Consider the following 57,671-nt stretch of genomic DNA (forward strand, 5'->3'; position numbering starts at 1 on the left):
AGGGCACCGGTATTGGCTTCCACATCGTCGGTCGCGGAAGCGATGGTCGGCGTGTTCGGTGCGGTAACGTCAGCGTCCTCCGGCACATCGAGTGCCGCGGACGCTGCGCTTTCATTGCCGGCCGCATCGGTTGCAGTGGCTGTCAGTGTGCTGCCAGCTTCCTGCTCCGGTGAGAGCTCAACCGAGAAGCTGCCTTCTGCATCGACGACCGCTGTTCCCAGCACATCATCGTTGGCATTGGTGATCTCGACCGTGGTGCCCGCTTCACCGGTCCCGGCGACGGTGGTGCCATCGGTCTCGCTCAGAACCGGCGCATCCGGCGCGGTAGTGTCGACGGTGAGTGTGAACTCGGCAGACGCAGCGCTTTCGTTACCAGCAGCATCGGTTGCGGTGACGCTGAAGACATGCTCGCCATCGCCAAGCTCTGTGTTTGGAGTGAAGCTCCAGGCACCGTTGCTGTCGGCGGTGGCGGTGCCGATCACATCACCATCGAGCGTGATAGTGATGGTGCTGCCGACTTGAGCAGTACCGCCCAGGGTCGGCGTGGTGTCATTGGTGCTGTCGCCATCCTCGAACGCACCAGTGATGGCTTCCACATCATCCGTCGCGGCGGCGATGGTCGGGGTATTGGGTGCCGTGGTGTCAGCATCCTGCGGCACGGTAACTGCGGTGGAGGCTTCGCTAACGTTGCCGGCGGCATCGGTGGCGGTGGCAGTCAGGCCGGTGCCGGCTGCTTGCGCGGGAGACAGCTCGACCGAGAAGTTGCCATCTGCATCGGCAACGGCGCTTCCTACGCTGTCGCCGGCGGCATTGGTGACCTCGATATTGGCGCCGGGCTCACTGCTGCCGGTGAGAATGTTGCCATTGGTCTCGTCGAGGACAGGCGCCTCAGGCGCTGTCGTGTCTTCATCTGAGGAGGAGCTGTCATCGCCAGTGGCAGCGGCTACGCCGACACCGGCGGCCACGGCCACGCCGCCTGCCACGAGGCCAGCGGTGCTGATGCCAGCCCCCGCACCTGCGCCCGTTGCGGCTTCTGCACCCGCAGTGCCCGCACCCGCTGCTGCGGTAGTGAGAGCCGTCTCTGCCGTCGTCAAGGTCGCGGTACTGGTGAAGGGCACAGCGCCCCCTGCGCCAGCTTCACCCAGACCCACCTGAAAGAGCTCACCGGCGAACTCATCGCCTTGCAGATACAGGTGGCTGAGCTCGGTGGGGTCTGCGTAGAAGTTTTCGACCGTGATCAGTTCCCCGTTTTCGAGGGTGACAAGCAGGTTGTCTCCCTGGCGGGTCATCACCTCGATATCGCGAGGATGGAGGTCCAGACTGACATCCGATGATCTATTGAGGGCAATGGTGTCGACTTCACGCAGGACCGTTTCCTGTTCCGCGAGCTGACCGTGGGGAGCGACCTTGGCAGTTACCGGCATATCGTTATCCTCAATGGCACTTCTTGTGCATTCGCTACTTTCTATTAATTATCAATAATTAACACGTTATTATGACCTGGATCATTTTTCTAGTACTCAGGCGTCAATTCTCACCGTTAAAGCATAGTTTATTTGTGTTTCGGGCTTTCCTTAGGCGCCTCGGTTTCACTGCTCACTATGTCGACACCTCCTTGAGCCTTTGTTCTAAAGGATATCGGGGAGTTGAGTGTCAAATTCAATAACGCTTGGGAGAGGCATTCGGATCATGCGCTGAGTATGATTTTTCTAATCGGCTATGAGGCTAAAGGTCAGGTAGTGCTAACTGGTTAATTTAGCGGCAAAAAATGATTTTAATTTAAGGTATGCTTATAAACTGTTGGCTATCGAGGGGTAATATACGTTGTTTAAACGCATGAAATATGTTTCGAGAATAGAAAAAGGCGCCACCCGCGAGGGTGGCGCCTTTGTCGTCCGTGGCGCGCCTTGTTTCAATCAGCGCTGAAGGGGGCGGGCATTCTCTCCGCCTTGCCATTCATGGTAGGCGTCGATCTGTGCCTGGGAGGCTTCGATCGGCGTCTGCATGACAAACCAGGTGACGGGCTCAGAGCATGGCGGGGTGGTAAGCGAGCCGGAGTACTGCCAGCCGGCATGCTCGCGCGGCAGCAGCAAGTTGGCAGACAGGCCGCTTGTCAGGGTCTCGGAGAGACCGCGCTGGGGCAGGCGGCTCAACAGGCGGCTGAGGGCCAGGTTGTCATGCCCTTCCTCGACCAGTACGGCCAGCACGGCCAGCTTGCCTTCCGGAGTGCTGTGCACCAGATGGATTTCCATGGCGGCACGCTTGCCGTCGATGGCGTGCTCTGACGGCACATGCAGGTGCACCTGCGACAGGGTGTACTGGATGCCATCCAGCGTCATGGTATTGCCGCTGGCCCCTTCGATCTGCAGGGTGTGGCCCGTATCGCGCGTGACGAGCAGCGGCGAATGGTAGTCGAGTTTCGGGCCCGCTTCATTCAGCGTGCGTGACTGGCTGTCGATATCGATCGGCGACTGCTGGCTGCCGGCCGAGCACTCGGCATAGCCCGGGGTGAGCTCTCCCCAATGCTCGGGGCCATTGGCTCCGGCGTTGGTGTCATCCGCGGATTCACTCGCATAGCTCCATTCAGTGACCGACGTGCCCGGCGCAGGCGACGTGGCAATGTCATCGGCGAGCGCCGGCAAGGATGACGACGTGGTGGCAAACAGCACAGCCATGGCAAGTGGGCGTAACAGCGCGCGGGGCGACGAGGAAGAGGCTGGCATTGAGTTGTCCTTGCTCAAGAGTCCGTAACCGATCAGTGTCCTGAGCCGCCGTAGGCAGTCAGAACTCAGATGAATGAAGGCAGTCAGTGTGCCGGACTCAGGGGCGAGGTCAAGATGACGCTGGAGTGTCACTAGGGTGTCGCATTCCAGCGTCAGTTGTCGCGGCTGTTATCGCGGTAGTACTCACGACAGTGGTAAAGACAGTTGTAAAAACAGGTGTTAAGACAGGGAGAGGAGCGGTGTCAGCGCTCGAGCCACAGGCATTCCACACTGTCACCGTGGTTGAGCTGTGCGTGGGGCGGAATCACGGCCAGTGCCTGAGCACCGGCGCAGGAGGAGAGTACCGCCGAGTTCTGGTCCGGGAAGGCATGTGCCTCAAGCTGTCCATCACTGCCGGGCGCCAAGGTGACGCGCAGATGGTCCTGACGGATGGCAGTGCGGGCTGAGAAGGCCGCGCGTACCGTGAGACGTTTCAGCTCGCGCAATGCAGTGCAGTCGGTCATCTCGCCCAGTAACGGACGAAGGAACAACCAGCCACCGACCCAACTGGAGACCGGATTGCCCGGCAGGCCCACGACACGCACCGCGTCACCTCGGGGGCTGTTGATACGCCCCAGCGCCAGCGGTTTGCCCGGTTTGATGGCCAGGCGCCACAGATCCAGACTGCCGAGCGCCTCGATGGCGGGGCGGACGTGGTCTTCCTCGCCGACGCTGACCCCACCACAGGTGACGATCAGGTCAGCCTGTTGCGCCGCCGAAGCGAGAGCGTCACGGGTGGCCTCGAAGGTATCGGCCACATTGAGTGGCGCCAGCACCACGTCAGCCCCGAAGTCGCTGAGCATCTGGCTGAGCATCACGCGGTTGGAGTTGTAGATCTGGCCGGGCTTGAGCGGCTGGCCGGGCTCGATCAGTTCATCACCGGTCGCGAACAAGGCCACTCGTACCTTGCGGCGCACCATCACGTGACTTGCCCCTTGGCCACACAGAAGGCCCAGCGCGGCAGCGTCCAGTCGTGTGCCCGCCGAGAGCAATCGACTGCCCTTGCTGACATCCCGGCCTTGAACGCGAATGTTGTCGCCGCGGGTGCGAGGCCCGGGCAGCCAGGCCAGGGTGGTGCCATCTTCGCCTTCACGCAGTGTCACCTCTTCCTGCATGGCCACCACGTCGGCGCCGTCGGGGATTTCCGCTCCGGTGAACAGGCGCGCGCAACTCGCCACGGCCAGCGGCGTGGCAGGCTGACCTGCCGCGATACGCTGACTGATCGGCAGCCAGGCACCGTCACCGATGTCCGCCACCCGGGCGCAGTAACCATCCATCTGGGAGTTGTCGGCAGGCGGCACGTCAAGCTCGGCATGCACGTCCTCGGCGAGCACACGTCCTGCGGCGTCACTGACTGCCACGCGCTCGGCCGGCATCAGCGGACAGCTGTCACGGAGCGCTGCGAGTGCACTGGCCAAGGGCGCCAGCCCCTTGGCGCCGACAGGCACGGCGTCGCAGCTACACTCTGCCGCCGCGGAAGGCGACGGCTGGGAATGCGGGTCTTTACTGGCGTCAGTGGGCATGGGTTCCGCGCTCCGGAATCACCAGGTTGGCGAAGTTGCAGGGGCGGTGACGGCTGTCGAGCTGCTCCTTGAGGATGCCGTTCCAGGCCGTCTTGCAGGCGCCGGTGGAGCCGGGCAGACAGAACACCACGGTACGGTTGGCCAGCCCGCCCAGACAGCGGCTCTGGATCGTCGAGCTGCCGACTTCCTGGTGTGAAAGCTGACGGAAGAGTTCGCCGAAGCCCTGGATTTCCTTGTCGAGCAGCACGCGAATGGCTTCCGGCGTGGAGTCACGCCCGGTGAAGCCTGTGCCGCCCGTCGTCAGGATGACCTGCACGGCCGGGTCCGCGATCCACTCGCTGACCACGGCGCGCAGTTGATAGACGTCATCGGGCACGATGCGCTTTTCATGCAGGCTGTGGCCAGACGCCGTCAGGTTGTCGACCAGGGCATCGCCGGAGCGGTCATTCTCTGCGGTGCGTGTATCCGAGACGGTCAATACCGCGATGGTGAGGCCGATCTGTTCGTCATTGCCGCTCATGATCAGTCCTTCTTGCCTTGTTGACGTGCCTCGAGCGCTGCCAGCTGCTCAGGGGTCGCCTTGGCCTGGTGATGGGTCTTCCACTCGGAATAGGGCATGCCGTAGACATGCTCGCGCGCCGCGTCGTAATCGAAGCTCACGCCGCGCTCCTCGCCAGCGGCCATCAGCCACTTGGACAGGCAGTTGCGGCAGAAGTCGGCGAGGATCATCAGATCGATGTTCTGGACATCCTTGTTGTCATCCAGATGCTTGAGCAGACGACGGAACGCGGCCGCTTCCAGTTCGGTGCGGGTCTGTTCGTCCAGTTGGCTCAGGTCTTGTACGGCTTGAGGGGTCGGGTCGCTCATCGAATTCTCCTGAGAAGGCGCAGCTAAGCGCCTGCCTTCATGCTGTCGGGGTGCCTGGGGGGCCAGGCGGGATATCTGAAACTTTACGCAACTAATGCAGAGCTGTGAACCAGCGCTGCACGCCTGTGGTTTGGTCTGTGGTTTGGCAGACGGGTCGGCAGGTGGAGTGCCAGTGGGTGGCAGAGTCGCGAAAGAGTGTGCGGGGGCAAGCGAGAGAGCAGGCGCTGGCAAGCGAAAACGCCCGGCAGGCGAACCTGACCGGGCGTACTTCACTCATCCAGCGGATGTCTGACCGCGCTAATTCGGACGTTGCTGACGTGCCAGGCTATCGTCAGGTGCCGTGGCGGGGTCTGCTGCCGGGTCTGCCGCTTCGGCCTGCTTGACCTCTTCGTACCACAGATTGTGGTGCTGCTTGGCCCAGGTCTCATCGACATAGCCGGTCTTCATGCCCTCGAAGGCACCCTCGGTACCGGCGGTGCCGATATAGATGTGGCCGAAGGACACCGCGATCAGCATCAGCGAGGCGATGCCGTGGAAGACATTGGCCCACTGCATGTTGTCACGCGTCTGGCCGAAGATCGGGAAGTCCAGCACCAGCCCGCTGGCAATCACCACCAGACCGACCGTCGCCAGAATCCAGTACCAGGCCTTTTCCCCGCCATTGGCGAAGCCGGCGTCCGGATGCTTGCCCTTCATCATGCCGCCACCCTGACGGAACCAGTCAAGGTCATGCTTTTTGGGAAGGTTGAGCTTCAGCCACTTGGCCAGTACCAGGATCAGCATGATCGAGAACAGGGGCCCCACATAGTTGTGGATCACCTTGGTCGCCATGATCATGTTGGCCCAGAACACATCCCCGAACACATTGCGGAACACGAACTTGCCCCACAGCAGATTGATGCCGGTGATGGCCAGCGTCAGGAACAGCGTCGCCAGCGTCCAGTGCATGGCACGCTCCAGCGCCGTCCAGCGCAGCATCAGCTTGCCGCTGCGCGGGTGGTCCAGATTGTTGCGTCCCACCAGCAGGTAGAAGATCACCAGCACGGCCAGCATGCCACCCAGTGCGATCAGGCCGCCCGGTGAGATCCAGCGATTGCGGATCTGACGCCAGGTCTCGCCGCTCTGGTTGATCAGGCTGTAGTTGGAGTCATGCCGGCTGTCGATGGAGTTGCCCCCATTCTTGACCTGCCGCCAGGTATCGGCGTCCACCGTGCCGACCGCCTGACCGATCTCGCCGTCAGGGTTCGCGGCCAGTGCCTGAGGAGCTAGCCAGAGACTGGCCAGCATCAGGCACAGGAACATGGCGACCACGGTCAACCGTGAAGCTGTAAAGTGCGCGCGCATGTCGCCTCCTTACCCCTTGCGGGCTGCGTCGTAGGCCAAGTGGTCCGCCTGCTGAACGCTGCTGGTGGTCAGGTTGGCAGACGTCTCCGGGTGGCTGGCCTTGTCGACCGGCGACCAGGCGCCGTCTTCATGGCCACGGTAGACCACACGCTGACGGAAGATGTCGGAGACGGTCTCGGCATCGCCGGCCAGCAGGGCCTTGGTGGAGCACATCTCGGCGCACAGCGGCAGCTTGCCTTCGCTGATGCGGTTGGCACCGTACTTCTCGAACTCTTCTTCCGGGCTCTCGGCCGGGCCGCCGGCGCAGAAGGTGCACTTGTCCATCTTGCCGCGCTCGCCGAAGGCGCCTTGCTGCGGGAACTGCGGGGCGCCGAACGGGCAGGCGTACAGGCAGTAGCCGCAACCGATGCAGATGTCCTTGTCGTGCAGGACGATGCCGTCATCGGTTTTGTAGAAGCAGTCGGTGGGGCAGACCGCCATGCATGGCGCGTCATCGCAATGCATGCACGCCACCGAGATGGAAACTTCACTCGGCTTGCCGTCGTCCAGGGTCACCACGCGGCGACGCTGAACGCCCCATTCGGTCTCGTTGGCGTTCTTGCAGGCTGTCACGCAGCCATTGCACTCGATGCAGCGCTCTGCATCACACAAAAATTTCATCTGGGCCATGGTGCTTCTCCTTCACGGCCTGTCGCCGGGTTCCTCGGTCAACAGGCCGGATGATTCTGGTAACGGATACGTCCGATCGTGTCTTGCGCTGCGTCCGGGCCGCGTCATCGGGACACGGCCGTCACTCGAGTCAGGCGAGGCTGACGCGGCACAAGGTGACCTTGGTTTCCTGCATCAGGGTCACGGGGTCGTAGCCGTAGGTGGTCGCGGTATTGGCCGATTCACCGAGCACATAGGGCACGGTGCCTTCCGGATAGCGGGACTCGAGGGATTCGCCCTCGTAATGCCCACCGAAGTGGAAGGGCATGAAGACGACATCCGGACCGACACGCTCGGTGACCATCGCCATCACCTTGACGCGGCCGCCCTCGGCGCCCTCGACCCACACCATGTCGCCGTCCTTGATGCCCTGGTCATTGGCCAGGGCCGGATTGATCTCGACGAACATCTCCTGCTGCAACTCGGCCAGCCACGGAATGGAGCGCGTCTCTTCGCCACCCCCTTCGTATTCCACCAGGCGGCCCGAGGTCAGGGTGATCGGGTACTTGGCGCTGACGTCCTTCTCCTGGATGGAGGCGTAGAGCGTCGGCAGGCGATAGATGGACTCGGAATCCGGCCAGGTCGGGTAGTCCTTCACCAGGTCGCGACGCGCGGTATACAGCGGCTCGCGGTGCTTGGGAATCGGGTCCGGGAAGGTCCACACTAGGGCGCGCGCCTTGGCGTTGCCATACGGCATGCAGCCATGCTTGATGCACACGCGCTGGATGCCGCCGGAGAGGTCGGTCTTCCAGTTCTTGCCTTCCGCCGCCTGCTTTTCCTCGGCCGTCAGGTCATCCCACCAGCCCAGCTGCTTGAGCAGCTTGTCGGTGAACTCCGGATAGCCATCCTCGATCTCGGCGCCTTTGGACCAGGAGCCTTCCGCGAGGATGTTGGTGCCGTTGTGCTCAACGCCATAACGCGCGCGGAAGTTGCCGCCACCCTCGGCCACCGTCTTGGAGGTGTCATACAGGATGGGCGAGCCCGGGTGACCCATCTCCGGCGTGCCCCAGCACGGCCACGGCAGGCCGTAGAAGTCGCCGTTGGCCGGGCCGCCACGGGCCTTGAGCGTCTCGAAGTCGAAGGTGTGCCAGTTCTGCTGATGTGCCTTCAGGCGCTCAGGGCTCTGGGCGGTGTAACCCACCGTCCACATGCCGGCATTGAACTCGCGCGTGATGTCCTCGACGACGGGCACGCTGCCCTCGACCTTGATGTTGCGGAACAACTCGTCGGCGAAGCCCAGCTTGCGAGACAGCAGGTACATGATCTCGTGGTCAGGCTTGGACTCGAACATCGGCTCGATGACCTGATCGCGCCACTGCAGGGAGCGGCTGGAGTTGGTCACGCTGCCGGTGGTCTCGAACTGGGTCGCGGCCGGCAGCAGGTAGACGCCGTCGGTACGGTCGTGCATGACGGCGGCGATGGTCGGGTAGGGGTCGACCACCACCATCATGTCCAGCTTGGCCATCGCCTTCTTCATCTCCGGCCCGCGGGTCTGGGAGTTGACGGCATGGCCCCAGTAGAACATCGCCTTGAGCGCGGTGCGCTGGGAGATGCGGTCCGGGTTCTCGAGCACGCCATCGACCCAGCGCGAGACGGTGATGCCGTTGGTGTGCATCGGCTTGCCGTCGTGATATTCGGTCTGGTCGTAGCGGTTCTGGATCCACTCGAAGTCGACGTTCCAGACCTTGGACCAGTGCTTCCACGCGCCTTCGGAGAGGCCGTAGTAGCCCGGCAGGGAGTGGGACATAAGGCCCAGATCCGTGGCGCCCTGGACGTTGTCGTGGCCACGGAAGATGTTGGCGCCGCCACCGGACTTGCCGATGTTGCCCAGTGCCAGTTCCAGAATGCAGTAGGCGCGGGTGTTGTTGTTGCCGGTGGTGTGCTGGGTACCCCCCATGCACCACACGACGCTGCCCGGACGGTTCTGGGACAGGCGGCGCGCGACGTCGAGCATGTCGGCCTCGGCTACGCCGGTGATGCGCTCGACTTCCGCCGGCGGGAACTTGGCGACTTCGGCACGCACTTCATCCATGCCGTAGACACGCTGCTGGATGTACGCCTCATCTTCCCAGCCGTTCTCGAAGATGTGCCACAGCAGGCCCCAGATATAGGCGACATCGGTGCCCGGGCGCAGGCGCACGTACTTGTTGGCCTTGGCGGCGGTCCGCGTGAAGCGCGGATCGACAACGATGATCTCGGCGTTGGAGCGCTCCTTGGCCAGCAGGATGTGCTGCATGGCCACCGGGTGCGCTTCGGACGGATTGGAACCGATGAACAGGATCGAACGACAGTTGTGCATGTCGTTGAAGGAGTTGGTCATCGCCCCGTAGCCCCAGGTATTCGCGACCCCGGCCACCGTGGTGGAGTGACAGATACGCGCCTGGTGATCGACGTTGTTGGTGCCGAACAGGGCCGCGAACTTGCGCATCAGGTAGGCCTGTTCATTGCTGAACTTGGCCGAACCCAGCCAGTAGATGCTATCGGGACCGTGCTCCTTGGTGAGCTCGAGCACCTTGTCGCCGACTTCCTCGATGGCCTGCTCCCAGGAGAGCTTCTTCCACTTGCCGCCTTCGAGCTTCATCGGGTACTTGAGGCGACGGTCAGAGTGACCATGCTCACGCAGCGATGCGCCCTTGGCGCAGTGCGCACCACGGTTGAAGGGGTGATCGAAGGCGGGTTCCTGCTTGGTCCAGACACCTTCCTGGACCTCGGCATAGACGCCGCAGCCCACGGAGCAGTGTGAGCAGATGGTGCGCTTCGTCTCGACCGGCGCATCAGACACTTCGGTCTTGGCTTCGGCGCGTTTCATCATCGGGGCGGCCATGAAGCTCGCGGCAGCAAGGCCGCCGGTGGCGACACCGCTGCGTTTCAGGAACTGGCGGCGGTTGATACCGAGCCCTGAGGTCTCTTTGGCAGAGGGGGTGGGGGTCAGTCGCATGACATCATCTCTCCTCGTCACCCGAATCATTGCCCGGGCCGCGTGAGCGGGTCAGGGGGCAATGTCGGGAGCGGCGGTCTTTCAGATCAGGAGCAGTCCTGATCCGTGCCGACTTGTCACTATCGATGGCGGGCGGAAACCTCTCCGCGCTGCCCGTTGTTCAGGCCGCTGGCCGCGCACATGGCGCAGGCTCAGGGCACTGTCTGTCTTGCATTCAGTCACGCAGCGTGGCGTAGAAGGCCTTGACGTGATCACTCTCGCGATAATTGTCAGTGCCCTTGTCCTTGACGGGGACCTCTGGCGCGGCCTGGTCCGGAATCACGGCACCGGCCAATGACCCTGCTGCGGCAACCCCTACGGTGCTGGCGCCCAATACGCGCAGGAATTTGCGGCGCACCTGGCGCGCCTGGTTATGGCTGTCTTTTGCGTCATCAGTCTTCATGCTGATCTCCTGTCGGCAATGCTGCTGGGTGATGCGAGTTGGATAGCGTTGCAGTCTCGAATGTTGCTTCACGTCATGCGTGACATCATTGTCTTGCGTCGGGCGCCACACTGGCTGGCGTGACGAGCTGGACGGCCTCGGCCGTCACCTGCTTGCCAGAGTTGTTTTCGGTCGCTGCATGCAGCGGGATCGAGTCACCGAGGTTCAGGCGCTCTGCCCGCAGGAAGGCCTGCCCCAGGTAGCCGACGGCGGCATAGAAGGGGCTCTCGCGTCCCGCGAGGTCGGCGCAGCAGCGCTCGCCCCAGCTGGCCACATGGCGGCGGAAGAAATTGACCTGCTCGCCGGGCACCTCATCGATCAGCATGGCCATCACTTCGCACAGTGCGCCGAGATGATCCTCGGGCTCATGCACATCGCTCTGGCGTTCGAAGCCGAGGCGTTTCAGGTCCTGGCGCAGGGCGACCAGCGGCATCTCCATCAGCGAGCCGGTGAGGTACCAGCTGGCGTAGGGCACTACCTCGCCCTGCACCACGCCTACCAGGCTCTGGAAGAAGTCGTCTTCCAGCCGGCGCGAGTCGCTGACGCGGGCGGCCAATGACAGCGATGCCAGCGCGCGCGGCAGTTGTTGCTCGGCGGCCCCGGGCAGGCTGATGGCGTCATGGTCGAGTTCGGCCAGAAAGTCGATCAGTTCCGCATCCGGTGCCGCGCGCAACAGCCGCGCCAGCAGCCGGTAGAGGTCGGCGCGCAATGCCTGCTGTTCTTCACTATGGCTTATCAGAGAGTCGGCCGCAGGGGTGTCAGGTGCACGATCGTCAGTCCCACCTGCTGCAAAGTCGTCGGGAGTCGACGTGGGTGATGTCATTGGCTCAAACCTTGAGTTGGGCATCGGGATTACGTGCCATTTCGTGCCAGATGTCCTTGACGCGGCAGTCGCTGCACATCTTCAGGCGCAATGCGCCATCGCCCTGGAAGTAGGCATGCGAGGCCAGTTTGGTCTGCATCGCCGTGATGGTGGCGGTGGAGCCGAACGGCGTGCCACAGCTGATGCAGGGGAAGGGCACATCCTGCTTGATGAGCTGTGGTTCGCGGCGCTCGTCGGGCTGCGGGGCAAAGCCAGGCGCCAGGGTGATGACCTGCTCCGGGCATGCATGCTCGCACAGGCCGCACTGCACGCAGTCACCTTGAGTGAAGGATAGTGCAGGCGACGTGCGATTGGCCGAGAGGGCGCTGGTCGGGCAGACGGCGACGCATCCTTGGCACAGCGTGCAGTTGTCGCTGTCGACGTTCACCACGCCGAAGGGCGCGCCTGTCGGCACGGCGACGCTGCCCTGTGCCAGGTCCGCGACCGACAGGGTCGCCAGGTGATCGAGTACCCGATTGAGGCGTTCGCGCTTGCCGGGGCGTGCCTGCGGCTGTCCCAGCAGCCAGTCACGGGCGATCGGCTGACTGGGCTGCTGCTCTTCTACGCTGTCCGCACCCGGTGCCAGAGCGACACACAGCGGCGTGATCAGAGGCAGGGGGGCAACCTCGTTGCTATCCATTTGTGGCAGGGCGGACGGCAAAGAGACGAAGCGGATGCGCGGCTCGCCACTGGCCGCATTGGCAAGTCCCATGCTGTCGAGCAGGGTCAGCGCCAAGCGGCGTTCGCTATCGAGCTGCTGGTGCTGGCCTGCGGGCAGGTCGTGGGGCAGTTCGACGATGACCTGCGTCGCGCCAAGTGCGAGTGCGGCCAGCCACTCGTCATGGCCGGTGGCGGAGATTTCCTCGAGGGTGATATCGAGGCAGCGCTCCTGGTCGACACCCGCCAGGGCAGTCTGCGAGGCAGGGGATTGCTCCAGGCGATAGCGCAGCAGCGGGTAGAGGCCACCGCCATCCTGATAGCGCTCCAGCAGGCGCTGGATCTGCTCCATGCGCTGTTCGGCCGGGGGCTGGGTAAAGCTCAGCGCGCCGGTCGGGCAGGCGCTGACGCAGCTGGCCGCGCCGTGGCACAGGTAAGGGTCGATCTCGATATGCGCATTGCGACGACCGGCCACCGAGAAGATGGCATCGGCGCTGCACGACGACAGGCAACGCGTACAGCCGATATTGCCGGCACTGGAATGCGCGCAGGTATCGAGATTGACGGTCACGTAATTCGGTTTGTCGAAATTGCCGATCAGGCCTGCGAACTGCATCGCCCAAGCGGTCAGCTGTGACAGCGATTGCTGGGAGGCTTCGGCATCGGCGACCAGCTGATCCAGCTCGGCGATGACGTCCGCACCGGCTTGCAGATAGCCGGGAGGTGGCAGTTCCGCCTGGTTGAGCGGCTGGCTGGACAGGTCGGCGATCAGGTCGAAATGGGTCGCGCTGCCGGCACCTTGCGGCACCAGCGCGGCAGCCAGGTTGACGCCATCACTGGCAAGGCTGAACTCGCCGAGGTGACCGCTCAGCGCGAGCATGTCACGCGGGGCACTGTGCACAGGCAGCGACTCACTGGCGGCGAGATGCTGTTCATCCATCGTCACCAGCGCACTGTTGTCCTGCTCACTGATCAAGAGTGCCACCGGCAGCTGAGCGGTGGCCGGCAGGCGGGCCAGCAGACTCGCCAGTGCCCGCACTCGCGCCTCGCTGCCGATGATCACGGTGCGTCCCTGACTGTGATAGCGGATGGGGGCGCTACCGGCATCCGTCGCCAACAGCGGGAGACTGGAGGCAGGCGAGCCACCCATGGCGGATGACAGGGCGCGTTGGCGTGCTTGTTGATTGAGGGCGCGTTGAGCGCTCTCGAGACTTGAGCTGAGCATCCTCATCCTTATTCGGTCGTGGCGGACCTTGCATGCAAGCTGCCGTCAGGTGGCAGGCGGATGATGCAGGTCCCGGTCGTCGCTGATTCTCGCGGTCAGGGCCGGGTCGGCGATCGACAGTCGTTCAGTGGGGATTCATGACAGGCCAACCATCTTTGAATGCTGTTGATGACATTGCCGTTTTCACGCCCGGCGAGAAGAGGGGCGCGGTCAGGTCGCGCAGGCACTCATCACCGCAGGCGGTTGACGCCAGTCATCATCTTCAAGGGTTGGCATGTCATGCTGAATCTTGCATGTGCGTTGCAGTGAGTGCGCCTTGATGAGGCGCGTCAGGGTGACCCATGAGGCATCAGGATGACCTCGGTCAGACGTATCCGGCTTGCTCGTGGGTCATAATGACGCATGCTGGTTGTGCGGCGCGTCATCCTGACGCCCTGGTATCCTGAGCCCTGACGCGCTCAGCTCTGGCGCTGGAGGTGTTTGTGGGGCCAGTCCCGGGTCATGGCTTGTGGCGGACGCCGCTGTCATCATCTGACGTGGGAGCTGGCTCGCGCGAGTCTTCTGCTGGTATCACTTGCGGGTCAGGCGACTCGACTATCTCGTCGCTGGGCGTCGCGTGTGACTCGTCCACTGGCGCCTCACCGTCAGGCGCCTGCTCAGCGATCTGGTCGTCTGTCTCCAGCGTCGTATCCGCCTGGGGTGTCTCGCTTGCCTCATCGAGCTTATCCAGGCCTTCTTCGACCTTGCGGGTCCAGCTGCGCAGCGTGTCGGCGACACCTTCGGCGAGCGGGCGCATCTGGGAGAAGTCCTGGTCGTAGTCATCCAGCCCATCGCGCACCGAATGCTCGCCCCCCATGAAGATGCGTCGCAGCGCACGCTGGCGTAGCGCCGGGTCCACGCCGCTCTGCATGAAGGCGCTGATGTCGGCGTCTGGGGTCAGGGTGTCGGGGTCTGGCAGCTCGATGACGGGCACTTCAGCATTGTCAGCGCCCGGTGCCTGCTGATCGCTCTCGGCGGTTGCCTGTTCTGCTGCCTGTTCTGCTGCCTGCTCTGCTGCCGAGGATGGGCTATCGCCGCCCAGGGCTTCGTGCTGCGAGCCGCGCGCTGCAGGGGTGTCAGCGCTGTTGTCAGAGATGACTCCCACCTGCGAGGGCGGGAGGCTGTCGCCTCTGGTTTCCTCGGTGCTGTCCGGCTGTGCCAGTTGGTCTTCACGGCTGCTGTCGCCTTGCTTGCGGCGTGACCAGCGCGAGAACAGGCCTTCATTGGCCCTGCTTGCGTTATCGTCGTGCTGGCTCATGACGTGCTTTCCGTACCATCACCGGGCTGATGCGCCTTGTTGGGCGTCGCGGCGTGCTGCTCTGCCTGACTGGCGCGCCCGGCGCCCTTGCGTTTCTTCTTCTTGCCTTCGTCGAGTCGTTCGCCGTGACGCGCGAGGTAGGCTTCCAGCCACACCATCAAGGCCGGGGGCATCGGCACATCCAGTACCAGCTGGTCGCCATCCATCCAATGCGATGCTACCTCCTGACAGGCCGTCACCACGCGAGGCTGCATGCCATCGGCTTCGCGCTCATCGCATTGGACGAACAGACGCGGCTGCTCGCAGCGCAGGTTGTAGCGGTAATCGGTGCGCTCGGTGAGGTGAAGCTGCAGCGGCAGGATGCGGCGATGCGCTACTTCATCAGCGGCGGCAGGCTCTGCTACGTGCGATTCCGTCTCTGGCGTTGCAGAGGGCGAGAGGTCGGCAATCCGCCAGGTGTCGATGCTGAAGCGCCCCAGCTTCTGCGTGGTGGGTGCCAGGGTGACGCTCAACCAGCGGGTGTCGTCACTACGGGGAGGGATGGATTCAGACATGGCTTCCTTGTTCACTGCTGTACCCGCAAGCGGGTCTGAAAAGAATGCTGCGATGGTGCTATTGTGCAAGATACATGCCGGCGCGTGCGATATCAGGGTCACCGTCAGTCAGTGCGGGGACAGCTCTGCCATCGGACTGGTACTCTACGGCGATTCAGCGCAAGAATTGCCATTCCAACCGGCTCGATCAGGGAGACCCGAGTTCATGATGCCCTCTGCACGGCCAGCGATCAGTCGCGCCACACTACCCACCACGCTGGAGATCGAAGTCATGGATGAGCGCGGTGAGCGCCATCAGCAGTCCATAGCTGCCGAGCGCTCGCTGACTATCTATCTCAATCGGCGCGAGATCGTCACCTTGATGACCCTGGGTGCCGAACCTGAGGCACTGGTGGCGGGTTATCTGCGCAATCAGGGCTTGCTGGGTGAGCTTGAGGACCTCGAAGCGCTGCAGGTGGACTGGGAGGTCGAGAGCGCCTCGGTGGTGACGCGTCATCTGCCTGAGGATATCGAGCAGCGCCTCGGCAAGCGCACCGTGACCACCGGCTGTGGGCAGGGCACGGTATTCGGCAATCTGCTGGAGCGCCAATCACTGGCTGCGCTGGACGCAGGCCCCTTCAGCCAAGCCTTGTTGTATCGCTTGCTGGAGGCGCTGGCGGCGCACAACGCGACCTATCGCAAGGCCGGTGCGGTGCACGGTTGCGCCCTGTGTCGGGATGATGAAGTGCTGGCGTTCATCGAGGATGTCGGCCGCCACAACGCCGTCGATACGCTGGCGGGGCTGAGCTGGTTGGCGCCTCTGAGTGATGATGCCAGTGATTATCAGGGGGCCAATATCTTCTACACCACCGGTCGTCTGACTTCCGAGATGGTGCTGAAAGTGGCTCAGGCGGGGATCTCGGTGCTGGTCTCACGCTCAGGTGTCACGCAGAAGGGGGTGGAGCTGGCGGAACGCTTTGGCGTGTTGTTGATCGCGCGCGCCAAGGGGCGCCACTTCCAGGCGGTGGACCCTGCCGGGCGGCTGGTGCTGGATGCCATCCCGCCGCTGCGTGCAGGTGACGCTCTCAAGTCATCGCGCCATGACGCGTCAGGCAAGCCATCTTCAGCAGACGGCACAGCTGGACATGACAAGGGGGCGCAGTGATGAGTCGTCTTTCTTCGCCACTGGGCGTCATACCCTCACAGGGCTTTTCCTCCGAACTCGGCGCACCTTCAGGCGGCCCTGTCACTGAGTCCTCAGGCGAGGCTCTGAATGCGGCCACCGGCCGGCAGGCTCCGGTCCCCCACGACAACCCCTTCTTGACGGTGCAGGAAGTCGCGCGTCTGCTGCATCTCAACGAGAAGAAGATCTATCAGCTGGCCAGTGACGGCACCATGCCGGCGACCAAGGTGACCGGCAAGTGGTTATTTCCGCGGCGCCTGGTGGAGCAATGGATTCTCGAGTCCAGCCATCATGGTGTACTGGCGGATCGCCTGATGATCACCGGCAGTGATGACCCGCTGCTGGCCGCGCTCTCCATGCGCCTCAATCAGCAGCATGCCGGTAGCGCCTTCTATGGCATGAGCGTCACCGGTACGCGTCTGGGGCTTGATCTGCTCAGCCAGGGGCGGGCTGACGTCTGCGCCATTCACTGGGGGCGCGCGGAGGAGGCGGCGCTGCGTCATCCGGCGCTGATTCGCGGCCACGATGGCTATCGTCAGTGGGTGATGGTGCGGCTTGCGCGTCGTACCCAGGGGTTGATCATCCGCAATGATGATCGTCATCTGTCCATTGACCCCAGCGGCCTGTTCGGTTCGCAGCGGCGGTGGGCGGTGCGACAGGAGGGGGCAGGTTCGCAGCGCTTCTTGCAGGAGTGGCTGTCCGGGCATCAGATGCGTGCCGAGCAGCTCAACACCCTGGCGATCGCCTATTCCGAGCGGGAAGTGGCCTCGATGGTGGCGCGGGGCGAGGTGGACGTCGGCCCCGGCACGCTGTCGGCCGCCAATGAGTTCGGCCTCGGCTTCGTGCCGGTCTGTGAAGAGGCCTTCGACCTGGTGGTACCGCGCAATGTCTACTTTCGCGATCTCTTCCAGGGATTGCTGGACTATCTGGCCACACCAAATGGCATTCAGCTGGCGCAATCCCTCGGCGGCTATGATCTGCGCGAATGCGGTCAGTTGATCTGGCGCGGCGATGCCGCACAGCACGATTGAGGCGCTCGGTATCGAGACGCTCGATAAACTGAACGCCCAGCGAGTGCTGGTGGTCAGGACTCGGCAGAAGCCATAAGTGCGACATCCAAAAAAATCGCCCATTAGCGCATGGCTAGTGGGCGATTTTTTTATTTCGGGCTGACGGCGAGCATGGTAAAGCAAGTCATTGTTTCGAATGGACCGGCCAGGTGGCGCTCGCGTTAAGGCTGTCTTTCCGGTTTAGCTTCTTGCCAGCGCGTTACTTGGCTTATTTCACTTCAACACAGCCCAGCTCACTTCAAATCAGCTCAGCTCGGATCCGAATCATTGCGAGTGCACACCGACAGCACGATGGCATCTTCTTCGCTGGTAGAAACCAGGGCATGACCCATGTCGGAGTCGAAATAGATGCTGTCGCCATCGCCCAGCGGCAAGGGTTCATAGAATTCCGAATAGAGCAGAATGCTGCCCGCCAAGACCATCAGGAACTCCTCGCCGTCGTGACGCACCCAGTCGGGGAAGTCATCGAAGCTGCGCGCGCGCACGCGAGTCTTGAAGGGAATCATGCGTTTCTGCGCCAGCTGCCAGGACAGCAGCTCGTGCTCGTAGGTCGGTGTCGGGTGTGACTTGCCATCACCGACGCGCGTCAGGTCGCGACGCCCGAGAGTGCCACTCTGGCGCTTGGGCGGGCTCAGCAGCTGCGGCAGGTCGATGTTCAGACCATGAATCAGCTTCTGGACCGCCGTAAAGGTCGGCGAGATCTGCTCGTTCTCGATCTTGGACAATGTCGAGCGTGCCAGCCCCGTGCGCTGGCTGACATCTTCCAGCGTCCAATGATGGGAGAGGCGGATCTGCTTCACGCGTTCGCCAAGCTTCAGGGGCTCAACGAAGGGTTTGCGACCGGAGGCGATCCGGACGGCGGCGTCCTTGTCTGTCGGTGTGCTCATGAGAGTGGCTTCGCTATGGGCGTGATATTGGCGGCGCACGACATCGGGAGTCGCAGCGCTGTCAGCTGGCGATAAAGTTTACTATCGGAAACTTTATCGCCAGCTTATCACAGCATGGCAAGTGCGCATCATCCCGACACGTAGCCAACATGGCTGTCCGCGACACCGAAGGCTCGCTGGTGCTCCCATGATGCATTGACAGGTTTCCTGGCTGCGGGAAACCTGTCGTGAGGTGTGGTGCGCGCCAGGGGGCGGCCACCGGTGCGGGGGATGCCCAGCGCTAGAACAGCCGGGCACTAGAGCAGCCAGACGCTAGAACAGCGGGTGATCACGCTCATCCTCGGCGGGCTTGGCAAGCGGCGGCTGGACGCCGTCTGGCGTGCCAGAGACGGAGCGGGGTGTGAGGGCATCCACGGTGGGAGGCGCGGGATCGAGCTGATCTGGCTCGGGTTTCTTTGACTCGGGTCGCTCTGACGTGGGTCGCTCTGACGTGGGTGGCTCTGAAGGGAGCTGGCCTGATGCGAGCTGGCCTGAAGGGTGCTGGCTGCCGGCACGCGCCTCGAGGCCATCCTGCATCGGCAAGCCCGCCAGCGCCTTGAGATGCGCCTCGGTGCTGCGCCCCAGCGCCTCCAAGCAATACCCGCCCTCCAGCACGGAGACGATACGCCCGTGGCAGTGACGCCGCGCGACATCCATCGCCAGCAGGGTGACCCAGTAATAGTCGTCATCTTCCAGGCACAGTTCCGCCATCGGGTCTTCACGATGCGCGTCAAATCCTGCCGAGATCAAAATCAACTCCGGCTTGAAGTCATCAAGCTTCTTCAGCCATTGGGCTTCAATGGCGCGCCGGAAGGCCAGTGAGCCGCTGCCTTCGCTCAGGGGCGTGTTGTGGATGTGCTCCCAGCGGCTCTCCAGGTAGCGCCACGGGTACATGGCGTCCTGAAAGGAGGAGCACACCAGGGTATCGGGATCATGCTTGAAGATATCGACGGTGCCGTTGCCCTGGTGCACATCGAAATCGAGGATCGCGATGCGCTTCACGCCGTAATGCTGGCGGGCGTGCAGGGCGCCCACCGCCACGTTGTTGTAGAAGCAGAAACCCATCGCATCGGCGCGTTCGGCATGGTGGCCCGGTGGGCGCACGGCGCAGAAGACGTTGTCGGCCTGATCGCGCATCACCTGGTCGACCCCGCGTACCACGGCGCCGGCGGCCAGTCGCGCCGCGACCAGGCTATCGGCACACATCACGGTGTCTTCGTTGATGGTCAACAGCTGCCCGGCCTGGGGCGGACATTTCTCCAGCGACTGCAGGTGGCGCATGGGGTGCACGCGCGCCAGCTGCTCAAGCGTTGCCGCTCGCGCACTGTATTGCTGGACATGCTGAATCACGCCGCTCAGCGCCAGCTGACGTTCGATGGCCTGCAGACGCAGTGGGCTCTCGGGATGGGTGGGGCCCATGAAATGCTGACCGCAGTCGCGATGGGATATGTAGGAGGTGATCATCGGCATGCCTGCGTGAGTGTGCGGGTCATAATGGTCTGCACCATGACGTAACAGTAAGAGTCGTCAATGGCATGAGCCAGTCGCCGATGGTCTACCTTGTTTCACGCATGAAGGGCGCGAGGATGGCTGTTCAGACCTGCGCTTTCGCGGCATGCTGCTCATATCGCGCTGACGAGGCGCAACCGCTTACAGGACAAGCCTATGGGAACGCGATTTCTGCGCAATTTCTTCGAGCCCGCCAGTATCGTGGTGATCGGCGCCTCGGAAAAGCCGCATTCACTGGGCGGGCAGGTACTGCGCAATCTGCTTGAAGGGGGCTTCAAGGGCGCCCTGACGGTGGTCAACCCCAAGGGATATGAGACGGTGCATGGCGTGGCGTGCGTCAAGCGGGTCAGTGAGCTGGAGCAGGTGCCGGACCTGGCCATTCTGTGCTCACCGCCGGATACCTTGCCGCGTGTGGTCGAGAAGCTGGGCCGGCGCGGCGTCAAGGCGGCGCTGCTGATTTCGGGAGGTGTCGCGCCGACGCCGGTCAGCTCGCTGGCCCGCGTCACCGGCAAGGGGCTTGAGATGCTGTCACGCCGCGACGGGCTGAACTTCTCTGCCCCGCGTCTGCCGGGCATTCACAGGTCCACTACGGGCAAGCCAGGCCCCGATCCCTCCGTCACCGACTCGTCGCCTTTGGATGAGGCCGGCGGGCCTGCCGCGTCGAGCGCCGAGCGCTACCCGCGGATCGCCGACAGCACGGACGACGTGCTGGATGCCTCACAGGCACGAGAGCCGGGTGTCGAAGTCCCGCGTATCCACCGTGACCAGGAAAGCCTCAACAGTCGGTTGCTCAAGGCCGCCCGAGGCAGTGGGATTCGCCTGCTCGGACCGGAATGCATGGGCATCTGCGTGCCCAACCGTCACCTGAACGCCTCCTTCAGCGGGCAACCTGTCGCCAAGGGCAAGGTCGCCTATCTCGGCCAGTCGGGGATGCTGGGCAATGCGATGATCGACTGGGCGGCGGGGCGCGGCATCGGCTTCTCGCATCTGGTGACCCTGGGCGATAGCGTCGATGTGATGCTGCCCGATCTGATCGACTATCTGAACCAGTACGGGCCGTCGCAGGCCTTGCTGTTGCACCTGGAGCGCATTCACGACCCGATGCACTTCATGACCGCGCTGCGCGAGGCGTCCCGCAATCGGCTGGTACTGGCGATCAAGAGTGGCCGTACCCCAGAAGCCGACCTGTTCGGCACACATGTCACACGTGGGGTGCCCAATCGCGACCGGATCGTCGATGTTGCCCTCGCGCGTGCCGGGGTGGTGCGCGTCAATGACAGCGAAGACATGTTCGATGCGCTGGAGACGCTCAATCGCATGAAGCCGTTGCGCGGTGATCGGCTGGCGATCGTCTCCAATGGGTTGGGCCCGGCCTTGCTGGCCATCGACAAGCTGATGGCGGGCGGCGGCAAGCTGGCTGAGCTGAGCGAGGAGAGCCGCCAGGCGCTGCTCAAGGCCGAGCTGGACGTCAGCCTGCCGGGGCGCAATCCGGTGGATCTGGGCGGCAATGCCATGCCGGAAGACTTCCTGGCCGCGGTCAATATCGTGGCCAATGACCGTGGCGTGGACGCCGTGCTGGTCGTGCATGCGCCGACACGCCTTGCTCCCTCACGGGCGACCGCTGAAGCCTTGGTGGCACATCGCAAGCAATTCCGGCGCAACCTGCTGACCAGCTGGATGGGGCTCGAGCAGGCACTGTCGGCCCGCCATGAATGCCATCTGGCCGGCATTCCTACCTATCTGTCGCCGGAGAAGGGCGTCAAGGCCTTCCTGCAGATGGTCGATTACCACCGTGTGCAGACACTGTTGCAGCAGACGCCGCCGAGCCTCGCCTTCTCGACCAGCGCCGAGATCCGCGCCCGCGCCCATGACCTGGTGCACAGCGCGCGGCGTGCGGGGCGTGAATGGTTGACTCACTCGGAGACGGCGCAGGTGCTCGATACCTACGGCATCGCGACCGCGCCTAGCCGCTATGTGCTCGACGCCGCCGAAGGCGCGCGTGCCATCGTCGAGCTGCAGCGTTCTGCCACGGATGACGACAAGCCTTCTCGGCAGGGCCCCTACGCGCTGCGCGTGGTGCATGAACACAACAGCCAGCCGTTCCGCTATCGCCGCTACCCACAGCGTCTGTCTTCCGGCGTGGTGCAGGACCTTTCCGGTCCGGAGGATATCGCGCTGGCGATCCGCCGCATCACCCAGAAGGTGGCGGAGGGCGATGCCGAGCGCGGCCGCAGTGACCACGAGCGCACACGCATTCATGAGTTCTGCCTGCAGCCGATGCAGCGTGGCAAACACTCGCTGCAGTTGAGCGCAGGCATCACGCGCGATGACGAATTCGGCCCGGTGATCGTGTTCGGCATCGGCGGTTACAAGGTCAATGTGCTGGCGGACCGCCAAGTGGCCTTGCCACCTCTCAACATGACCCTGGCGCGTGAGCTGATCTCGCGCAGCCATGCCTCCCGCCTGATCGCCGAGCACTCGCCGGACCCGGAGCGCGATTTCGAGCGCGTCAGCACGCTGTTGATCAAGCTTTCACAGTTGGCATCGGACTTGCCTGACATAAGAGGGTTGGAAATCAATCCGTTGTTGCTCAATCGCGAGGAGGCCGTGGCAGTGGATTTCGCGCTGGATCTCGGCAAACCGGCCCGTTTCGCGATCATGCCGTATCCAGAAGAGCTGCGAGAATGGGTGTCGCTGGACAATGGCATGCACGTCGAGGTTCGCCCGATACGCGGCGAGGATGCGCCCTTGATCACGGCCTTCCATGCGCGGCTATCCGAGGAGAGCATTCGTTTCCGCTACTTCCACCACAAGGCGGCGCTGACGCAGCGAGACCTCGCGTTGCTCGCCCAGATCAATTACGACCGCCAGATGGCCTTCATCGCCGAGCGTGAAGTGGAAGCCCAGCCAGGTGAGTCGCCGCAGCGCGAGATGCTGGGGGTGGTGCGGGTATGGAATGACCCGGACAACATTCGCACCGAATTCTCCGTCATCATCCGGGATGACATGCAAGGCGAGGGTATCGGCAGTCTGCTGATGGAGAAGATGCTGCGCTATTGCCGCTCGCTGGGCACGCTGGAGATGGTCGGCAAGATCATGATCGACAACCACCCGATGCGCGCCTTGATGAAGCACCTTGGCTTCACGTGTCGCTACAACATGGAGGAGCAGGTCATCGATGCCAGCATCCGTCTCAACGAGCCAGTCAGTGATTGGCAGCGCCTGAGGCTGGAAGCCAAGGCCTGATGCGCCTTGATGGTGCAAGGGCCTGTTGATAGGCGTGTGCGGGGGTTGTTCAAGGGCGCGTGCGCGAGCTTGCCAGGCGGTTCTCGGCAACACGCAATGCGTCCGGGGAGGGAGAGCAATAGACCAATAACAACATGCAATGTCGTGATTCAGGGAGATATCAGCAAGAGGCGTCAAGGGCATACCACCTTGGTCGTATAAACGTCTGTTCTTGTTTGAGCGCTTATCAATAAAACTGTATTGTAATTACAAATATAAGAATCCTTTATGGATAATGGCGCAGGGGATGACACAGTATTCTGTCAGCAGGTCGGCAAGCGATGCTTGCGGCCAGATTGCGCGATGTCAGCGGCAGGGCGAGCCATTCTCCCTGCCGGATTGAGTGCGTAATTGACAGAGTCCGTGGATATTTCCTGCCCGCTGACGACAGGAAAGCCAATGACTGACACTCGCGACGTGAAGATTCGAGTGCGCAATCTGAGCAAGGTGTTCGGCAATCAGCCCGACAAGGCGCTCAAATTGCGTGATGAGGGCATGAAACGCCCCGAGATTCTCGAGAAGACTGGCCAGACGTTGGGGCTTTCCAACGTGGATTTCGATGTGATGGAAGGCGAGTTGCTGGTCATCATGGGGCTGTCCGGCTCCGGGAAATCGACCCTGATCCGCTGCCTTAATCGGTTGATCGAGCCGACGGAGGGCGAGATCCTCATCGACGGCGATGATGTCGCCAAGCTGGATGACAAGTCACTGCTGCGCTGTCGTCGCAAGCATTTCTCGATGGTGTTCCAGAATTTCGCGCTCTTCCCGCACCGCACCGTGCAGCAGAATGCCGAGTTCGGGCTTGAGGTGCGTGGCGAGGAGAAGGAAGTCTGTTATCAGCGCGGTCGCGATGCGCTCAAGCAGGTCGGCCTTGATGGCTGGGAAGATGCCTACCCCAGCCAGCTCTCCGGCGGCATGCAACAGCGTGTCGGCCTGGCGCGAGCGCTGGCCAACGATTCCACGGTGCTGTTGATGGATGAGGCCTTCTCGGCGCTTGATCCCCTGATCCGCAAGGACATGCAGCAGGAATTGCTGGCGCTGCAGCACAAGATGAAGAAGACCACCATCTTCATCACCCACGACCTTGATGAAGCCCTCTCCATCGGCGACCGCATCATCCTGCTCAAGGATGGCGAGATCGTGCAGATCGGCTCCCCCGAAAGCATCCTCACTTCCCCGGCCAATGATTATGTGGCGCGCTTCGTCGAAGGCGTCGACATGTCACGCATCCTCACTGCCCGCTCGGCGATGACCGATGTGCGGGCCACCGCACGCGATGATGATGGCCCGCGTACGGCGCTGCGCAAGATGGGCGACAACGGCCTCGATAGCCTGTTCGTGGTGCGCCGCGATCGCACGGTACTCGGGATCATCACCGCCGAGGATACCGAACGTGCCGTGCGCGAGAATCTCACCGATCTCTCGAGCATCATCCACTCCGATTGCTGTCAGGTCTCGCCGGAAGAACCGCTGCACAACCTGTTCGCGATGTTTGCCGGTCATCACCATCCGCTGGCGGTGGTCGATGAGCAATCCCGCCTGTTGGGCGTGGTGATCAAAGGGTCCGTACTCGCGGAACTGGCGGAAGCAGGGGAGGCACACGCATGAGCGACGCAACCGGTTTTACCATCCCGAAGATAGAACTGGGTGACTGGATCGAGACGGGGCTTGATTACCTGACGACCAACTACTCCAGCATCACGCGCGGCATCTCCAAGTTCACCGAGACCGGCATCGACGTCCTGAACGATGCGCTGATGTGGCTGCCCGAGTGGGCGCTGATCGCTCTGGTGACGCTGCTGTGCTGGCGGCTGGCCGGCACGCGCCTGGCCATCGGCTCCGTACTGGGGCTGGGGCTGATCTGGAACCTGGATCTGTGGGACCCGATGATCGAATCGCTGACCCTGGTGGTGATCGCCACCCTGGTCGCCGTGGTCATCGCGGTACCGCTGGGGATACTGGCGGCACTCTCGGACCGCTTCTACAAGGTCATCATGCCGGTGCTGGATTTCATGCAGACGATGCCGGCCTTCGTCTACCTGATTCCGGCGATTCCCTTCTTCGGCATCGGCTCGGTCTCCGCCATCTTCGCCACCGTGATCTTCTCGATGCCACCGGCGATTCGCTTCACAACGCTGGGCATTCGTCAGGTGCCCAATGACCTGATCGAAGCGGCCGATGCCTTCGGGGCCACCCGCAGCCAGAAGCTCTTCAAGCTGCAACTGCCGCTTTCCCTTCCCACCGTGATGGCCGGCATCAACCAGACCATCATGCTGGCACTGTCGATGGTGGTGATCGCGGCCATGATCGGCGCCGATGGCCTGGGGAATGAGGTCTGGAAAGCCATCCAGCGCCTGCGTCCGGGAGATGGTTTCGAAGCGGGCATCGCGGTGGTCATCCTGGCCATGCTGCTCGACCGCCTGACCCAGACCTTCAGCAAGGAAAAGAAGCCCCGTTCATAAGGGATTCACCAGCGGCCTCCGTGTATTGCCTGGCTGTATTGCCTGGCCCATGCGGAGGCCGCCTCGAGCACTTCCATACCCGACTCAACGTTTGGCCGTCGACACGCGTTTTTCGACAGACGTGCTTCGATAAACAATGAGTAAATTCGAATAAAGGGGAAAATGATGAACAAGCAAGATGCCTCCCGCACTACCTTGAACGTCACCGCGAAGATGAATGCCGCCACCAAGGCATTGTTGCTCGGCGCTGTCATGTCCTCCTCACTGGCCGGGGCAAGCGCCGTGTATGCCGCCGGTGACAAGGGCGATGTGACGCTGGCCTACGTTGAATGGTCCTCTGAAGTCGCCTCCACCAATGTGGTCAAAGCGGTGCTCGAATCACAGGGCTACAACGTCGAACTCAAGGCGCTGTCTGCGGCGGCGATGTTCCAGGCGGTCGCCTTCGGCGATGCCGATGGCATGGTCGGTGCGTGGCTCCCCACCACCCACGAAGACTACATGGCCAAGATCGCCGACAAGGTCGACGACCTGGGCGTCAATCTCGAAGGCACCAAGCTGGGGCTGGTCGTGCCGTCCTATAGCAAGCTCGAGACCATCGACGACATCAAGACCCACGCCCAGGATATCGATGAGCGCATCGTCGGCATCGAGCCGGGCGCAGGTCTGACGCGTCTGACCGAGCAGGTGCTTGAGGATTACGCTCTTGAGGACATCGATCTGACCACCGGCAGCGGCGCGACCATGACCGCCGCGCTGGGCAATGCGATCAAGGGTGAGCGTGAGATCGTCGTCACCGGCTGGACGCCGCATTGGATGTTCGCCCGCTGGGACCTCAAGTACCTGGATGACCCGAAGGGCGTCTACGGCGGCGCCGAGGAGATTCACACCCTGGCGCGCAAGGGACTCGAGGAAGACATGCCGGAGGTCTACGCGATTCTCGACAACTTCGCCTGGACCCCGGCTGACATGGGCGAAGTGATGCTCAACAACCAGGAAGACGACGCTGACCCCTACGAAACCGCCAAGGCGTGGGTGGAAAGCCATCAGGATATCGTCAAGGAATGGCTGCCGGCCGCGGCTGAGTGATGCCTGGCGCATGACTTATGAGTCATGAATGACGAAACGCCCCCACAGGGTCTCCTGTGGGGGCGTTTCGTTGTGTGCCTGCAAATGACGCGTTGCTCACACTCGGCGAGCACAGACTTGATCAGAACGGGCGGGCTCAGAGAGGACTGGCTTAGAATGGACAGGGACTGCGCACTTCCATGCGCTCACCGCTCACCGGGTGATCGAAGCTGATCATCTCGGCATGCAGCATCAGGCGCTCGGCCATGAAGAAGGCCTCATCCGTCGCATAGAGATCGCAGCCCAGGATCGGGTGGCCGATCTGCTGACTATGGATGCGCAATTGATGCGTGCGGCCTGACACCGGCGTGAACTCGACTCGCGTGCGCGCCGGATTCTCCAGGCGTTCGATGACGCGGAAATCGCTGATGGCGATCTTGCCGGTCTCGTGGCAGATCTTCTGCAGAGGGAACTGGTCGACGTCCTTGGCGATGGGCAGCGAGATGCGCCCGCTGTCCTCCTCAAGATGGCCATGCAGGATCGCGGTGTAGGACTTGCCGATGTTGCGGTCCTGAAACTGGCGCGTCAGGTTGCCGTTGGCCGGCTTGTTGAGCGCGACCAGCATGATGCCGGAGGTGCCGAAATCCAGCCGATGCAGCAGCTTGGCGCTGGGGTATTCCTTGACCAGGCGATGATGCAGCGAATCCAGATTGAGCGGATGCTTGCCGGAAAGGCTGAGCAGGCCACTGGGCTTGTGGATCAGCAGGATGTCATCGTCGGCGTACAGCACCGCGTAGGTTTCGTGGCAGACGGGAACGATGAACGGGTCGGCTTGTGGCTGCATAAGGGCTCGTCAGTGACGTCAAGGGGGCGGGGCGAAACGGCAAGTGGGCGAAACGGCAAGTGAGGCAAGCGCTGGCGCGGTCTAAAGCGCGATATCCTGCCAGTGATACTCGTACTCATCGTCCTCACCATCCTCTGGCGCACGACCGATGAAGAGGCTGGCGGTAAAGGCGCGCACGAAGATCACCTGGCTGCCATCCAGGGCGGTCAGCAGCTCACCCTTCTTGAGCTTCTTGATCTTGCGCTTGCGTGCTGCGGCAGCATCACGCGCCGCGCGGGTGTCGGCGCGCCACTGGGCGGCAATCTCACCGGGCGCTGTCGACTGTTCGAGCAGCTCTTCCGGGCATTGCAGCGGAATGTCTGGCGTGCCCTCGTCACGGATATGGTACTCCCAGCGGCTGGGATCCCCATTCTTGGGGGCCTGCATCAGGTGCTGGCGAATGAAGGTATGGCCGTGAGGGTGCTCCAGCACGGTATACAGCACATTGCCGACCACGGCGTGATCGACCAGCGAGATGCCATGACTGTCGGACGGCATATAACCGGCCAGCAGACGGTCTACCAGTGTCTGACGTGCCACCTTGGGGGTGCCGCTGTCATCCCAGGCCATGAAGCCTCCAATCTGAGCGTGTCTGGCATCGCAGGCCATGTCGGGTGCGCTATGAAGGGCGCAGGCTGACTGGCGTTCGAGAGGCCGAAAGGGCGGCCATTGTCCGGTTTGTGCCCGGCGAGGGCAAGCCGCGGAAGCTGGGTATTTGATATCAAAGGGCCGGCCAATGCTGTGTTGTTAGTAATTTGTCCTCGTTATTTCATATGCTCCAAAATATTTTAACGCATAACTTGGTTGCAATTTAAAGGCTGACTGTATTGTTTTTCCTAATGTGTTAATGTACTATTTTAGGGCTACTGGCCTGAGTAATATGAGTGTTGGTTTTTATTCAGTTTGATGTGGATGTAGTCTCCATTTTTAACTTACGCAGGGATCGCTTCATGAAAGAGAAAGTTTCTAATATAGTTGTTGCCTTAATTATTTCTGGCACTATTTTATATAGTGTTGGAGCATTCAAAAAGGAAGAGCTTACATATGCTACAGTGCATTTTGATGGAGGATTCAAAAAGATAGGCGTAATAGCCGAGCAGCGAGCGTTCTCTGAAATAGAAGTAGTTATGGATGGCAATTCCATATATTCAGGAAATATTGAAAAGGTAGTTTCTGAAATACAAAACAGCATACAAAATTCAGATGATCCAGGCTCGGTTGTATGGAAAGACGGCGTCAGAATTAGAGGTAGTGTGGGTGTGTCGTGGGTTGGAAGTGAAAGTAATTTCAAGTTAACTACGGACACAATAGATGATACCTCTACTGAAGATGAACCTATAATGGTAGCCAATATGATTTATAAATTACAAAATCTGGATCGTGCTATCAAGGAAGATTATGTTAAGCATGCAGACGATACTCTCACATATAGTGAAAAGCCAGAAAGTTCATTTTTGTTGTCTAGGCTGGTTTCTGCATTTGAGTAACGCGATAAATTATAAAGAGCTAGTTGGTTATAGTTGCATGGTGTATAAGCCTGATTAGGCCTAGGTCTTGAACGCTGTGCCTATAATGGTAGTGTTTCTTGGGCGCTTGTCTTCTTATAACGAGATGATTAAGCGCCCAAGTTTGTTTATAAACCCTAAAATGAATTTTCTGTTCTATCCCGCTGACTCTATCAAGGCGCCAGCAGTTGCTTGTGCCATTCGCCGTCTTCGGTGTCCAGGCGCTGGTAGCGCACGCGATCGTGCAGGCGCGAGGGCTGCCCCTGCCAGAATTCGATCATCTCCGGCACCACGCGGTAGCCGCCCCAATGCTCCGGACGTGGTACCTCGGTGGTGGCATAGACCTGCTCGAAGCGACCCTGACGCTCACTGAGCCATTCGCGATCAGGGATCTCGACACTCTGCTGCGAGACCCAGGCGCCCAGCTGGCTCTCCTTGGGGCGTGAGGCGAAGTACTGATCGGAGGTTGAGTCCGCGACTTTCTCGACGCTGCCTTCGATACGCACCTGGCGCTCCAGCGCGGGCCACCAGAAGGTCAGCGCGGCGAAGGGCACATTGGCCAGTTCGCTGCCCTTGTGGCTCTGATAGTTGGTATAGAAGATGAAGCCTTCACTGTCGCAGCCCTTGAGCAGCACGATGCGCGCATGCGGCTTGCCCTGGCTGTCGACGGTGGAGAGCGTCATGGCATTGGCGTCGTTGTCATCGGCGGACAGGGCGCTGGTCAACCACTCCTGAAACAGCTCGAAGGGCTCCAGCGGCGTGTTCGCAAGGCTCAGGCCATCACCGGAATAGGTTCTGCGCACATCGGCGATATCGCGGTTCATGGTGGGCTCCCTTGATGAATTGCTCATGTAATGACATGACTGTGACCGCTCACGTGCTGGATCGCAAGCCTCAGACACCGCCCAGCTGCAGCCACGTCATGTAAAGCCCGGTGCCGACGGCAATCGAGAGCAGCGCATTGCGTCGCCACAGATGCAGTCCCGCCACGCAGAGGGCCGCGACCAGCATGCCGGCGCCCTCGGCGCTCTCAAGCCAGCTTTGCCAGGCCGAGATGCGGTGCGCGGACTCTGACATGTCAGGCAGTTGCATGGCCGACAGCGAGACGATGATCAGCACGACCATGACGATGGCCGGCAGATAGCGGCCCATGTGCAGAATCAGCGGATGGGCCGAATGGCGGGACAGGAACACGAAGGGCAGCGCGCGCGTGGCGAAGGTCGCACCGGCTGACACGGCGATCAACAGCAAGGCCTGCAGGGTCGTCATGGGGTGGTGTGCTCCGAGGCTTGTTTGTGCTCAGTCTGGCGCGCGCCAGACTTGCCTTGATGGTGATGATCGTCACGCGGGGCAGGCGTGACGTGTGGCTGATGTTTGCCACGCTGGTAATGATACTGCCCCAGCAGGAGAGCGCAGGCTGCCGCGATGCTGCCCAGCAACAGCTGATCTTCCGGCAACAGCCACAGGCCCGTGAGCGTGACCACCAGGCCGAGCATGAAGGGCCAGCGCTCGCGCAGGGCGAACCACTGTTCGATGCCCAGCACCACGAACAGCGCCGTCAACGCGAACTCGATGCCGCTGCTGTCAAAGCTGAGCTGTCCGGCTGCCAGCCCCAGCAGCGTCCCCAGTACCCACCAGGATTGGTTGAGGAAGGTGATGCGCAACATCAGGCGCTGGTCATCACGGCGCGCCACCGGATCATCGCGTTCGCCGCTGCGCGGCAGGCTGGCCAGCAGTGAGTAGGTTTCATCGGTCAGCCCGAAGATGAGATAGAGCTTGCCAAGCCCCGCCGCGCGAAAGCGCTCCAGCAGCGACAGGCCGTAGAATAGGTGGCGCGAATTGAGCAGCAGCGTGGCCACGAAGACCTCGGTGATGCCGGCGCCTGCACCAAGCAATGCCACCGCCAGGAACTGGCCGGCCCCGGCCAGGATGACCAGTGACATGAGAAGGCCCAGCCAGGGGCTCAACGGTAGCTGGGTGAACAGTACGCCGAAGGCAGCGCCCAGCGGGATATAGCCGAACATCACCGGCAGGGTCTGGTTGAGTGCCTGTTGCCATAGGTGGCGACCGCTGACGGGATGCCGGGGAGGAGAGCCCGCACCGGCGGTGTCGTCCCGGGAGGCGTGCGAGGTACTGGCCGTGGAAGGCGATGGCATGGCGAGAGTTCCGTTCTGCGCAGGCGGGGTGAAGACGGGCGACACATGCAGGGGACCTTCAAGAGGCCGAGCCCCCACAAGCCGCAGACAATCTACGCAGCATATAATGTCATCAAGCGTCAGGCGATGCTGCCAAGGTGGCAGCTGGCAGTGGAAAGTGCTGAATCAGCGCTTCATTTCTGATATTTCACATGTCTCATGGCGTTGCGATGGATTGATTTACCGTGAATCGCCAGGTCATGGCCACCTATACTGGCCTGTAGCCACGTATTGGCTGTCTATCGCTGCCTGGCCGCGTGTCGTGCCATCAAAGGTTCATTCGCTGAGGGAGTCATCAGGATGAGTTCGAACCGATTCCGCAATTCCTCGTCTGAGACGGTGCTTCTTGATCAGGGCGTGCCTTCGCCGCTGCGCAGTGTCGTGATCTGGGGGCTGGCCATCCGGCTGTTTCACCTGCTGCTGATTCTGGCGATCATCGGCATGTGGTACACCGCCGAGGTAGGTGCAGGGCTCGATTTTCCGATGGTCTGGCACGCACGGTTGGGATATTGCGTGATCGGGCTGGTAGTATTTCGCGTCATCTGGGGCCTGGTGGGCACCGGGCATGCTCGCTTCAGCCGCTTCGTGGCGTCACCGCGCACGACCTGGCGCTACGCCGCTGACTTTCTGGCGGGGCGCGCGCCACGCCATGCAGGCCATAACCCCCTGGGGGGCTGGATGACGCTGGCCATGTTGCTGGTGCTGGCGATTCAGGGATCGAGCGGGCTGTTTCTGACCGATGATCTGCTGTTCGAAGGGCCCCTGCATGACCGGGTCTCAACGAGTGTCGCCGAGGGGCTGGCCTGGGTGCATCACACCAATATCACGCTGCTGTGGGGGCTGATCTCCCTGCATCTGATGGCCATCGTCTGGCATGGTCTGCGCGGTGAATGGTTGATCTGGGCGATGGTGCATGGCCGCAAGCATTTCAGGCGCGATGAATCGGTAGTGGATGAGGGCGAGCCAGTGCCACCTTTACGCCCACGCAGGTGGCTCGCACTGGGGTTGGCGATCGGTATTGCCGTTCTGGTCATCTGGCAGGGGGCACAGTTGCCGTAAGCTCTGCTCGCTTCCACTCATGCTTTCGCTCTGACTTTTACTCTCACTTTCGCCCTCATGTATGCCAAGACGCAAAAGCGCCGCCACGAGCAATCTCATGGCGGCGCTTTTGCATCTTGACGGAGCTTTGGCTATATCAGTCAGCGCGATACTGCTGATGACAGCCCTTGCAGGTCTTGGCTGTCTCGACGAACTGGCTGCGCAGGGCGTCAAGGTCCTGACTGGCGGCGGCGTCGGCCAATGCCCGGCTCTGGGTCATCAGCGCCTCTGCACGCTTGTCGAAGCCTGCACGGTCGCTCTCTATCTTGCTCAGCGCGTCGGTATCACCGTCGTAGGAACCGGCGATGAAGCCCTCCCATGGCATCTGCGCCAACAGTGCCAGTCGCTCGGCGCGAGTGCGAAACTCCTCGGCATCATAATCCTGCTTGCCCTTGACCATCGCGCCCATCGGACTGAACTGCCATGCCAGCGTCTGGAAGACTGCCTGGCGATACTGGATGGCATCTTCCGTCTTGTCAGCCAGTGCCGCAGGCGACGCCAACAGGCTGGCAAGCACCACGCCAGCCGCCAGCACGCCAGTGGTCAGGCGGTTGCGCGATACGCCCGCAGGGCGCGGAAAAGACAAGTGTGTTGTCAGGCCGATCATGGCAAAGCCTCGCTGTGGTCAACTCGCAAAGCCGATACCGCATGGGCGGCTCGCGATGGTTGAGGAGACACGCTGGAAGAAACGGTGGGGAGCGATGGGGAAAGCGGCAAACCGCCGTGGGAAGGCGCAAACCGATACCCGCCATTCTAGTCGGCTTTTTTACGGCTATTCTAGTCGCCTATTTTAGTCGGCTATTATAGCCGAACAAGGCACGACGAGAAGGGCGGGCAATGGAGAGGCCAGGGCTTGATCAGGCCTGCGGCTGACGCTTGAGGTTGCGCGAGCGGAAACGGGCGTAAGCCATGCTGGAAATGAACAGCCCCAGCGCCGCCAGTGCTTCCAGTACGCCGATGACGGCGTGGCCAGGCACACCGGCCAGCATCACGCCCTGCATGATGTAGAGCAGGCTGACGAAGGCCAGCCAGACATGACCACGTGCCCGGCGGGTGAAGATGGCGGGCAGAAACAGTGCGATGGGCAGCAGGCGGATCAACAGCGGCAGCAGGCCGCTGTTCTCGCTCTGCGCCATCAGCTGAATGCCGCCGATCAGCAGCAGCAGGGCGACGGCCGCAAAACTTGCGATCACACCGCGACGGCTCTTGGCTTCGAGCGTGTCGAGACCCTGGTCACGTTCCAGTCGTTCAAGCCAGGCGCGCATCTATTTCGTCTCCCTGAGAGGTTGCATGGCAAGGGCCAGGCGAGCGATACGCTTGCCTTGCGCCAGTGCCAGGCGCTGTTCGTTGTCATCGACATCGTTGTCCCCACGCTTGCCGCTGACGTGGGTCGTGCCGTAGGGCGTGCCGCCCTGGGTGGTCTCGAGCAACTCGGTGGCGCTGTAGGGCACACCGGCATACACCATGCCATGATGCAGCAGCGGGATCAGCATGGTGATCAGTGTGGTCTCCTGACCGCCATGCAGAGAGCTTGAGGCACTGAAGGCAGTGGCGGGCTTGTCGATCAAGGCGCCGTTCATCCACAGCTCACTGGTGGAGTCCAGGAAGTACTTGAGCGGCGCCGCCATGTTGCCGAAGCGGGTCGGGCTGCCCAGCGCGAGGCCCGAACAGTGACGCAGGTCGTCCAGCTCGACATACATGGCCCCGCTGTCGGGGATTTCCGGCTCGGTCTGCTCGCAGGTGGCCGAGATCTCGGGCACCCGGCGCAGGCGTGCCTCGACACCGCTGATGGACTCGATACCGGCGGCGATCTGCTCGGCCAGCGTGCGGGTCGCACCATGGCGCGAGTAATAGAGGACGAGGACGTACGGCGTCGCGTCGGGGGTCGTTGCGGACATGAGCTTCCTCAGGTGGATGACAATCTATCGAAAGGGGCAAGCGGGGCTTGCGTGAGCACACCCTGTCATCAGGGAATCAGGCGTCGCTCAACAGCACCAGCACATCTTCGGGCGGGCGACCGATGACGGCACGCGTGCCATCATCGAGAATCGGCCGCTGCATCAATTTCGGCGTTGCGGAAATCGCGTCAAGGCGTTGCGAATCGCTGGGGTCTACAAGACCCAGTGCCTTCCACTCGGCTTCGTTCTCACGGGTCAGAGCCCGCGCGCCGCCTTCCACTCGGGCGGCCAGGGCCTCGAGCTGCTCACGATCGAGGGGGGCTTCCAGGTAGCGGACGGTCTCGAAGGCATCGCCCTCGAGGCGCGCGGTCAAAAGCGCCAGTGTTTCCCGTGACTTGGAGCAGCGTGGGTTATGGTAGAGTTTCAATATTGACATGACTGTCTCCGTTTCCGGACAGGTGATGGGTTTCACGCAAGCGCTACTGGCCATGGCCGGCGGTGGCGAATGAATCAGGCACGCATTGTAGAGGGGCGCACAAGAATGCCACAACTGCCAGGGATCTCGCGGGTCATGCTCGCCATCGGCGTCATCCTCAAGCTGGTATCACGTTTCAACTATCACGACGGCAAGAAGACCGCGTCGGCACTGACCTATACGACGCTGTTCGCCATCGTGCCCTTGATGACGGTCATTTATGCGATGTTCGCCGTCATTCCGAGTTTCGACGGCGTGGGCGATCAACTGCAGACCACGGTGTTCTCCCAGTTTCTGCCTTCGACCGGCGCCACGGTGCTCGAGTACCTCAACGAGTTCTCCGGTCAGGCGCGCAATCTGACCTCGGTGGGTCTGATCTTCCTGTTCGTGACCTCGGTGATGATGATGATCACCATCGAAGGCGCCTTCAATGCCATCTGGCAGGTGCCGGAAGGGCGCAAGGGACTGTCGAGCTTCCTGATGTACTGGGCCGTCCTGACGCTGGGGCCGCTGATGCTGGGCTCGGGCTTTTTGCTGTCGTCCTTTCTGACCTCGCTGTCCTTCTTCGACTCGGCCGCCGAGATGCTGGGCGGCAAGGCCCTGTTGCTGCGTCTGTTGCCGCCGCTGTTGAGCGCTGCGGCCTTCACCTTCATCTATGCCGCGGTGCCCAACTGCAAGGTTCGCCTGCGTGACGCCGCGGTCGGCGCGCTGACCACGGCGCTGGCGCTGGAGCTGGCCAAGGCGGGCTTCTCGCTCTACGTGACGCATTTCCCGTCCTATCAGGCAATCTACGGCGCCTTCGCGGCCGTGCCGCTCTTCCTGCTGTGGGTGTTCCTGTCCTGGTGCATCGTGCTGCTGGGGGCGGAAGTCGCGGCCTGGATGGGTGAGCGCTCCAATGCTGACTGGCATCGCTGGCCGCCGTTCTGGCAGACCCTCGGCGCCGTGATGCTGCTCAAGGATGCCCATGAGCGCGGTGAGCCGCTGTCCGATGATCGACTCACGGAAGTGTTGGGCAGTCGTTATCGTCGTGTGCTCAAGCCGCTGATCGCCGAGAACATCGCCAGCCAGACCCAGGATGGCCAATGGGTGCTCGGGCGTGATCTCAGTCAATACTCGCTGTGGGAGATGGCGCACGCCTTGCCATGGGAACTGCCGGCCGGCGAAGCGGGCGAAGCGCCGCATCCGCGCCTGGAACCCCTGCGTGAGGCGCTGGCGCGTGCGCGTGCCGCCGAGAAGGAGCGCATGACCTGTGGTCTGGTCGAGGTGCTGCCCAGTGTCAGTGAGGTGGGTGATGAGGCCATGACTCAAGAAGAAAAAGACCCGCAAGATCCGCGACTTGCGACTTCCTGAGCGGCACTGGAACGCGATTGCAAGGTGACAGTCTGATGCCGAATGGGCAGAATGCGCACCCTGTGCCGTCTGCTCGCCCCGATGGGGGTTGAGGCAGATGCCGATGCCCCGATGCCGAAAGCGATGACGCCAATGAAAAGGCCCGACACCTGTTCGGGCCTTTTCCTTTGTCTCTCGCGCATAACCCGGAACCGCTCGCCTGTCTTGCCGCAATTCGGCCTGCACGCTGGAGAGCCTGACTGAGGGATGAGCGAGGTAAGGGTGAGGCGTGGTCGAGGCATGAGTAAGGCAGGTCAGCTGGCGGCGGCTCGCCGGACAGACACGCAAGTGAAAGGTTCGCATGCCAGACTGGCGACGGCGCCTTCCCGCTGTCTGATGTGACCTTTGCGCGACCTGTGCGCCAGCGCCAAAGCGAGCGGCGAGGCGAGAGCTGGCAGTCTACCGGTGGCCAGGCACGATGGAATTGACAATGTGGCGTGCCAGTCCCTGGCGCGCCTGACATGCATGAGGGCGCCGTTCGCGGCGCCCGCTGGAGGTGACAACCCGCCGATGAAAAGCTCTGCTCCTGAGAAGGCCCCGCTGGTCAAGCTGCGTGGCATTTCCAAGACCTTTGGTGATCGCAAGGTGTTGGACAGCCTTGACCTGGATTTGAACGATGGTGAGTTCGTCACGCTGCTGGGCCCGTCCGGTTGCGGCAAGACCACCGTGCTGAGAATGATCGCCGGCTTCGAATCGCCGGATAGCGGCACCATCACGCTCGAGTCGACGGCCTTGCATGAGCGTCCCGCTCACCAGCGCCCGGTCAACACCGTCTTCCAGAGCTATGCGCTGTTTCCGCATATGAACCTCTATGACAACGTGGCCTTTGGCCTGCGCATGGAAAAGGTCGCCAAGGCCGAGATTCATGAGCGGGTGCGCGAAGCGCTGGAGATGGTGCAACTGGCCCATCTGTCGGACCGCCGCCCGGACCAGCTCTCCGGCGGGCAGCAGCAGCGCGTCGCGATTGCCCGCGCCGTGGTCAAGCGACCCCGCGTCCTGCTGCTCGATGAACCGCTGTCGGCGCTGGATTACAAGCTGCGCAAGCAGATGCAGAACGAGCTCAAGCGCCTGCAGCGTCGCCTGGGCATCACCTTCGTGTTCGTCACCCACGATCAGGAAGAGGCGCTGTCGATGTCCGATCGCGTGGTGGTGATGCGCGAAGGCGGCATCGAGCAGATCGGTACGCCGCGTGAGGTCTATGAATCGCCGAGCACGCTGTTCGTGGCGCGCTTCGTCGGTGAGATCAACCAGCTGGCGGCGCAGGTCGTGCGCCCCGCGGCGACGGCCGGGCGCATCGAGATCACGCTGCTCGGTCAGACGCTTGAACTCAGCAGCCATGGCCGCACCTATCAGGGCGGAGAGGCGGTGCAGGTGCTGCTGCGCCCGGAAGACATGCGACTCAAGGGTGCCGAGGACAGCGAAGGTTTTCCGGCGCGTGTCATCGAGCGCAACTACAAGGGCATGACCCTAGACACGCTGCTGGAGCTCGACAGCGGTCAGCAGTTGTTGGCCAGCGAGTTCTTCGACGAGGATGACCCTGACTTCGATTACCGACTCGGCGAGCGCGTGCGCGTCAGCTGGGTGCCGGACTGGGAGATCATCCTGCCCGATGATGAGCCGGCCGTGACGGGGGCGGGTGCATGAGTCTGGTGCGCAACCCCTTCAAGACCGCCACCCTGACCATCATCTGGGGCTGGCTGATCGTGCTGGTGCTGGCTCCGACGTTGTTGGTGGTACTGGTCAGTCTGATGCCGGAAAACACCGGTCAGCTGCTGGGCGGTGAGCTGTCGCTGAGCACGCTGTGGCAGGGCTTTCTGACCAACTATGGCCAGATGATCAGCCCGGTGTACCTGAGCGTCTTCGGCCATTCGCTGTGGATCGGCCTGATCACGACGCTGATCTGTCTGCTGCTCGGCTATCCCTTCGCGTGGATGATCTCGCGGGCCAGCCCGCGCCTGCAGCCCTTGCTGCTGCTGCTGGTGATCATTCCGTTCTGGACCAACTCGCTGATCCGCATCTATGCCCTGCGCACGCTGATCGCGACGCGCGGGCTGCTCAATGATGTGCTGATGAATCTCGGCCTGATCGATGCGCCGCTGCGTCTGCTGTATACCGAGGAGGCGGTGATCGTGGGGCTGGTCTACATGCTGCTGCCGTTCATGATCCTGCCGCTGTATGCCGTCTTCGAGCAGCTGAGCCGCCCGACGCTGGAGGCGGCCCGCGACCTTGGTGCCAATGGCCTGGCCACCTTCCGCCATATCGTGCTGCCGCTGACCATGCCGGGCATCATCGCGGGCGTGCTGCTGGTGTTCCTGCCGGCGATGGGCATGTTCTATGTCTCGGACCTGCTGGGTGGCTCGCGCCATCCGCTGATCGGCAACATCATCAAGGGTCAGTTCCTGGAGGCCAACAACTGGACCTTCGGCGCGGCGATCAGCGTGATGCTGACGCTGGTGATGGCGTTCCTGCTGCTGGCCTATTACCGCAGCGTCAAGCTCTTCAAGCGTGAGGTGACCCTATGAAGGCGAGCGCCGCGCTGCGTTGGTTCAGCCGCTGTTATCTGACGCTGATCTTCACGCTGTTGTATGTGCCGATCCTGGTGTTGATCGGCATCTCGTTCAATGATTCACGCAACCCCTTCGTGTGGGGCGGCTTCAGCCTGCGCTGGTACGACAAGCTGCTGGGCAATGGCAATCTGATGGAGGCTGCGCTCAATACGCTGTGGCTCGGGGTGACGGCGGCGACGCTGGCGACCCTGATCGGCACGCTGACGGCCACTGCGCTTTACCGCTATCGCTTCCGCGGCAAGCCGCTGCTCAATGGCATGCTGTTCACGGTGATGATGATGCCGGACATCGTGATGGCGATCGCCTTCCTGGCGCTGTTCATTGCGCTGGGTATCCAGCTGGGCTATTTCTCGCTGCTGGTCTCGCACGCCACCTTCTGTCTGCCGTTCGTGGTGATCACCGTCTATTCCCGCCTGACGGGCATCAACCCGCAGTTGCTGGAAGCGGCGCGTGATCTCGGTGCCAGTGAAGCCCGCGCCGTCTGGCACGTGCTGGTACCGGCGCTGATGCCGGCGATCGCCTCCGGCTGGCTGCTGAGCTTCACCCTGTCGCTGGATGATGTGGTGATCTCGACCTTCGTCACCGGGCCGACCTTCGAGGTGCTGCCGCTGCGCATCTACTCGATGGTGCGACTGGGGCTCAAGCCTGAAGTGAATGCATTGGCAACCCTGTTGTTGGGGCTGTCGCTCTGTCTGCTGTTGATTTCACAGTTGTTGCTCAAGGAGAAAAAATAACATGCAAGGTACCCGTTTCCCGCTGCGCGCCGCTGGCCTGATGGCTGCCGTCAGCCTGGCTTCCGTGGCCACATCCGCCCCCGTTCTGGCCGCGGATGACAGCGACAAGGTCCTCTACGTCTACAACTGGACCGAGTACATGCCCGATGAGGTCATCGAGCGCTTCGAAGAGCAGACCGGCATCGATGTCGTCTACTCCACCTTCGATTCCAACGAAGCGATGTACGCCAAGCTCAAGCTGCTGGACAGCGACAACAGCTACGACCTCGTCTTCCCGTCGACCTATTACATCGACAAGATGGCGCGTGAAGGTCTGCTGCAGAAGCTGGATGTCAGCAAGCTCGACCATTTCGAGGACCTCGACCCCAACCTGGTCGATCGTGACTTCGACAAGGGCAACCAGTACAGCGTGCCTTACATGTGGGGCAGCGCCGGTATCGGTTACAACCCGGACTATGTCGAAGAGGGCGCGCTGACCAGCTGGAACGATCTGTGGAACGACAAGTATCGTGACAAGCTGCTGCTCTCCAACGACATGCGCGAAGTCTTCCATGTCGCACTGGCAAGCCTCGGCTTCAGCGGCAACACCACGGACCCGGACGAGATCAAGGCGGCCTACGAGAAGCTGACCCAGCTGATGCCCAACGTGCGTGCCTTCAACTCCGATGCGGCGCGCGTGCCCTTCATGCAGGGCGAGGTCGATGCCGGCCTGATCTGGAACGGTGAGGTCTATCAGGCCAACCAGGAAGGCGTGCCGGTCGAGTATGTCTATCCCAAGGAAGGCATCATCCTGTGGATGGACACCATGACGATTCCGTCCAACGCGCGTCACGTCGATGCGGCCTATCAGTTCATCGATTACCTGATCAGCCCGGAAGTCAGCAAGGAAATCAGCGAGTACGTGGGTTACACCACGCCGAGCCTGGCGGCCAAGAACATGATGGACCCGGAAGTGCGTGACAACCCGGTGGTCTTCCCGACTCAGCAGGATCTCGCCCGCGGCGAATTCCAGACCGATGTCGGCGATGCGCTGTCGATCTATCAGAAGTACTGGGAGCAGCTCAAGACCGGGCATTGATCCGCCCTTGAGGCGTGATGACGCAAGAAATCACGTCAGCGACTTGAGCTGAACCGACGCCCCGAGGCATGCTCTGTCTAGGGGCGTCGTCGTTTGTCGACCTTGACTGCGCGCTCCACGTAATTGACACGTCCTGGTGAAGACTGGAGGGTGCCATGTCACGTTTTTCCCGTGCAATGATGTCGGCGGCGCATGCCCGTGAGTTGAGCAGTGCCGAGGCGGATGATCTGTTCAGTCGTGAGATGCAAGGCGTTGCTCCCCTGACGCGCGGCAAGGACCGCGCCGATGTCACCACGGCCCGCAAGGGCCCCAGCGAGGCTCAGCTGGCACGGCGTGAAGACGCGCAGAAGACCCTGGGCAACGAGCTGGACGGGCTGTCCGACAGCTACGTGGAGCATCTCTCGCCGCATGACCCGGTCGAGTTTCGCCGCGATGGCATCCAGACCGGTGTGCTGGAGCGCTTGCGCCAGGGCGGCTACCCACCCGAGGCGCAGCTCAATCTGATGCGTCGTCCGCTCATCGAGTGTCGGCGTGAGGTGCATCGCTTCATCCAGGACGCCTGGCGCAGCGAGTTGCGTTGCCTGCTGGTGATTCATGGCAAGGGGCGTGACAGCGAATCGCATGCCGCCTTGATTCGTGCCTACCTGGTGCACTGGCTGGAGCAGATGCCCGAGGTGCAGGCCTGGAGCAGTGCCACGCCGCGCCACGGTGGGTTGGGGGCGACGTTGGTGATGTTGCGCAAATCCCGCACGGCGCGTGACAACAACCGCGAACGCCATCAGAAGCGGCGCGGCTGATCGCCACGAGCAGCAAATCCCGCAAGCAGTCAAATCCCGCAAGCAGTCAAATCAGACGACAGAAAGCCGACGATGGACACAAGAAAGCCCCGCCAGGCCGCGATCATCGCGAGCTGGCGGGGCTTTTTCATGCTCATGATTCAAGCTGACTATTGCACGCTGTAACCGCGACCGGTGAAGCAGGCACTCAGCGCGCGGCGATAGGTGTCTGCGTTGCTGGCGGTCACGGGCGGCGCCGCGGAATTGGCTTCGGCGCCACTCTGCTGATTGGCCCAGCGATGGCACTCATAGCGATCACGCGCTTGCTGGTCTTCGCTCTGGCCCTTGGTGGGGTAGGCGATGACATCGACTGCCGCGGCCGTGAGTGTCGCCTGAGCGGGGGCCTGGACCGGCAGATACTGCTGCTGACTCTCTTCCCACAGGTAATAGGTGCCTGCCGCCAGGAAATACAGCGTAGCGCCCACCCAGACACCGCGCGCCCCTGCGGGCAGGCCATGACCGTGCCCCGGGCCACCCGGTGCCCAGCGAATCAGCCGACCGGGCTCACCATGCCCGATCACGATCTCGGGGCCTATGTAGCCCGGCCCATCGAAGCGCCCATGCCCCGGGCCCGCCATGGCGGACGTGGTCGGCAGGGCACTCAACAGGGCGAGAGACAGCGCGAGCGCGCGCAGGGGGCCCTTGCCGGAATGACGATTGCGACTCATGCGTTTACTCCTGTGTGACCAGCATGGCATTTGAGTGTGCCGATGACGTTGGGTGCCAGCGTGCAAGCATCAAGAAAACAAATGGCATCCTGCGCCATGTGTGCGCCGAGAAGTTGGACGGTAGTTGGACAAGACATTGGTCATGTAGGCATTAGGTGATATTATCCGCGCGCAATCTGATCATGTTTTTTCATTATAGTGTTGTTTGCCAGCAGGGCGCCGAGACAGCTCACGGCGTCTCTCCCGGACACTCACAAGGAAATCTCCATGCGCAATACCCCTGCAGCGGGCGGTGGCGAAGATGCCAGTGCCGAGCCGCGCACCGGCTTGTTTGCCAAGGTCAACCCGCCGGTCTTCTTCGGCGCGAATGCCATCATCCTGTTATTGGTGATCTTCACCGCGGTGTTCTCGGACACGGCCATGTCCGTGTTCGAGTCGGTCCAGCATTGGATCACCAACACCGTGAGCTGGTTCTACATCCTGTGCGTGGCCATCGTGCTGATCTCGGTGGTGTATGTCGGCTTCTCACGCCATGGCGAGATTCGCCTGGGGCCGGACCACTCACTGCCGGACTACAGCAACGTCACCTGGTTCGCGATGCTGTTCTCGGCGGGCATGGGCATCGGCCTGATGTTCTTCGGCGTGGCCGAGCCGGTGATGCACTTCCTCAATCCGCCGACGGGCACCCCGGAGCAGGTCGAGACCGCGCGTGAAGCGATGAAGCTGACCTTCTTCCACTGGGGGCTGCATGCCTGGTCGATCTACGCCATCGTCGCGCTGATTCTGGCCTACTTCAGCTATCGCCATGACCTGCCGCTGACGCTGCGCAGTGCCTTGTATCCTCTGATCGGCAAGCGCATCTACGGTCCGATCGGCCATGCGGTGGACATCTTCGCCATCGTCGGCACTGTCTGTGGTGTCGCCACCACGCTGGGCTACGGTGTGGCACAGGTCAATGCCGGGCTCTCGCACCTGACCGGCATGCCGAACAACGACTGGACCCAGGTCGCGATCATCGTCGTGATCACCGGCCTTGCCACCATCTCGGTCGTGACCGGCTTGGACAAGGGCATCCGTATCCTGTCCGAGATCAACCTCGGCCTTGCCGTGGTGCTGTTGCTGTTCGTGCTGCTGCTCGGCCCGACCGCCTTCCTGCTCAAGGCGTTCGTCCAGAATTCCGGCTTCTACATGGCCGATATCGTCGGCAAGACCTTCGAACTCTACGCCTACGAACCCAATGACTGGATCGGTGGCTGGACACTGCTCTACTGGGGTTGGTGGATGTCCTGGTCTCCGTTCGTCGGCATGTTCATCGCGCGTGTCTCGCGTGGCCGTACCATCCGGGAATTCGTGATCGGCGTGCTGTTCGTGCCGGCCGGTTTCACCCTGCTGTGGATGACCATCTTCGGCAACACCGCCATCTCGATGATTCTGGAGCAGAACGTCACGGCGCTGGTCGATACCGTCAACGACAACTATTCGCTGGCCCTGTTCACCTTCCTCGAGCAGCTGCCGCTGTCATCCATCACCTCGGTGATCGCGCTGGTGATGGTCATCGTGTTCTTCGTCACCTCGGCGGATTCCGGCTCGATGGTGGTCGACATGCTGGCCTCCGGTGGTCGTGAAGACACCCCGATCTGGCAGCGTATCTACTGGGCCTTCGCGGTGGGTCTTTTGGCCATCGTGCTGATGCTGGCCGGTGGGCTGGGGGCGCTGCAGACCGCTACCATCGCCACCGCCTTGCCGTTCGGCATGATCCTGCTGGCCGCGATCTTCGGTCTGCTGCGCCAGCTCAATCTCGAGTCCGTCAAGCGCCGCTCGCTGTCGGTGAACACCGCAGCCGCGACGCCGATGGGCGAGAAGGGCAACTGGCGCAAGCGTGCCCAGCACCTGATGAGCTTCCCGACGCGCGCCATGGTACGTGGCTTCCTGCGCGGCACAGTCGCGGAAGGCATGCAGGAGCTGGCTGAAGAGCTGCGCAGCCAGGGACTGGAAGTCGATGTCACCATCAGCCGTGATCGTGTCTACTTCAATGCACGCCACGGTGAGGAAGATGACTTCATCTACGGCGTGCGCATTCGCTCTCACCTGCGTCCGGACCTCAATCTGGACCAGGAAGACGAGGGGGATGAAGAGGACTACTGTCGTGCCGAAGTCTTCCTCAAGGAAGGCGGTCAGTCCTATGACCTGATGGGCTACAGCAAGGACCAGGTCATCAATGATCTGCTCGAGCAGTACGAGCGTCATATGCACTACCTGCACCAGCTGCGTCTGAGCCAGTCCGTCGGTCAATGATCCGAGCGGGCAGTCAGTGACGCTTCACGCGTCGCCATGACGCAAGAGCCCCTTGTGGAGAGATCCGCCGGGGGCTTTTGTCTGTCTGGATGAGGTTCCCTGAAGGATGCGGCCTGGATAGGACATCTGCCGAAAGACGCCGCAATGTGAGGCCTCTTTTTCTCGGCTCAGGCATTAGCTCTGCTTATCCAGGCGGCGTCGAGATCTTATTGGTCTCGCAAGCGGGGGGCCTATAGCATGGACTCTCCCCACAAAGTCGCATATCGGCTGGGGTCAGATGACATGCCGTGGTGTTGTCGTCTGCCAAGGTTCCCGCCCATGACTGGCCGAAGGTGAACTCGATCTGCCCGCAATGTCCCCATGACGACTGAGGTTCCTTGAGCCTCGGCATCCGCAGTCATGAACAACGATACCGCTGTCATGAACGACGATAGCGGCATCATGAAAAATGATAATAAAAACCCGTCACGAGGTAGAAACATGTTGAAAGGAAAGGAACTGGATGCACTCATCGAGCAGCGAGGTGTCCTGAAGGGACTCAACTCGACGCTCGGTATCACCGCGATCACCATGACCGTGTTCTTCATTCTCTATGCGATTCTGTTGGGCAAGACGGCCAGCGATCAGTTTCTGGGCATCAAGGCCTGGATAGAGAGCACCCTGGGCTGGTACTACGTGCTGGTGATGTTCTCGACCTTCGTGGTCTGTCTTTACGTGATGTGTTCGCGTGTCGGCAAGATTCGACTCGGGCGCGACGATGAGCGTCCCGAGTTCAGCAATTTTGCCTGGTTCTCGATGCTGTTCGGCTGCGGGACCGGCGCGGGCATGCTGTTCTTCTCGATGTCCGAGCCCATGATCCATTTCGCGAGTGACTGGAGCGGCGGCAATCCGTTTCTGAGTGCTGACGTCAAGGCGGCCGTCGCCGCCTTCTTCGAGGCCAAGCAGGCCGCCCTGGCGAGTGGGCTCATGCCGGGGGATGAAGGCTTCCCGGTGCCTGACAGCCGCGTCGCGGAAGCGGCCGCCGGTGGCATCAAGCTCACCGTCTTCCACTGGGGCACGATCGCCTGGGCCATGTATGCCATCGTCGGGCTGTCACTGGCCTATTTCGCCTTCCGCAAGGGCCTGCCGCTCTCGATGCGCTCGGCCCTCTATCCGCTGATCGGCAACCGGATCTACGGGCCCATCGGGCACACCGTCGATATCCTGACCGTGTTCGGCACCATTTTCGGTATCGCCACCACGCTCGGTCTGGGCGTCGAGCAGATCGGCTCCGGCCTGATGTCACTGGGCCTCATCGAAGAGAAGTCGCGCATGGTGACCGTGGTCTCCATCGTGTTGATCAGCGTCATCGCTACCCTGTCAGCGACCAGCGGCGTGGCACGTGGCATCAAGCTGCTTTCCACCTTCAACACCTGGGTCTGCCTCGGCATACTGGCCTACTTCCTGCTGGTGAGCGACGCCAACTATCTGATCGCGAGCTCCATCACCGCGCTCGGGGATTACCTCACCGATGGCGTCTCGATGACATTGTGGACGGCGCGCACGCCGGACGAGAAAGTGTGGCAGGGCGGCTGGACCATCTTCTACTGGGGCTGGTGGATCGCCTGGGCCGGTTTCGTCGGCATGTTCATTGCCCGCATCTCGCGCGGCCGGACCATCCGTGAATTCATTCTTGGGGTGATGGTCATCCCTTCCATCGTGGCGCTGGTCTGGTTCGGCGTCATCGGCTCGGCGGGGATCTATCAGTCCCTGTACGGGGCCGACATGGGCATCTACACGGCTGCGGTCACCAACTGGGACTACGCCGGCACCCTCTACCACTCGTTCGAGGTGCTCACTCCCGGCATCGCCGCGACCGTGGCCAAGGTGGCCGCGCTGGTCGTGGTGATCATCTTCTTCGTCACGTCTGCGGATTCCGGCACCCTGGTGCTGGGACGCCTGCTGGCCTTCGGTCGTCGTCCTCCGGTGCAGCAACGCATCATCTGGGGCATGATGCTGGGCGCCGTGACCTTGATCCTGCTGTTGCTGGGGGGCGATCAGGCGCTCAAGTCCCTGCAGGCTGCCTCGATCGCCGGCGCCTTGCCGTTCACCTTCGTGCTGATCGCCATGATGATCGGACTGTTGAAATCGCTGCGCAAGGACGGCGAATCGATGATCGAGAACGAGGAGCATATCCGCAAGATGATCGAGAACGAGGTCCGCGACCTCTCCTGAGTTGCCGTTTGCCAGACGTATGCGTCTGATGCGTAACTCCGGCGCATATGCGTTCGGTGTGCAAGACATGAGGCCTCTGCCCCCCCCGGGCAGGGGCCTCGTTGTTTCTCGCTTTCGGGTCAGGGCTGTTTACCTCCTTGGGCTCAGGGCTGTTTCCCTACTTGGACTCAGGGCTGTTTCCCTACTTGGACTCAGGGCTGTTTCCCTGCTCCAGAGCAGGCCCGCGCATGTCACCAAGGTCGCAAGGCAATATCAAACGTACGTATGTTCCAATGCTGACAGGTCCATCGATTCCGCCAACGGCGCGCAGCATCGGTTTGCGGCTATGCTGTCGACAGTGAAGGGCCCACAGGCTGACACCCATCCGACGGAGCCCCAGCAGCGCCTCACCACGCATCTCACCACGATGTCTTTCGATCTGGTGTCACAACGATGTCTTGCAACGACGTCTACAACAACAAGGTAGCGGGGGCAGCGACGCCGAGCGCCCCACGTACTGATCAAGGAGCAACGCCATGCATGATCCCCTAGCGGCTCGACCCGATGAGTCAGGCAAGTCCACTACCGATACCACTGCCGATTCCACTACAGAACCTTCCCACATGGCCGATGCCTCGCCCGACGCTTCGAGAGCACAGCCAACGGCAGGCGACATGAGTGGCATGTCGTGCCTGCGGTCTTCTCAGGAGGTGGATTTCAGCGGCTACGACTCCCTGATGGACATGCTGGAGAAGGCCTGCTCGGCGCATGGCGAGCGTCCTGCCTTTACCTGCATGGACCGCACCATGACCTTTGCGGAGCTGGATGCCACTAGTCGTCAGCTGGCGGACTGGTTCCAGCATGAGACCGACCTCAAGCCGGGCGATCGGGTCGCCATCCAGCTGCCCAATACGCTGATGTTTCCGGTGGTCGCCTTCGCCGTGCTGCGTGCAGGCCTGGTGCTGGTGAATACCAATCCGCTGTATACCGAACGTGAGATGGAGCATCAGTTCAATGATTCCGGCGCGCGGGCGTTGGTGGTGCTGGCCAACATGGCGGACAAGGTCGAACGCGTGCGGGAGCGCACTGGCCTCGAGTACGTGCTGGTCTGTGAATTGGGCGACATGCACCCGGCCTTCAAGCGGCTGTTGATCAACACCGTGGTCAAGCACGTCAAGAAACTGGTGCCGAGCTATCACTTGCCCGACGCCATCCCGCTGCGCACGGCCATTTCGCAGGGCAAGGCCGAGCGCTGGGAGCGGCCGACACTGGCACTCGATGATGTCGCTGTGCTGCAGTACACCGGCGGCACCACCGGGGTCGCCAAGGGCGCGATGCTGACTCACCGCAACCTGCTCGCCAACATGCTGCAAGGCAAGATGGCCCTCACGCAGGGCTTGAATCCCGGCCATGAGACGCTGGTGGCGCCGTTACCGCTCTATCACATCTATGCCTTCACCATTCATCTGGCCTGCATGCTCAGTGAAGGCAATCACACCCTGTTGATTCCCAATCCTCGCGATATCCCGGGTTTCGTCAAGACGCTGCAAAAGCACGACTTCACGATGTTCGTCGGTCTCAATACGCTGTTCGTGGCGCTGTGCAACAACCCCGGCTTCCAGGCACTGGATTTCTCGAAGCTCAAGATCACCACCTCAGGGGGCGTGGCGCTGACGCGCAAGGCGGCAGAAGAGTGGAAGCGGGTCACCGGCAGCGATATCTCCGAGGGCTATGGCATGACCGAGACCTCACCGATCGTGTCGTTCAACCCGCTGGATGCCATTCAGCTCGGCACCATCGGTCGGCCGATGCCCTCCACCGAGGTGCGTCTGTATGACGATGAGGGCGCGCTGGTCGCGATGGGGGAGCCGGGCGAGCTGTGCGTGAAGGGGCCGCAGGTGATGAAGGGGTATTGGCAGCGTGAGCAGGCAACCAAGGACAGCTTCACTGCCGATGGCTTCCTGCGCACCGGGGACATCGCGGTCTTCCAGGACGATGGCTATATGCGCATCGTCGATCGCAAGAAGGACATGATCATCGTCTCCGGCTTCAACGTGTATCCCAATGAGGTCGAGGACGTCATCGTGCGTCACCCGGATGTGCTCGAGGCTGCCGCCGTCTCGGTGGTGGATGAGCGCAGTGGTGAGGCGATCAAGCTGTATGTCGTGCTCAAGGACGGCGCAGAGCTCGAGGCGGATGCGCTGCGAGACTGGTCGCGCAAGGAACTGGCCAGCTACAAGGTGCCGCGTCAGGTGGTCTTCATCGACGAGCTGCCCAAGACCAACGTCGGCAAGGTGCTCAGACGTGAGCTGCGCGACTCGCCGCCGGAATCTGCCTGACCTTGCCTTTGTTTATTCCCTGTGTGACAGCCCGAAGCACGAATCGTAATCACAGACGGTATACACAGCCCTGAATCATAGCCCTTGAAACACGAACGCCCCGCTCAATGAGCGGGGCGTTCGTGTTTCAAGGCAAGGCGCTGGCGAGAATGCCTGCGCCTGGCGTCAGGCGTCCTTCTTGGGCTGGGTCGCGTTGTAGACCTCGAGGTCCAGCTCATTCTCGGACTTGCCGACCAGGGTGGTGACCATCAGGTCGCCCGCGACATTCACGGTGGTACGCGCCATGTCGAGGATACGGTCGATACCGGCGATCACCGCGATGGCTTCCAGCGGCAGGCCTACCTGGCTCAGCACGATGGAGAGCATGATCAGGCCGGCGCCCGGCACACCGGCGGTGCCGATGGAGGCCAGCGTACCGGTCAGCACGATCATGCCGTAATCCATCATCGACAGCTCGATACCGGTCATCTGGGCGATGAACAGTGCCACCACGCCTTGGTAGATGGCGGTGCCATCCATGTTGATGGTCGCGCCGACCGGCAGCACGAAGCCGGAGACACCTTCCGAGACGCCGAGGTTCTTCTGGGCGCAGCGGATGGAGATCGGCAGGGTGCCGGAGCTGGAGGCCGAGGAGAAGGCCACGACCAGTGCATCGACGATACCGCGCAGATAGCGCACCGGGTTCAGCTTGCCCAGCGTCGCCAGCAGGCCGGAGTAGACCACCAGCACGTGCACGATGCTCGCCAGATAGGCCACGCCGATCACCTTGGCCAGCGGCAGCAGCACATCCAGGCCGTAGTTGCCGGAGACATGCGCCATCAGGCCGAAGACACCGAACGGCGCGAAGGCCATCACGAACTCGGTCAGCTTGTACATCACTTCGGCGAAGCTATCGAAGACGCGCACGACCGGTTCGCCCTTGTCGCCGATCATGATCAGCGAGATGCCGATCCCGATGGCGAAGACGATGATCTGCATGATGTTGCCGTTGGCCAGCGCATCGATCGGGTTGCTCGGCACCAGGTCGACCAGAATCTGCACCAGCGAAGGCGCGTCCTTGGTTTCCATCGCCTTGTCGAAGTTGAACTCGAAGCCGGCACCCGGCTGGAAGATGCTGGAGGCCAGCATGCCGATGGCAATCGCGAAGGCGGTCGTCAGCAGGTAGAGGGCGATGGTCTTGCCGCCGATGCGGCCCATCTTCTGCGGGTCACGCATCGAGGTGATACCGACCACCAGGGTGCTGAAGACCAGCGGCACGATCAGCATCTTGATCGCATTGATGAAGATGTCGCCCAGCGGCTTGAACATGCTGGCGCTTTCTCCCATCAGGGCACCAGCGAGTACCCCCAGGGCGAGGCCGCCCAGGATCTTCTGCCACAACGGCAAACGGCGCCACAGGTTAGGGCGGGAGGAATCACTCATGGAACTGTCCTTAGGTGTCTAGCGATGATCATCGCTGATGATGCTCAGGGCGCGCCCGAGTCTGTCGTCTCGATGCCTTGTCACGATTGCGCACTGCATTAAGCACTTTTTTGGTGCGGGAAGATTAACAGTCAGCCTTCACTCACCCTCTGCACCTTTAGTCGCAAAAAAGCGTTCTTACAGGCGAATTCAGCTTTCCATGCCGAACGCGCATGAGCCCATGCCGCAAAAGGTTCCACCAAAGAAGTAGTTGTCAGGCAGGCATATCGTCTGTCTTTGCGTTACCTTGACGTTAACGTTAACTGTTGGGCCGCCAGAGCGACTTTCCACTAGTCTGATGGTAGGCACTGTTGTCTTCGCCGAATCGACAGCTTCCGGTTCGACAGCTTGCGGTTCGACATTCATGAAGGTACGCCATTGCCTGCCCGGCCTCACGAGGGCTGGGTAATCCCTCAAACGCCTGATCGGTAAGAGAGGACGCTGAGCATGTCCGATACAACAACACGCGGACCCGTATCCCCGGGGACCGCGCCGCCCGAAGGCTCACAGCCAGAGCTCAATGACTTGACCGCCATGCCGACGGCAGACCAGATCGCGCCGCAGGGGCCGACGGTGCTGCATCACCTGGCCTTCATGACCGGCGATGAACTCTGCATCCCGATCTTCAAGCGCCTGCGTCAGGACGGCACCCTTTATCCTGTCGATGTGCCACAGGGGCAGGGAGATGTCTCTCAGGGAGACAAGTCGCAGGACGCTTCACCCATTCAGCGCGACCCCATCGACCGCGACACGGCGCTCAAGATCTACCGGACGATGCTGTTCACCCGGGTGCTGGATGAGCGCATGCTGGCCGCCCAACGCCAGGGGCGCTTGAGCTTCTACATGCAATGCACCGGCGAGGAAGCCACGGTGATCGGCAGTGCGGCGGCGCTTCAAGACGATGACATGATCATGGCGCAATACCGTGAGCAGGGGGCGCTGGCCTGGCGCGGCTTCAGCTGTGACGAATTCATGAACCAGATGTTCGGCAACGAGCGCGACTACGGCAAGGGCCGTCAGATGCCGATCCACTATGGATCGCGTGACCTGCACTACATGACCATCTCCTCGCCGCTGGCGACCCAGATTCCCCAGGCGACCGGCTATGCCTACGGCCAGAAGCTGGCGGGCAAGGGGCAGTGCACCATCACCATCTTCGGGGAAGGGGCCGCCTCCGAGGGCGATTTCCATGCCGCCCTCAACATGGCCTCCGTGCACCGGGTACCGTGCATCTTCCTGTGTCGCAACAATGGCTATGCCATTTCCACCCCGTCATGCGAGCAATTCGCCGCCGATGGCATCGCGCCCCGCGCCTTCGGCTATCACATGCAGAGCATCCGGGTGGATGGCAATGACGTGATCGCCGTCTACGAAGCCACCCTGGCGGCGCGCAAGATCGCGGTCGAGACGAATCAGCCGGTATTGATCGAGGCGATGACCTACCGTCTGGCGGCGCATTCCTCCTCGGATGACCCCTCCGGGTATCGCAGCAAGAAGGAGGAGGCCATCTGGCGCGACAAGGACCCCATCCTGCGCATGCGCAACTGGCTGGAGGCGCAAGGCTGGTGGAGCGAGGAGGAGGAAAAGGCCACTGGCGATCAACTGCGTCGCGAAGTGCTTGAGTCGATGAAGCGTGCCGAGAAACTGGCGCCACCGGCGCTGGATACGCTGATCAGCGATGTCTACGACACGCCGACGCCGTTGCTCACGCAGCAGCTCGAAGACGTGAAACAGCATATTCGCAAGTATCCGCATGCCTATCCCAAGGGCGCTGCCAGCATGGGGTTCACTGCGCAGGAGCTGGAAGACAGTCGCAAGGCGTATCAGACACGCCAGCAGCGCATGCAGAGCCATCAGCCGGTAGATGGAGACCAGACATCATGAGCGAGCAGATGAGTGAGCAGCCGTTGGAGAAAAAACCAGTGACAGACTCAGCTTCGGCAGAGGTGTCTGCTGCGACTGGCAGCAAGGAGGCGGCGGCCTCGGGCAAGAAACAGATGAACATGCTGCAGGCGATCAACAATGCGCTGGATATCGCCATGGCCGCCAATCCCCGTGTGGTGCTGTTCGGGGAGGACGTCGGGGTATTCGGTGGCGTCTTCCGGGCTACCAGCCACCTGCAGGACAAATACGGTCGAGAGCGCTGCTTCAATACGCCCCTCACCGAGCAGGGCATCATCGGGTTCGCCAATGGGCTGGCGGCGCAGGGCTCGACGCCGGTGGCCGAGATCCAGTTCGCCGACTACATCTTCCCCGCCTTTGACCAGATCGTGAACGAGGCGGCCAAGTTCCGCTATCGTTCCGGCGACCTGTTCGATGTCGGTGGCCTGACGATTCGCACGCCCTATGGTGGCGGCATCGCAGGCGGGCTCTATCACTCCCAGTCGCCCGAGGCCTATTTCGCGCATACACCGGGCCTCAAGATCGTGATGCCACGCAATCCCCACCAGGCCAAGGGGCTTCTGCTGGCGGCGATTCGCGACCCCAATCCGGTGCTGTTCATGGAGCCCAAGCGGCTCTATCGCGCCTCGGTGGGCGAGGTACCAGAAGCCGATTACGAACTGCCCCTGGGTGTGGCCGACGTCATTCGTGAAGGCCGCGATATCACGCTGCTCGGCTGGGGCGCTCAGATGGAAGTCATCGAGAAGGCCGCCGCGCTCGCCGAGCAGGATGGCATCGACTGCGAGATCATCGACCTGCGCAGCATTCTGCCCTGGGACATCGAGACGGTGTGTGACTCGGTGCTCAAGACCGGTCGTCTGGTGGTCAGTCATGAAGCGCCGCTGACGGGAGGTTTTGCCAGCGAGATTGCCGCCACTGTGCAGGAGCGTTGCTTTTTGTATCTAGAGGCGCCGATCCGACGCGTCACTGGCCTTGATACGCCGTTCCCGCTGGTGCTCGAGAAGGAGCATCTGCCGGATGAGCTCAAGATCTACGAGGCCATCAAGCAAAGCTTGAATTACTGATGACAGGGAGTGATGCGCGCCATGAATGATTTCATCCTGCCCGATATCGGCGAAGGCATCGTCGAGTGCGAGCTGGTCAAGTGGTTGATCAAGGAAGGCGACGTGATCGAGGAAGATCAGCCGGTGGCCGAGGTCATGACAGACAAGGCGTTGGTGGAAATCCCCGCGCCCCACGCCGGTACCGTGGTCAAGCTTTACTGTCAGGAAGGCGAGATTGCCCGTGTCCATGCGCCGCTGTTTGCGGTGGATGATGGCGTTCGCAGCGACAGTTATAGTGACAAGACCCGACACGGCGAGCGTGAGGATGACCCCGCCGGCGATGTCATGACGGTTGCAGCGCCTGCTCGCTCGACGGCACAGGCTAAGTCAGCCGCCAGCCAGGCGGCCAGCAGTCAGTCGGATGTCGCGCTGTCAGGTAGCAATGAGGCACCTGCCACACCGACAGCCGCGGCCCTTGAGCGACGTTCGCGTGATTTCATCCTGCCGGATATCGGTGAAGGCATCGTCGAATGTGAGGTGGTCACCTGGCACGTCGCGGAAGGCGACACGGTGGAAGAAGACCAGACGATCGTCGATGTGATGACCGACAAGGCACTGGTCGAGATCACCGCCTCGGAGCCCGGGCGTATCGTGCGCTTCCATTACGCCCAGGGCGAGAATGCCCGAGTGCATACGCCGCTGTATGCCTATGTGCCTGATGAGGAGGCAGAGGCTGAAAGCGCTGAGAGCAATGAGAGCACTGAGAGTGACGTCACCTCGCCTGAACGCAAGCAGGCTCAGCCAGAGTATCTGTCAGAGAACCGCCAGGAGGGCGACGGCAAGAGCGACAACAGGAGTGGGCAAGACGGGCGTCATGGGGAGAGCCGGCCTCGTATACCCGCGACCCCTGCCGTGCGCCGCCTATTGCGCGAACATCAGCTCGATATCCAGGCCATTGCTGGCTCGGGGCGTAACGGCCGGGTGCTGAAGGAAGATGTGCTGGCATATCTCAAGCAATCCGAGACGCGCGAGACTGACGTGACACCTGATGATGCTCACAAGGTCGGCGCGGCCGCCGAGACCGACAAGGCAGCTGCCGAAGCGTGTGCTGTGGCCAGTGACGTGGTCAGTGACGAGGTGCGATCGTCACGCCTTGAGGCAAAAGCGGTACCGCTCAAGGGTGTCGCGGCGGTAATGGCCAGGCGCATGGTGCAGGCCAGCACGCAGATCCCGCATTTCCATTACGGCGATGAGCTCGATATCACCGACCTGCTGGCGTTGCGGGCCCGCCTCAAGATACGCGCCGAGCAGCAGGGCATTCGCCTGACCCTGATGCCTTTCATCATGAAAGCCATGGCGCTGGCGGTCATCGAGGAGCCGATTCTCAATGCGCGCCTCAGCGAGGATGAGAGCGAGATACTCTATCAGGGCGCCTGCAACATCGGCATGGCGGTGGACAGTGCCAGCGGGCTGATGGTACCGAACGTGAAGGGAGTCGAACGCCTGAGTATTCTCGAGATCGCGCGTGAGGTCGGGCGGCTGACCGAAGCTGCGCGCAGCGGGCGCGTTGCCCCGGCGGACCTCAAGGGCGGCACCTTGTCGATCTCCAATATCGGGGCGCTGGGCGGCACCTACGCCGCGCCGATCATCAACCAGCCGGAGGTCGCCATCGTCGCGCTTGGGCGCACTCAGCGTCTGCCGCGCTTCGATGGCGAGGGCAATGTCTGTGCGCGTGACATCATGACCATCACCTGGGCGGGGGATCATCGCATCATCGATGGCGGGACCATCGCGCGCTTCAGCAATCTGTGGAAGCACTATCTCGAGCACCCTGACGAAATGCTGCTGTCGCTGTCATGAGGCGCTGTCTGATCCAGGGTCCGGCTAGAGAGCATCCTGCATGAGTGATGCGCGCGCCCACGAGCGCTTGCAACAGTTCTATATCCCGGAAGAGCAGTCGATCTATCTGCTCTCGCATCATGATGCCAAGAAGCTCAAGGACTGGGTGGCGCTGTGTATCGCCCAGCTCGAGGGGCTGGGCTACCGGGATATCCATCTGGTCGGCAAGGGCGCCTACGGTTTCGTGTTCGCGGGCTGGCGCCTGGGCGAAGACCGACGCACGCGTGAAGAACACGTCTTCAAGTTCACGCGGGTGACTTTGCCCCAGGCACTGCAGGACCGCCTGGAGGAAGAGGCCTACATGCTCGACCAGGTCGCCCACCCGCTGATTCCGCGTCTGGTCAGCTATCAGCGGGTACGGCGGCAGTCGATTCTGGTCATGCAGCGCGCGCCGGGTATCAATCTCGAGGAGTATTCACTCCGTCACGGGCGCATGTCGCCGCGTCTGGTGGTCAAGATCGCCAGTCAGCTGGCCGACATCCTCAAGTCGCTGCGCGGGGCATCGACGGGAGCGGGCACGCCACCGGTCGTGCATGGCGACATCAAGCCGTCGAATCTGGTCTTCGATGTCGAGCGGGAACAGGTGGCATTGATCGACTGGGGCAGTTCGGTGTTCGCTCAGCTCGATGAGCATCAGCAGTTCATCACCACCAACGTGATGCAGCTGATGTCGGATAACCTGCAACAGACCAATGCGCGTCTGGGCGATGTCTATTTCATCGGCGAGGAGCAGCTCAATGGTGCGCTGTCCTCGCCGCGCTTCGATGAGCAGGGCGTGGCCGCCACACTCTATGCGCTGGCCTCAGGTCAGTCGTGTCGCTTTGGCGTGCGTGCCATCCCGGCGGTGTCATTGGGGTTGCCCCGAGAATTCGCGCGTCTGCTCGATGGCATGCTGGCGGATGACCCGCAGCTGCGCATGCAGGCCGGCGACTACTTCCTGCGCGAGATGGGCAGGATCGCACGGCTGGTGATGCTGGAATTGCCTCTCGAGCCGCCACAGTCTCTGCTGCCGGTCTGGGTGAGGCCGGCAACGCGCGAGATCGACACGGTCGTCTATACCTCGCGCAAATCCTTCCTGCGTGAGGCCTTCGAGGCGGATGAGACCGGCGAACATGCTGGCAACGCGCTGGACGCCGTCAATGATGTCCAGCTGGATCGTTACTACAAGAACTTCATGCAAGGCATGGGCGGCACCGAAAAAGCCTTCCTGGCCGCGGTCAGTCGGCTGGGCAAATACCCGATCGTCGGCGGTCTGGCGATTCGCTGGGAGCCACAGGGCATCTTCGTGGATACTGCGCTGCACCTGCATGACCCTGCCTTGAAGGCCGCCTTCGTCGTCGCGATCAACAACATGGTCGCTCTGGCGCGTGCCATCTATCGCCAGGGCGTGTTCAAGGCGTGTCTGTTCAATGCCCGCGATACCCTGCATCTGGAGCGCGAAGACCCGGAGGCTGCCTTCGTCTTCGCGCCGACGGCAGACGGGGAGGCCAGACCTCGCTTGAGCTATGAGGTCAGCGCGGTGCCGGAGCTTGAGGATGACTCGCGTGTGCACTCGTACTTCGAGGACGGCCCGGACCCTGAGGAACTGCTGGTGCTGCCCGAGAAGATATTGAAGGCACTGGAGTCACTCAATGCCATCCACCACACCGGCATGCTGATCTTCGAAGCCCTGCCACACCACCTCAAGATTCACAGCTACTACCGCCTGCTGGACCCCTCGCGCGAGCAGGAATTCGCGCGTCTGCTGGCGGAGATTCTCGATGCCGTGCCGCTGATCTCCGGGTTGGGAATTTCCGGCTTCATGAAGATGCCCTACAAGAACACCAAGCATTTCGATCATATCGAGGCGCAACCAGAACGCTTCTATCCTCGGGACCCGCGTGCCTGGCCGCGTGGTCCGCATGCGGTGTGAAGGCAAAGAAAAACCCGCCTGAGTCAGGCTCAGGCGGGTATCTTCACTTAGATGTCTTCACTTAGGTGGCTTCACTCAAAGTCCAACGGACTGCTGACCCTGCTTTAGTGAGCTGTCAGTCCTTCATCTGACGCGGGCGCGTCATGGCCTGCGGGGACAGCAGTGCCTCCAGGCGCGCTTCGTCCAGCAGGCCTTCCTCACGTACCAGTTCCAGCACGCTGCGACCGCTGACCAGGGCTTCCTTGGCGATGCGGGTGGCGTTGTCATAGCCGATATACGGGTTGAGCGCGGTGATGAGGCCGATGGAATTGTTGACCAGCTCGGCGCAGCGATCACGATTCGCGGTGATGCCGATTACGCAGCGATTCTTGAGCATGGTCATGGCACGGCTCAGCTGGCGGATGGAGTCGAGCAGCTTGTAGGCGATCAGCGGCTCCATCACGTTGAGCTGCAGCTGGCCGGCTTCCGCCGCCATGGTCAGCGCGGTGTCGTTGCCGATGACATCGAAGGCGACCTGATTGACGGCTTCGGGAATCACCGGGTTGACCTTGCCCGGCATGATCGAGCTGCCCGGCTGCTGAGGCGGCAGGTTGATCTCGTTGAA

The 57,671-nt window shown here is 61.9% G+C and carries 47 protein-coding genes and 1 pseudogene (1 of these 48 running past the window's edge); 21 read left to right on the forward strand and 27 right to left on the reverse strand.

Annotated features, from left to right (window positions below):
* From QD280_RS03845 to QD280_RS03905, 13 genes are all read right to left on the reverse strand, one after another.
* Positions 1-1,424: Ig-like domain-containing protein (locus QD280_RS03845; protein WP_279838393.1), on the reverse strand; the 1,424-nt coding region annotated here is incomplete at its 3' end.
* A 492-nt stretch (positions 1,425-1,916) separates the two neighbouring features.
* The gene (locus tag QD280_RS03850) at positions 1,917-2,723 is read right to left on the reverse strand and encodes a carbonic anhydrase family protein (RefSeq protein ID WP_279838394.1); all 807 of its coding nucleotides are present in this window, start codon (positions 2,721-2,723) and stop codon (positions 1,917-1,919) included.
* Positions 2,724-2,965: 242 nt separating this feature from the next.
* A complete protein-coding gene (gene glp, locus QD280_RS03855; RefSeq protein WP_192838746.1) occupies positions 2,966-4,285 on the reverse strand; it encodes a gephyrin-like molybdotransferase Glp in 1,320 nt (439 codons plus the stop codon).
* Complete coding sequence (gene moaB, locus QD280_RS03860; protein ID WP_192838747.1) at positions 4,275-4,805, reverse strand: molybdenum cofactor biosynthesis protein B; 531 nt, start codon at positions 4,803-4,805, stop codon at positions 4,275-4,277. The genes glp and moaB overlap by 11 nt, the downstream gene beginning before the upstream one ends.
* A 2-nt stretch (positions 4,806-4,807) precedes the next feature.
* On the reverse strand, positions 4,808-5,152 hold the full coding sequence (locus QD280_RS03865) for a DUF1244 domain-containing protein (RefSeq protein WP_054556717.1): 345 nt from the start codon (positions 5,150-5,152) through the stop codon (positions 4,808-4,810).
* Positions 5,153-5,449: 297 nt separating this feature from the next.
* Positions 5,450-6,454 (reverse strand): formate dehydrogenase subunit gamma, encoded by a 1,005-nt coding sequence (locus tag QD280_RS03870; protein WP_279838789.1) that lies wholly within the window; start codon positions 6,452-6,454, stop codon positions 5,450-5,452.
* A 51-nt stretch (positions 6,455-6,505) separates the two neighbouring features.
* Positions 6,506-7,165, reverse strand: coding sequence for a formate dehydrogenase FDH3 subunit beta (gene fdh3B, locus QD280_RS03875; RefSeq protein WP_043333544.1), 660 nt, complete (start codon positions 7,163-7,165; stop codon positions 6,506-6,508).
* A gap of 130 nt (positions 7,166-7,295) precedes the next feature.
* On the reverse strand, positions 7,296-10,142 hold the full coding sequence (locus QD280_RS03880; RefSeq protein ID WP_082388779.1) for a molybdopterin-dependent oxidoreductase: 2,847 nt from the start codon (positions 10,140-10,142) through the stop codon (positions 7,296-7,298).
* A 214-nt stretch (positions 10,143-10,356) separates the two neighbouring features.
* Complete coding sequence (locus QD280_RS03885) at positions 10,357-10,584, reverse strand: twin-arginine translocation pathway signal (protein WP_279838395.1); 228 nt, start codon at positions 10,582-10,584, stop codon at positions 10,357-10,359.
* Between the two features lie 85 nt (positions 10,585-10,669).
* Positions 10,670-11,446, reverse strand: a complete 777-nt coding sequence (locus QD280_RS03890) for a molecular chaperone TorD family protein (RefSeq protein ID WP_279838396.1) — start codon at positions 11,444-11,446, stop codon at positions 10,670-10,672.
* Between the two features lie 4 nt (positions 11,447-11,450).
* On the reverse strand, positions 11,451-13,367 hold the full coding sequence (locus QD280_RS03895; RefSeq protein ID WP_279838397.1) for a 4Fe-4S dicluster domain-containing protein: 1,917 nt from the start codon (positions 13,365-13,367) through the stop codon (positions 11,451-11,453).
* Between the two features lie 499 nt (positions 13,368-13,866).
* Positions 13,867-14,664 carry a DUF3306 domain-containing protein gene (locus tag QD280_RS03900; protein ID WP_279838398.1) on the reverse strand — a complete coding sequence of 266 codons (798 nt, stop codon included), beginning with the start codon at positions 14,662-14,664 and terminating at the stop codon, positions 13,867-13,869.
* Complete coding sequence (locus QD280_RS03905) at positions 14,661-15,218, reverse strand: DUF3305 domain-containing protein (RefSeq protein WP_216060593.1); 558 nt, start codon at positions 15,216-15,218, stop codon at positions 14,661-14,663. The genes QD280_RS03900 and QD280_RS03905 overlap by 4 nt, the downstream gene beginning before the upstream one ends.
* Positions 15,219-15,426: 208 nt before the next feature.
* On the opposite strand from QD280_RS03905, the gene QD280_RS03910 reads away from it, so the two are divergent.
* Positions 15,427-16,362: a formate dehydrogenase accessory sulfurtransferase FdhD gene (locus QD280_RS03910; protein WP_279838790.1), complete on the forward strand. Its 936-nt coding sequence runs from the start codon at positions 15,427-15,429 to the stop codon at positions 16,360-16,362.
* Complete coding sequence (locus tag QD280_RS03915; protein ID WP_279838399.1) at positions 16,362-17,411, forward strand: helix-turn-helix transcriptional regulator; 1,050 nt, start codon at positions 16,362-16,364, stop codon at positions 17,409-17,411. Before QD280_RS03910 ends, QD280_RS03915 begins: the two co-directional genes overlap by 1 nt.
* 287 nt (positions 17,412-17,698) lie before the next feature.
* On the opposite strand, the gene QD280_RS03920 is transcribed toward QD280_RS03915, so the two are convergent.
* Together QD280_RS03920 and QD280_RS03925 are read right to left on the reverse strand one after the other, a co-directional pair.
* Positions 17,699-18,337 (reverse strand): XRE family transcriptional regulator, encoded by a 639-nt coding sequence (locus tag QD280_RS03920; RefSeq protein ID WP_043333550.1) that lies wholly within the window; start codon positions 18,335-18,337, stop codon positions 17,699-17,701.
* Positions 18,338-18,913: 576 nt separating this feature from the next.
* Positions 18,914-19,840 (reverse strand): annotated as a pseudogene (locus QD280_RS03925) (histone deacetylase family protein); the annotation flags it as partial.
* A 201-nt stretch (positions 19,841-20,041) separates the two neighbouring features.
* On the opposite strand from QD280_RS03925, the gene QD280_RS03930 reads away from it, so the two are divergent.
* The 4 genes from QD280_RS03930 to QD280_RS03945 all read left to right on the forward strand — a co-directional run bounded on the left by QD280_RS03930 (position 20,042) and on the right by QD280_RS03945 (position 26,718).
* The gene (locus QD280_RS03930) at positions 20,042-23,131 is read left to right on the forward strand and encodes a bifunctional acetate--CoA ligase family protein/GNAT family N-acetyltransferase (protein ID WP_279838400.1); all 3,090 of its coding nucleotides are present in this window, start codon (positions 20,042-20,044) and stop codon (positions 23,129-23,131) included.
* Positions 23,132-23,569: 438 nt separating this feature from the next.
* Positions 23,570-24,778 carry a glycine betaine/L-proline ABC transporter ATP-binding protein gene (locus QD280_RS03935; protein WP_043333554.1) on the forward strand — a complete coding sequence of 403 codons (1,209 nt, stop codon included), beginning with the start codon at positions 23,570-23,572 and terminating at the stop codon, positions 24,776-24,778.
* On the forward strand, positions 24,775-25,632 hold the full coding sequence (locus QD280_RS03940) for a proline/glycine betaine ABC transporter permease (protein ID WP_043333557.1): 858 nt from the start codon (positions 24,775-24,777) through the stop codon (positions 25,630-25,632). Before QD280_RS03935 ends, QD280_RS03940 begins: the two co-directional genes overlap by 4 nt.
* Positions 25,633-25,797: 165 nt before the next feature.
* Entirely contained in the window at positions 25,798-26,718 is a 921-nt protein-coding gene (locus QD280_RS03945; protein ID WP_279838402.1) for a glycine betaine ABC transporter substrate-binding protein, read from the forward strand.
* A gap of 151 nt (positions 26,719-26,869) precedes the next feature.
* Here QD280_RS03945 and QD280_RS03950 read toward each other — a convergent pair whose 3' ends face one another.
* Positions 26,870-27,541: an RluA family pseudouridine synthase gene (locus QD280_RS03950; RefSeq protein WP_279838403.1), complete on the reverse strand. Its 672-nt coding sequence runs from the start codon at positions 27,539-27,541 to the stop codon at positions 26,870-26,872.
* 81 nt (positions 27,542-27,622) lie between these two features.
* A complete protein-coding gene (locus QD280_RS03955) occupies positions 27,623-28,150 on the reverse strand; it encodes a hypothetical protein (protein WP_279838404.1) in 528 nt (175 codons plus the stop codon).
* 380 nt (positions 28,151-28,530) lie between these two features.
* On the opposite strand from QD280_RS03955, the gene QD280_RS03960 reads away from it, so the two are divergent.
* Positions 28,531-29,067 (forward strand): hypothetical protein, encoded by a 537-nt coding sequence (locus QD280_RS03960; RefSeq protein ID WP_279838405.1) that lies wholly within the window; start codon positions 28,531-28,533, stop codon positions 29,065-29,067.
* 191 nt (positions 29,068-29,258) lie between these two features.
* Here QD280_RS03960 and pdxH read toward each other — a convergent pair whose 3' ends face one another.
* The 3 genes from pdxH to QD280_RS03975 form a co-directional block, all read right to left on the reverse strand.
* A complete protein-coding gene (gene pdxH / locus QD280_RS03965) occupies positions 29,259-29,909 on the reverse strand; it encodes a pyridoxamine 5'-phosphate oxidase (protein WP_279838406.1) in 651 nt (216 codons plus the stop codon).
* A 70-nt stretch (positions 29,910-29,979) separates the two neighbouring features.
* A complete protein-coding gene (locus QD280_RS03970) occupies positions 29,980-30,354 on the reverse strand; it encodes an AzlD domain-containing protein (protein WP_279838407.1) in 375 nt (124 codons plus the stop codon).
* Entirely contained in the window at positions 30,351-31,241 is an 891-nt protein-coding gene (locus tag QD280_RS03975) for an AzlC family ABC transporter permease (RefSeq protein ID WP_279838408.1), read from the reverse strand. The genes QD280_RS03970 and QD280_RS03975 overlap by 4 nt, the downstream gene beginning before the upstream one ends.
* A 339-nt stretch (positions 31,242-31,580) precedes the next feature.
* Between QD280_RS03975 and QD280_RS03980 the strand changes: the two genes are divergently transcribed.
* Positions 31,581-32,339, forward strand: coding sequence for a cytochrome b/b6 domain-containing protein (locus QD280_RS03980; protein WP_279833717.1), 759 nt, complete (start codon positions 31,581-31,583; stop codon positions 32,337-32,339).
* A gap of 136 nt (positions 32,340-32,475) precedes the next feature.
* Here the strand turns inward: QD280_RS03980 and QD280_RS03985 are convergent, their stop codons facing one another.
* The 4 genes from QD280_RS03985 to QD280_RS04000 all read right to left on the reverse strand — a co-directional run bounded on the left by QD280_RS03985 (position 32,476) and on the right by QD280_RS04000 (position 34,712).
* Entirely contained in the window at positions 32,476-32,964 is a 489-nt protein-coding gene (locus QD280_RS03985) for a cytochrome c (RefSeq protein ID WP_172978663.1), read from the reverse strand.
* Positions 32,965-33,235: 271 nt separating this feature from the next.
* Positions 33,236-33,643: a DUF2069 domain-containing protein gene (locus QD280_RS03990; RefSeq protein ID WP_279838409.1), complete on the reverse strand. Its 408-nt coding sequence runs from the start codon at positions 33,641-33,643 to the stop codon at positions 33,236-33,238.
* Complete coding sequence (gene wrbA, locus QD280_RS03995; protein WP_043333572.1) at positions 33,644-34,276, reverse strand: NAD(P)H:quinone oxidoreductase; 633 nt, start codon at positions 34,274-34,276, stop codon at positions 33,644-33,646. It abuts the gene before it with no gap.
* 76 nt (positions 34,277-34,352) lie between these two features.
* Entirely contained in the window at positions 34,353-34,712 is a 360-nt protein-coding gene (locus QD280_RS04000; protein WP_192838762.1) for an arsenate reductase family protein, read from the reverse strand.
* A gap of 105 nt (positions 34,713-34,817) precedes the next feature.
* Between QD280_RS04000 and QD280_RS04005 the strand changes: the two genes are divergently transcribed.
* From QD280_RS04005 to smrA, 6 genes are all read left to right on the forward strand, one after another.
* Positions 34,818-36,101, forward strand: coding sequence for a YihY family inner membrane protein (locus tag QD280_RS04005; RefSeq protein WP_279838411.1), 1,284 nt, complete (start codon positions 34,818-34,820; stop codon positions 36,099-36,101).
* 549 nt (positions 36,102-36,650) lie between these two features.
* Entirely contained in the window at positions 36,651-37,784 is a 1,134-nt protein-coding gene (gene potA, locus QD280_RS04010; protein WP_279838412.1) for a spermidine/putrescine ABC transporter ATP-binding protein PotA, read from the forward strand.
* Positions 37,781-38,662, forward strand: coding sequence for a spermidine/putrescine ABC transporter permease PotB (gene potB / locus QD280_RS04015; RefSeq protein WP_043333577.1), 882 nt, complete (start codon positions 37,781-37,783; stop codon positions 38,660-38,662). The genes potA and potB overlap by 4 nt, the downstream gene beginning before the upstream one ends.
* Positions 38,659-39,441: a spermidine/putrescine ABC transporter permease PotC gene (gene potC, locus QD280_RS04020; protein ID WP_043333579.1), complete on the forward strand. Its 783-nt coding sequence runs from the start codon at positions 38,659-38,661 to the stop codon at positions 39,439-39,441. Before potB ends, potC begins: the two co-directional genes overlap by 4 nt.
* 1 nt (position 39,442) lies before the next feature.
* Entirely contained in the window at positions 39,443-40,519 is a 1,077-nt protein-coding gene (locus tag QD280_RS04025; protein WP_279838413.1) for an extracellular solute-binding protein, read from the forward strand.
* A 155-nt stretch (positions 40,520-40,674) separates the two neighbouring features.
* A complete protein-coding gene (gene smrA / locus QD280_RS04030; protein ID WP_279838414.1) occupies positions 40,675-41,316 on the forward strand; it encodes a DNA endonuclease SmrA in 642 nt (213 codons plus the stop codon).
* Between the two features lie 149 nt (positions 41,317-41,465).
* On the opposite strand, the gene QD280_RS04035 is transcribed toward smrA, so the two are convergent.
* A complete protein-coding gene (locus tag QD280_RS04035) occupies positions 41,466-42,023 on the reverse strand; it encodes a hypothetical protein (RefSeq protein ID WP_225996557.1) in 558 nt (185 codons plus the stop codon).
* Positions 42,024-42,290: 267 nt separating this feature from the next.
* Here QD280_RS04035 and betT point away from each other — a divergent pair, with 267 nt between their 5' ends.
* The 3 genes from betT (at position 42,291) to QD280_RS04050 (ending at position 48,850) form a co-directional block, all read left to right on the forward strand.
* Entirely contained in the window at positions 42,291-44,318 is a 2,028-nt protein-coding gene (gene betT / locus QD280_RS04040; protein ID WP_153635745.1) for a choline BCCT transporter BetT, read from the forward strand.
* A gap of 480 nt (positions 44,319-44,798) precedes the next feature.
* Positions 44,799-46,532 (forward strand): BCCT family transporter, encoded by a 1,734-nt coding sequence (locus tag QD280_RS04045; RefSeq protein WP_279838415.1) that lies wholly within the window; start codon positions 44,799-44,801, stop codon positions 46,530-46,532.
* Between the two features lie 515 nt (positions 46,533-47,047).
* On the forward strand, positions 47,048-48,850 hold the full coding sequence (locus QD280_RS04050) for an AMP-binding protein (RefSeq protein WP_279838416.1): 1,803 nt from the start codon (positions 47,048-47,050) through the stop codon (positions 48,848-48,850).
* Positions 48,851-49,015: 165 nt separating this feature from the next.
* On the opposite strand, the gene QD280_RS04055 is transcribed toward QD280_RS04050, so the two are convergent.
* A complete protein-coding gene (locus QD280_RS04055; RefSeq protein WP_054556697.1) occupies positions 49,016-50,272 on the reverse strand; it encodes a dicarboxylate/amino acid:cation symporter in 1,257 nt (418 codons plus the stop codon).
* 633 nt (positions 50,273-50,905) lie between these two features.
* On the opposite strand from QD280_RS04055, the gene QD280_RS04060 reads away from it, so the two are divergent.
* From QD280_RS04060 to QD280_RS04080, 4 genes are all read left to right on the forward strand, one after another.
* Complete coding sequence (locus QD280_RS04060) at positions 50,906-52,195, forward strand: thiamine pyrophosphate-dependent dehydrogenase E1 component subunit alpha (RefSeq protein ID WP_279838791.1); 1,290 nt, start codon at positions 50,906-50,908, stop codon at positions 52,193-52,195.
* A gap of 113 nt (positions 52,196-52,308) precedes the next feature.
* Positions 52,309-53,277 carry an alpha-ketoacid dehydrogenase subunit beta gene (locus tag QD280_RS04065; RefSeq protein ID WP_043333588.1) on the forward strand — a complete coding sequence of 323 codons (969 nt, stop codon included), beginning with the start codon at positions 52,309-52,311 and terminating at the stop codon, positions 53,275-53,277.
* Positions 53,278-53,298: 21 nt separating this feature from the next.
* A complete protein-coding gene (locus QD280_RS04075; protein WP_347881951.1) occupies positions 53,299-55,116 on the forward strand; it encodes a dihydrolipoyllysine-residue acetyltransferase in 1,818 nt (605 codons plus the stop codon).
* 40 nt (positions 55,117-55,156) lie between these two features.
* On the forward strand, positions 55,157-57,067 hold the full coding sequence (locus QD280_RS04080; RefSeq protein ID WP_279838417.1) for a protein kinase: 1,911 nt from the start codon (positions 55,157-55,159) through the stop codon (positions 57,065-57,067).
* A gap of 115 nt (positions 57,068-57,182) precedes the next feature.
* Here the strand turns inward: QD280_RS04080 and QD280_RS04085 are convergent, their stop codons facing one another.
* On the reverse strand, positions 57,183-57,671 hold the final stretch of the coding sequence (locus QD280_RS04085; RefSeq protein ID WP_279838793.1) for an aspartate ammonia-lyase. 921 nt of this gene lie beyond the right edge of the window; the window shows 489 of its 1,410 coding nt (coding positions 922-1,410); its start codon lies off the right edge, out of view; its stop codon occupies positions 57,183-57,185.

The organism is Cobetia sp. 1AS1 (assembly GCF_029846435.1).
Taxonomy (GTDB): domain Bacteria; phylum Pseudomonadota; class Gammaproteobacteria; order Pseudomonadales; family Halomonadaceae; genus Cobetia; species Cobetia amphilecti.

What these genes read in the sequence shown, in the direction of transcription:
- QD280_RS04025 (WP_279838413.1), top strand. Translation starts at nt 39,443, where the DNA reads ATGCAAGGTACCCGTTTCCCGCTGCGCGCCGCTGGCCTGATGGCTGCC.
- QD280_RS04060 (WP_279838791.1), top strand. Translation starts at nt 50,906, where the DNA reads ATGACCGGCGATGAACTCTGCATCCCGATCTTCAAGCGCCTGCGTCAG.
- QD280_RS03935 (WP_043333554.1), top strand. Translation starts at nt 23,570, where the DNA reads ATGACTGACACTCGCGACGTGAAGATTCGAGTGCGCAATCTGAGCAAG.
- QD280_RS03915 (WP_279838399.1), top strand. Translation starts at nt 16,362, where the DNA reads ATGAGTCGTCTTTCTTCGCCACTGGGCGTCATACCCTCACAGGGCTTT.
- QD280_RS03980 (WP_279833717.1), top strand. Translation starts at nt 31,581, where the DNA reads ATGAGTTCGAACCGATTCCGCAATTCCTCGTCTGAGACGGTGCTTCTT.
- betT (WP_153635745.1), top strand. Translation starts at nt 42,291, where the DNA reads ATGCGCAATACCCCTGCAGCGGGCGGTGGCGAAGATGCCAGTGCCGAG.
- QD280_RS03930 (WP_279838400.1), top strand. Translation starts at nt 20,042, where the DNA reads ATGGGAACGCGATTTCTGCGCAATTTCTTCGAGCCCGCCAGTATCGTG.
- QD280_RS03990 (WP_279838409.1), bottom strand. Translation starts at nt 33,643, where the DNA reads ATGCGCGCCTGGCTTGAACGACTGGAACGTGACCAGGGTCTCGACACG.
- glp (WP_192838746.1), bottom strand. Translation starts at nt 4,285, where the DNA reads ATGCCCACTGACGCCAGTAAAGACCCGCATTCCCAGCCGTCGCCTTCC.
- fdh3B (WP_043333544.1), bottom strand. Translation starts at nt 7,165, where the DNA reads ATGGCCCAGATGAAATTTTTGTGTGATGCAGAGCGCTGCATCGAGTGC.
- wrbA (WP_043333572.1), bottom strand. Translation starts at nt 34,276, where the DNA reads ATGTCCGCAACGACCCCCGACGCGACGCCGTACGTCCTCGTCCTCTAT.
- QD280_RS04075 (WP_347881951.1), top strand. Translation starts at nt 53,299, where the DNA reads ATGAATGATTTCATCCTGCCCGATATCGGCGAAGGCATCGTCGAGTGC.
- QD280_RS03950 (WP_279838403.1), bottom strand. Translation starts at nt 27,541, where the DNA reads ATGCAGCCACAAGCCGACCCGTTCATCGTTCCCGTCTGCCACGAAACC.
- moaB (WP_192838747.1), bottom strand. Translation starts at nt 4,805, where the DNA reads ATGAGCGGCAATGACGAACAGATCGGCCTCACCATCGCGGTATTGACC.
- QD280_RS03945 (WP_279838402.1), top strand. Translation starts at nt 25,798, where the DNA reads ATGAACAAGCAAGATGCCTCCCGCACTACCTTGAACGTCACCGCGAAG.
- QD280_RS04080 (WP_279838417.1), top strand. Translation starts at nt 55,157, where the DNA reads ATGAGTGATGCGCGCGCCCACGAGCGCTTGCAACAGTTCTATATCCCG.
- potA (WP_279838412.1), top strand. Translation starts at nt 36,651, where the DNA reads ATGAAAAGCTCTGCTCCTGAGAAGGCCCCGCTGGTCAAGCTGCGTGGC.
- QD280_RS04035 (WP_225996557.1), bottom strand. Translation starts at nt 42,023, where the DNA reads ATGAGTCGCAATCGTCATTCCGGCAAGGGCCCCCTGCGCGCGCTCGCG.
- QD280_RS03905 (WP_216060593.1), bottom strand. Translation starts at nt 15,218, where the DNA reads ATGTCTGAATCCATCCCTCCCCGTAGTGACGACACCCGCTGGTTGAGC.
- QD280_RS03880 (WP_082388779.1), bottom strand. Translation starts at nt 10,142, where the DNA reads ATGCGACTGACCCCCACCCCCTCTGCCAAAGAGACCTCAGGGCTCGGT.
- QD280_RS04045 (WP_279838415.1), top strand. Translation starts at nt 44,799, where the DNA reads ATGTTGAAAGGAAAGGAACTGGATGCACTCATCGAGCAGCGAGGTGTC.
- pdxH (WP_279838406.1), bottom strand. Translation starts at nt 29,909, where the DNA reads ATGAACCGCGATATCGCCGATGTGCGCAGAACCTATTCCGGTGATGGC.
- smrA (WP_279838414.1), top strand. Translation starts at nt 40,675, where the DNA reads ATGTCACGTTTTTCCCGTGCAATGATGTCGGCGGCGCATGCCCGTGAG.
- QD280_RS04000 (WP_192838762.1), bottom strand. Translation starts at nt 34,712, where the DNA reads ATGTCAATATTGAAACTCTACCATAACCCACGCTGCTCCAAGTCACGG.
- QD280_RS03940 (WP_043333557.1), top strand. Translation starts at nt 24,775, where the DNA reads ATGAGCGACGCAACCGGTTTTACCATCCCGAAGATAGAACTGGGTGAC.
- QD280_RS04050 (WP_279838416.1), top strand. Translation starts at nt 47,048, where the DNA reads ATGCATGATCCCCTAGCGGCTCGACCCGATGAGTCAGGCAAGTCCACT.
- QD280_RS03910 (WP_279838790.1), top strand. Translation starts at nt 15,427, where the DNA reads ATGCCCTCTGCACGGCCAGCGATCAGTCGCGCCACACTACCCACCACG.
- QD280_RS03850 (WP_279838394.1), bottom strand. Translation starts at nt 2,723, where the DNA reads ATGCCAGCCTCTTCCTCGTCGCCCCGCGCGCTGTTACGCCCACTTGCC.
- potB (WP_043333577.1), top strand. Translation starts at nt 37,781, where the DNA reads ATGAGTCTGGTGCGCAACCCCTTCAAGACCGCCACCCTGACCATCATC.
- QD280_RS03885 (WP_279838395.1), bottom strand. Translation starts at nt 10,584, where the DNA reads ATGAAGACTGATGACGCAAAAGACAGCCATAACCAGGCGCGCCAGGTG.
- QD280_RS03865 (WP_054556717.1), bottom strand. Translation starts at nt 5,152, where the DNA reads ATGAGCGACCCGACCCCTCAAGCCGTACAAGACCTGAGCCAACTGGAC.
- QD280_RS03920 (WP_043333550.1), bottom strand. Translation starts at nt 18,337, where the DNA reads ATGAGCACACCGACAGACAAGGACGCCGCCGTCCGGATCGCCTCCGGT.
- QD280_RS03960 (WP_279838405.1), top strand. Translation starts at nt 28,531, where the DNA reads ATGAAAGAGAAAGTTTCTAATATAGTTGTTGCCTTAATTATTTCTGGC.
- QD280_RS03970 (WP_279838407.1), bottom strand. Translation starts at nt 30,354, where the DNA reads ATGACGACCCTGCAGGCCTTGCTGTTGATCGCCGTGTCAGCCGGTGCG.
- QD280_RS04055 (WP_054556697.1), bottom strand. Translation starts at nt 50,272, where the DNA reads ATGAGTGATTCCTCCCGCCCTAACCTGTGGCGCCGTTTGCCGTTGTGG.
- QD280_RS03900 (WP_279838398.1), bottom strand. Translation starts at nt 14,664, where the DNA reads ATGAGCCAGCACGACGATAACGCAAGCAGGGCCAATGAAGGCCTGTTC.
- QD280_RS03975 (WP_279838408.1), bottom strand. Translation starts at nt 31,241, where the DNA reads ATGCCATCGCCTTCCACGGCCAGTACCTCGCACGCCTCCCGGGACGAC.
- QD280_RS04005 (WP_279838411.1), top strand. Translation starts at nt 34,818, where the DNA reads ATGCCACAACTGCCAGGGATCTCGCGGGTCATGCTCGCCATCGGCGTC.
- QD280_RS03955 (WP_279838404.1), bottom strand. Translation starts at nt 28,150, where the DNA reads ATGGCCTGGGATGACAGCGGCACCCCCAAGGTGGCACGTCAGACACTG.
- QD280_RS04065 (WP_043333588.1), top strand. Translation starts at nt 52,309, where the DNA reads ATGAACATGCTGCAGGCGATCAACAATGCGCTGGATATCGCCATGGCC.
- QD280_RS03870 (WP_279838789.1), bottom strand. Translation starts at nt 6,454, where the DNA reads ATGTTCCTGTGCCTGATGCTGGCCAGTCTCTGGCTAGCTCCTCAGGCA.
- potC (WP_043333579.1), top strand. Translation starts at nt 38,659, where the DNA reads ATGAAGGCGAGCGCCGCGCTGCGTTGGTTCAGCCGCTGTTATCTGACG.
- QD280_RS03895 (WP_279838397.1), bottom strand. Translation starts at nt 13,367, where the DNA reads ATGCTCAGCTCAAGTCTCGAGAGCGCTCAACGCGCCCTCAATCAACAA.
- QD280_RS03890 (WP_279838396.1), bottom strand. Translation starts at nt 11,446, where the DNA reads ATGACATCACCCACGTCGACTCCCGACGACTTTGCAGCAGGTGGGACT.